The 57,671-nt window shown below is 42.9% G+C and carries 41 protein-coding genes, 3 tRNA genes, 1 other RNA gene and 9 pseudogenes (1 of these 54 running past the window's edge); 17 read left to right on the plus strand and 37 right to left on the minus strand.

Annotation, left to right across the window (positions count from 1 at the left end):
• Positions 1–39: 39 nt before the first annotated feature.
• From JCM15124_RS07000 to JCM15124_RS07035, 8 genes and pseudogenes are all read right to left on the minus strand, one after another.
• On the minus strand, positions 40–573 hold the full coding sequence (locus JCM15124_RS07000; RefSeq protein WP_024998846.1) for a 5-formyltetrahydrofolate cyclo-ligase: 534 nt from the start codon (positions 571–573) through the stop codon (positions 40–42).
• A 78-nt stretch (positions 574–651) separates the two neighbouring features.
• Positions 652–2,318: pseudogene (locus JCM15124_RS13660) on the minus strand (S41 family peptidase).
• A complete protein-coding gene (locus JCM15124_RS07010; RefSeq protein ID WP_024998847.1) occupies positions 2,299–2,745 on the minus strand; it encodes a deoxycytidylate deaminase in 447 nt (148 codons plus the stop codon). Before JCM15124_RS07010 ends, JCM15124_RS13660 begins: the two are co-directional and overlap by 20 nt.
• Positions 2,746–2,776: 31 nt before the next feature.
• A pseudogene (locus JCM15124_RS13665) lies at positions 2,777–4,866 on the minus strand (M3 family metallopeptidase).
• 72 nt (positions 4,867–4,938) lie between these two features.
• A pseudogene (locus JCM15124_RS13670) lies at positions 4,939–5,600 on the minus strand (Crp/Fnr family transcriptional regulator).
• A 32-nt stretch (positions 5,601–5,632) separates the two neighbouring features.
• Positions 5,633–6,657: pseudogene (locus JCM15124_RS13675) on the minus strand (FAD:protein FMN transferase).
• 91 nt (positions 6,658–6,748) lie between these two features.
• Positions 6,749–7,705 (minus strand): glycosyltransferase family 2 protein, encoded by a 957-nt coding sequence (locus JCM15124_RS07030; protein ID WP_024998848.1) that lies wholly within the window; start codon positions 7,703–7,705, stop codon positions 6,749–6,751.
• A gap of 27 nt (positions 7,706–7,732) precedes the next feature.
• The gene (locus JCM15124_RS07035; protein WP_024998849.1) at positions 7,733–8,260 is read right to left on the minus strand and encodes a DUF4199 domain-containing protein; all 528 of its coding nucleotides are present in this window, start codon (positions 8,258–8,260) and stop codon (positions 7,733–7,735) included.
• Positions 8,261–8,415: 155 nt separating this feature from the next.
• Here JCM15124_RS07035 and ffs point away from each other — a divergent pair.
• Positions 8,416–8,514, plus strand: an RNA gene (gene ffs, locus JCM15124_RS15165) — signal recognition particle sRNA small type.
• 2 nt (positions 8,515–8,516) lie between these two features.
• Positions 8,517–8,590 (plus strand) — tRNA-Thr (locus tag JCM15124_RS07040).
• 133 nt (positions 8,591–8,723) lie between these two features.
• On the opposite strand, the gene JCM15124_RS07045 is transcribed toward JCM15124_RS07040, so the two are convergent.
• The 3 genes and pseudogenes from JCM15124_RS07045 to mtaB form a co-directional block, all read right to left on the minus strand.
• Positions 8,724–9,530, minus strand: coding sequence for a gliding motility protein GldB-related protein (locus tag JCM15124_RS07045; RefSeq protein WP_024998850.1), 807 nt, complete (start codon positions 9,528–9,530; stop codon positions 8,724–8,726).
• A 156-nt stretch (positions 9,531–9,686) separates the two neighbouring features.
• Positions 9,687–10,687, minus strand: a pseudogene (locus tag JCM15124_RS13680) (glycosyltransferase family 2 protein).
• Positions 10,684–12,024, minus strand: a complete 1,341-nt coding sequence (mtaB, locus tag JCM15124_RS07055; RefSeq protein ID WP_024998851.1) for a tRNA (N(6)-L-threonylcarbamoyladenosine(37)-C(2))-methylthiotransferase MtaB — start codon at positions 12,022–12,024, stop codon at positions 10,684–10,686. The pseudogene JCM15124_RS13680 and the gene mtaB overlap by 4 nt, the downstream one beginning before the upstream one ends.
• A 390-nt stretch (positions 12,025–12,414) precedes the next feature.
• Here mtaB and JCM15124_RS07060 point away from each other — a divergent pair, with 390 nt between their 5' ends.
• Positions 12,415–12,606 carry a PG1828 family lipoprotein gene (locus tag JCM15124_RS07060; RefSeq protein WP_024998852.1) on the plus strand — a complete coding sequence of 64 codons (192 nt, stop codon included), beginning with the start codon at positions 12,415–12,417 and terminating at the stop codon, positions 12,604–12,606.
• Between the two features lie 786 nt (positions 12,607–13,392).
• On the opposite strand, the gene JCM15124_RS07070 is transcribed toward JCM15124_RS07060, so the two are convergent.
• The 6 genes and pseudogenes from JCM15124_RS07070 to JCM15124_RS07095 all read right to left on the minus strand — a co-directional run bounded on the left by JCM15124_RS07070 (position 13,393) and on the right by JCM15124_RS07095 (position 23,345).
• Positions 13,393–14,151 carry a hypothetical protein gene (locus tag JCM15124_RS07070; protein ID WP_024998854.1) on the minus strand — a complete coding sequence of 253 codons (759 nt, stop codon included), beginning with the start codon at positions 14,149–14,151 and terminating at the stop codon, positions 13,393–13,395.
• A gap of 240 nt (positions 14,152–14,391) precedes the next feature.
• Positions 14,392–17,615, minus strand: a pseudogene (gene carB, locus JCM15124_RS13685) (carbamoyl-phosphate synthase (glutamine-hydrolyzing) large subunit).
• Positions 17,615–18,691 (minus strand): glutamine-hydrolyzing carbamoyl-phosphate synthase small subunit, encoded by a 1,077-nt coding sequence (gene carA / locus JCM15124_RS07080; protein ID WP_024998855.1) that lies wholly within the window; start codon positions 18,689–18,691, stop codon positions 17,615–17,617. Before carA ends, carB begins: the two are co-directional and overlap by 1 nt.
• Before the next feature lie 36 nt (positions 18,692–18,727).
• A complete protein-coding gene (locus tag JCM15124_RS07085) occupies positions 18,728–20,617 on the minus strand; it encodes an amidophosphoribosyltransferase (protein WP_024998856.1) in 1,890 nt (629 codons plus the stop codon).
• Between the two features lie 27 nt (positions 20,618–20,644).
• Complete coding sequence (gene glmS, locus JCM15124_RS07090; protein WP_024998857.1) at positions 20,645–22,492, minus strand: glutamine--fructose-6-phosphate transaminase (isomerizing); 1,848 nt, start codon at positions 22,490–22,492, stop codon at positions 20,645–20,647.
• 76 nt (positions 22,493–22,568) lie between these two features.
• Positions 22,569–23,345: a polysaccharide biosynthesis/export family protein gene (locus JCM15124_RS07095; protein WP_024998858.1), complete on the minus strand. Its 777-nt coding sequence runs from the start codon at positions 23,343–23,345 to the stop codon at positions 22,569–22,571.
• Between the two features lie 394 nt (positions 23,346–23,739).
• Here JCM15124_RS07095 and JCM15124_RS07100 point away from each other — a divergent pair, with 394 nt between their 5' ends.
• Positions 23,740–24,789, plus strand: a complete 1,050-nt coding sequence (locus JCM15124_RS07100; RefSeq protein WP_024998859.1) for an asparaginase — start codon at positions 23,740–23,742, stop codon at positions 24,787–24,789.
• A gap of 435 nt (positions 24,790–25,224) precedes the next feature.
• Here JCM15124_RS07100 and dapA read toward each other — a convergent pair whose 3' ends face one another.
• Positions 25,225–26,112 (minus strand): 4-hydroxy-tetrahydrodipicolinate synthase, encoded by an 888-nt coding sequence (dapA, locus tag JCM15124_RS07110; RefSeq protein ID WP_024998860.1) that lies wholly within the window; start codon positions 26,110–26,112, stop codon positions 25,225–25,227.
• Between the two features lie 225 nt (positions 26,113–26,337).
• Here dapA and JCM15124_RS07115 point away from each other — a divergent pair, with 225 nt between their 5' ends.
• The 7 genes and pseudogenes from JCM15124_RS07115 to JCM15124_RS07145 all read left to right on the plus strand — a co-directional run bounded on the left by JCM15124_RS07115 (position 26,338) and on the right by JCM15124_RS07145 (position 35,230).
• Entirely contained in the window at positions 26,338–28,308 is a 1,971-nt protein-coding gene (locus JCM15124_RS07115) for an LTA synthase family protein (RefSeq protein WP_024998861.1), read from the plus strand.
• A 529-nt stretch (positions 28,309–28,837) separates the two neighbouring features.
• Positions 28,838–30,136, plus strand: a complete 1,299-nt coding sequence (xseA, locus tag JCM15124_RS07120; RefSeq protein WP_024998862.1) for an exodeoxyribonuclease VII large subunit — start codon at positions 28,838–28,840, stop codon at positions 30,134–30,136.
• Positions 30,137–30,154: 18 nt separating this feature from the next.
• The gene (xseB, locus tag JCM15124_RS07125) at positions 30,155–30,334 is read left to right on the plus strand and encodes an exodeoxyribonuclease VII small subunit (RefSeq protein ID WP_024998863.1); all 180 of its coding nucleotides are present in this window, start codon (positions 30,155–30,157) and stop codon (positions 30,332–30,334) included.
• Between the two features lie 106 nt (positions 30,335–30,440).
• Positions 30,441–31,454: a branched-chain amino acid aminotransferase gene (locus tag JCM15124_RS07130; RefSeq protein ID WP_024998864.1), complete on the plus strand. Its 1,014-nt coding sequence runs from the start codon at positions 30,441–30,443 to the stop codon at positions 31,452–31,454.
• 777 nt (positions 31,455–32,231) lie between these two features.
• Positions 32,232–33,143 (plus strand): DMT family transporter, encoded by a 912-nt coding sequence (locus JCM15124_RS07135; protein WP_024998865.1) that lies wholly within the window; start codon positions 32,232–32,234, stop codon positions 33,141–33,143.
• Between the two features lie 99 nt (positions 33,144–33,242).
• Positions 33,243–34,468: pseudogene (locus JCM15124_RS13690) on the plus strand (toxin-antitoxin system YwqK family antitoxin).
• A 141-nt stretch (positions 34,469–34,609) separates the two neighbouring features.
• Positions 34,610–35,230, plus strand: a complete 621-nt coding sequence (locus tag JCM15124_RS07145) for a DUF4738 domain-containing protein (RefSeq protein ID WP_024998866.1) — start codon at positions 34,610–34,612, stop codon at positions 35,228–35,230.
• A gap of 20 nt (positions 35,231–35,250) precedes the next feature.
• On the opposite strand, the pseudogene JCM15124_RS13695 reads toward JCM15124_RS07145, so the two are convergent.
• The 3 genes and pseudogenes from JCM15124_RS13695 to JCM15124_RS07160 all read right to left on the minus strand — a co-directional run bounded on the left by JCM15124_RS13695 (position 35,251) and on the right by JCM15124_RS07160 (position 37,947).
• Positions 35,251–36,598: pseudogene (locus JCM15124_RS13695) on the minus strand (MATE family efflux transporter).
• A gap of 28 nt (positions 36,599–36,626) precedes the next feature.
• On the minus strand, positions 36,627–37,268 hold the full coding sequence (locus JCM15124_RS07155) for a DUF4230 domain-containing protein (RefSeq protein ID WP_024998867.1): 642 nt from the start codon (positions 37,266–37,268) through the stop codon (positions 36,627–36,629).
• A complete protein-coding gene (locus tag JCM15124_RS07160) occupies positions 37,261–37,947 on the minus strand; it encodes a DUF4230 domain-containing protein (RefSeq protein WP_024998868.1) in 687 nt (228 codons plus the stop codon). The genes JCM15124_RS07155 and JCM15124_RS07160 overlap by 8 nt, the downstream gene beginning before the upstream one ends.
• 186 nt (positions 37,948–38,133) lie before the next feature.
• On the opposite strand from JCM15124_RS07160, the gene JCM15124_RS07170 reads away from it, so the two are divergent.
• Together JCM15124_RS07170 and JCM15124_RS07175 are read left to right on the plus strand one after the other, a co-directional pair.
• On the plus strand, positions 38,134–38,787 hold the full coding sequence (locus JCM15124_RS07170) for a hypothetical protein (protein ID WP_232220120.1): 654 nt from the start codon (positions 38,134–38,136) through the stop codon (positions 38,785–38,787).
• A complete protein-coding gene (locus JCM15124_RS07175; protein ID WP_024998870.1) occupies positions 38,784–39,074 on the plus strand; it encodes a transcriptional regulator in 291 nt (96 codons plus the stop codon). The genes JCM15124_RS07170 and JCM15124_RS07175 overlap by 4 nt, the downstream gene beginning before the upstream one ends.
• A 41-nt stretch (positions 39,075–39,115) precedes the next feature.
• Here the strand turns inward: JCM15124_RS07175 and JCM15124_RS07180 are convergent.
• The 4 genes from JCM15124_RS07180 to JCM15124_RS07195 all read right to left on the minus strand — a co-directional run bounded on the left by JCM15124_RS07180 (position 39,116) and on the right by JCM15124_RS07195 (position 40,978).
• Positions 39,116–39,197 (minus strand) — tRNA-Tyr (locus JCM15124_RS07180).
• Between the two features lie 2 nt (positions 39,198–39,199).
• Positions 39,200–39,277, minus strand: a tRNA-Val gene (locus JCM15124_RS07185).
• Positions 39,278–39,408: 131 nt separating this feature from the next.
• A complete protein-coding gene (locus JCM15124_RS07190; RefSeq protein WP_024998871.1) occupies positions 39,409–40,011 on the minus strand; it encodes an aminotransferase class IV in 603 nt (200 codons plus the stop codon).
• Positions 39,995–40,978 (minus strand): aminodeoxychorismate synthase component I, encoded by a 984-nt coding sequence (locus JCM15124_RS07195; protein WP_024998872.1) that lies wholly within the window; start codon positions 40,976–40,978, stop codon positions 39,995–39,997. Before JCM15124_RS07195 ends, JCM15124_RS07190 begins: the two co-directional genes overlap by 17 nt.
• Before the next feature lie 641 nt (positions 40,979–41,619).
• Here JCM15124_RS07195 and JCM15124_RS07205 point away from each other — a divergent pair.
• From JCM15124_RS07205 to pyk, 3 genes are read left to right on the plus strand one after another with little or no spacing between them, the layout of a single operon-like run.
• A complete protein-coding gene (locus JCM15124_RS07205; protein WP_024998874.1) occupies positions 41,620–42,405 on the plus strand; it encodes a hypothetical protein in 786 nt (261 codons plus the stop codon).
• 4 nt (positions 42,406–42,409) lie between these two features.
• On the plus strand, positions 42,410–42,691 hold the full coding sequence (locus tag JCM15124_RS07210) for a hypothetical protein (protein ID WP_024998875.1): 282 nt from the start codon (positions 42,410–42,412) through the stop codon (positions 42,689–42,691).
• 16 nt (positions 42,692–42,707) lie between these two features.
• Complete coding sequence (pyk, locus tag JCM15124_RS07215; protein ID WP_024998876.1) at positions 42,708–44,147, plus strand: pyruvate kinase; 1,440 nt, start codon at positions 42,708–42,710, stop codon at positions 44,145–44,147.
• Between the two features lie 153 nt (positions 44,148–44,300).
• Here pyk and JCM15124_RS07220 read toward each other — a convergent pair whose 3' ends face one another.
• The 11 genes from JCM15124_RS07220 to ffh form a co-directional block, all read right to left on the minus strand.
• On the minus strand, positions 44,301–44,744 hold the full coding sequence (locus JCM15124_RS07220) for an RpiB/LacA/LacB family sugar-phosphate isomerase (protein ID WP_024998877.1): 444 nt from the start codon (positions 44,742–44,744) through the stop codon (positions 44,301–44,303).
• A gap of 57 nt (positions 44,745–44,801) precedes the next feature.
• Positions 44,802–46,817 (minus strand): transketolase family protein, encoded by a 2,016-nt coding sequence (locus JCM15124_RS07225; RefSeq protein WP_024998878.1) that lies wholly within the window; start codon positions 46,815–46,817, stop codon positions 44,802–44,804.
• A 204-nt stretch (positions 46,818–47,021) separates the two neighbouring features.
• On the minus strand, positions 47,022–47,789 hold the full coding sequence (locus tag JCM15124_RS07230; protein ID WP_024998879.1) for an acyl-[acyl-carrier-protein] thioesterase: 768 nt from the start codon (positions 47,787–47,789) through the stop codon (positions 47,022–47,024).
• Between the two features lie 517 nt (positions 47,790–48,306).
• Entirely contained in the window at positions 48,307–49,407 is a 1,101-nt protein-coding gene (locus JCM15124_RS07235; RefSeq protein ID WP_024998880.1) for an OmpA family protein, read from the minus strand.
• Between the two features lie 262 nt (positions 49,408–49,669).
• Positions 49,670–50,218: a 2-oxoacid:ferredoxin oxidoreductase subunit gamma family protein gene (locus JCM15124_RS07240; protein ID WP_024998881.1), complete on the minus strand. Its 549-nt coding sequence runs from the start codon at positions 50,216–50,218 to the stop codon at positions 49,670–49,672.
• A 22-nt stretch (positions 50,219–50,240) separates the two neighbouring features.
• A complete protein-coding gene (locus JCM15124_RS07245; RefSeq protein WP_024998882.1) occupies positions 50,241–51,011 on the minus strand; it encodes a thiamine pyrophosphate-dependent enzyme in 771 nt (256 codons plus the stop codon).
• A gap of 19 nt (positions 51,012–51,030) precedes the next feature.
• A complete protein-coding gene (locus JCM15124_RS07250; RefSeq protein WP_024998883.1) occupies positions 51,031–52,116 on the minus strand; it encodes a 3-methyl-2-oxobutanoate dehydrogenase subunit VorB in 1,086 nt (361 codons plus the stop codon).
• Positions 52,117–52,119: 3 nt separating this feature from the next.
• On the minus strand, positions 52,120–52,353 hold the full coding sequence (locus tag JCM15124_RS15185) for a 4Fe-4S dicluster domain-containing protein (RefSeq protein ID WP_084608951.1): 234 nt from the start codon (positions 52,351–52,353) through the stop codon (positions 52,120–52,122).
• A gap of 13 nt (positions 52,354–52,366) precedes the next feature.
• Positions 52,367–52,546 (minus strand): tetratricopeptide repeat protein, encoded by a 180-nt coding sequence (locus JCM15124_RS07255; RefSeq protein ID WP_024998884.1) that lies wholly within the window; start codon positions 52,544–52,546, stop codon positions 52,367–52,369.
• A gap of 85 nt (positions 52,547–52,631) precedes the next feature.
• Positions 52,632–53,516 carry a bifunctional methylenetetrahydrofolate dehydrogenase/methenyltetrahydrofolate cyclohydrolase FolD gene (gene folD / locus JCM15124_RS07260; RefSeq protein WP_024998885.1) on the minus strand — a complete coding sequence of 295 codons (885 nt, stop codon included), beginning with the start codon at positions 53,514–53,516 and terminating at the stop codon, positions 52,632–52,634.
• Positions 53,517–53,558: 42 nt separating this feature from the next.
• Complete coding sequence (gene ffh, locus JCM15124_RS07265; protein WP_024998886.1) at positions 53,559–54,911, minus strand: signal recognition particle protein; 1,353 nt, start codon at positions 54,909–54,911, stop codon at positions 53,559–53,561.
• A 217-nt stretch (positions 54,912–55,128) separates the two neighbouring features.
• On the opposite strand from ffh, the gene JCM15124_RS07270 reads away from it, so the two are divergent.
• Positions 55,129–56,031: a DUF4339 domain-containing protein gene (locus JCM15124_RS07270; protein ID WP_024998887.1), complete on the plus strand. Its 903-nt coding sequence runs from the start codon at positions 55,129–55,131 to the stop codon at positions 56,029–56,031.
• 580 nt (positions 56,032–56,611) lie between these two features.
• Here the strand turns inward: JCM15124_RS07270 and ligA are convergent.
• Positions 56,612–57,671, minus strand: a pseudogene (gene ligA / locus JCM15124_RS13705) (NAD-dependent DNA ligase LigA) (it continues 913 nt past the right edge of the window).

Below are 57,671 nucleotides of genomic sequence, written 5' to 3' on the forward strand. Positions count from 1 at the left end.
AACAAATCTAAGCAAATGCGTCCTAAGGACCGATTGGGGTTAAAGTACCTCGTCTACTTTCTCATCGTATTTATCGGTAGGAATGCTGTCGAGCTTTTGGAAATCGAAGCAGATGCCTAATTTGTAAGCTCGTTCAGCCTGTTTCAAGAAGCGGTCGTAATAGCCTTTCCCACGACCGAGGCGGTTGCGGTCGGCATCGAAACTCATACCGGGGACGGCTATAAACTCAATGTTGTCGTAGTCGGTAAAGAGTTCGCCAATGGGTTCTAAGATGTTAAACGAACTCATTGCCATATCTTTAGAGCCGGTGTAGCGTCGTATTTCCATTTCAGTTTCACTGATAACCACCGGCAACAGCACGTCTTTGCCTGCTTCCACCATTTCGTCTACAAAGGTATGGGTGAATACTTCGTCGGGCAACGAATGATAGAGCATTATGGTTTTTGCTGCAACGAGTTTGGGGTGGTGGCGCAAACGGTCGATGATGGGCGCAGAAAGTGCTTGTAGCTGCTCTTGCGTATATTGGCGTTTACGGTTGCGTATCTCTTTTCTGAGTTCTGTTTTGTTCATCATAATAAGGTTAAGTACGAAAAGTTTGAAACGAAAAATGGGGTTTATCAAGTCAGTCAGACTCGATAATCCCCATTTTGTTTATGCAGTTTTATTTTGTTTTTTCTTTGTTGAATGTTCTTTCTTGGCAGGTGCTTTCGGGAAAGCCTCGCCACTGTTGAGTACTTTTTCTGCTGCTTTTATCATATCGTCGTTACGGTTCAGATACTGATTCCACGCTTGTTCGTCAAGCATATTGTAAATGATGCGACTGTAAATGTAGTTCTCTAACAATGCGTGCGACTTGTTGATAAGATTGTTTCTCCGTCGCAATCCGTTCTTTTCCGCATAGTTTGCGAAGTCGTTCACAAGGTTTCTGCCTGTCAAGTACTCCGAGAGCGGCTTCATTTCTGTATATTTCTTCAGCGTCTGACGGTTCTCATCGGTATATTTGAACGCATATTGCAGAATGAGCCCGCGCATGGCTGCCTCCTTGTAATAAGAGGTTACGTCGCTTGTATCTTCAGGTACGAAGATGTCGGGTGTAATGCCACCGCCGCCATAAACGAGGCGTCCGTTGTTGGTATGATAGGCTGGACCTGTATGTTTTATGCTGTCTTGCGAGAAAAACTCTCCGTGTTGGTAGCGTGTCAGCATATCTTGCTCGTATGCAGCAATGCCTCCCGGCTTGAAAGGCTTTTGTATGCAGCGTCCTGAAGGCGAGTAGTAGCGTGCTATGGTTAATCGAATCATACTGCCATCGGGGAACTGTATTTGTTGTTGCACCAAGCCTTTGCCAAACGAGCGACGTCCTACGATAGTGCCACGGTCGTTGTCTTGAATGGCACCTGCAAAAATTTCGGAAGCCGACGCTGAACCTTCGTTGATGAGTACTACCAAAGGAATTTGTTGATAGCTGCCTTTTCCTCGGCTGCGGTATTCGCGTCGTGGACTCTTGCGCCCTTGTGTGTAGACAATAAGTTGGTCTTTACGCAAGAATTCTTCTGCCATTTGCACTGCACTTTCAAGGTATCCGCCGGCGTTATCGCGCAGGTCGATAACCAATTTGTCGGCTCCTTGCAGGTTCAGCTGTTGCAGCGAGGTCAGCATTTCGGCGTATGTGCGTTCGCCAAAGTTCTTTATGCGGATATAGCCGATAGAGTCGTTGAGCATATAAGTTGCCGTAACGCTCTTCATGGCAATATCGTTTCGGGTAAGTACGAAATATTTTATGTCTTTCTCGCCAAAGCGTTTCACGCCCACTTTCACCTTAGAGCCTTCGGTCCCTTTAGTCTGTGCTGTGCCTCTTCGTTGGTAACACTGTCGCCAACAAAAGGTTTGTTGTCGATATTTACTATCTTATCGCCTGCAAGAATGCCTGCCTTTTCGGCCGGTCCGTTCTTTATGACATTCTGAACGTGTACGGTGTCTTGCTGAATAGTGAACTCAATGCCAACGCCGGAGAACGAACCTTTCAGGTCTTCGGTAGCCATTTGCACATCTTTTGCACTGATATAAACGGAGTGGGGGTCGAGTTCGGCAAGGATTTGGGGCAATGCTTTCTCCACCAACTCGTCGATATTGACAGAATCAACATACTGGTCATCGATGATGTGCAGCAAGTTGCTCAACCTGCTGCTACCGCTATTGATGATGTTCAGGCGGTTTCCCGAGAAGTGATTGGCGTAGAATGTTCCGACAAGCACTCCGATAACAACGCACAGTGCCAGCCACAAGGGCATGAAACGATTATTCTTGTTCTGACTCATTGCCTTCAAGATTTAAGTATTCAACCTCTATTTTGGCACGCTCAAGCAGGTCGATGCCTTCGGTAAGTCTGTATTTTTCTCCATATACCACGCGTTTAATGCCCGACTGAATGATGAGTTTGGCGCATTCTATGCAAGGCGCAGCCGTTACATAGAGCGTTGAACCGTCGCTGTTGTTGCCACTTCGAGCCAATTTGGTTATGGCATTGGCTTCGGCGTGCAACACGTACGGCTTGGTAATATTGTTTTCGTCTTCGCAAATATTCTCGAAACCGCTGGGCGTTCCGTTATATCCATCGCTGATAATCATCTTGTCTTTCACCACCAATGCGCCTACTTGGCGACGTTTGCAGTAGGAGTTTTCAGCCCAAACACATGCCATGCGTAAGTAGCGGTAGTCGAGAAGTGTTTGCTTTTCGGTCTTCATATCGTTTTTGCGGATATATATTGCTTTTTCTTTAGTTTGTTTTTATTATGCCGTTGCGTTCCAAGAGCGCATCGATGGTAGGTTCTTGTCCGCGAAAACGCTTGTAAAGCACCATCGGGTGCTCGGTACTTCCCTTGGAAAGAACGTTGTCGCGGAAACTTTGAGCAGTGGTTTTGTCGAATATTCCGTTCTTTTTGAACAAGCTGAAAGCATCGGCATCAAGCACTTCTGCCCATTTGTAGCTGTAATATCCTGCTGCATAGCCTCCTGACATGATGTGCGAGAACTGTGTCGTCATACATGTTCCGTCGATTTGTTCGCCAATGACGGCTTTTTCCCATGCCTTCTTTTCAAATGGAATAATGTCCTCCTTAAACTCTTCTTTCTGTGTGTAATAAGCCATATCCAATAGTCCGAAGCTGACTTGGCGCAGGCATGCCATTGCCACATTGAAGTTTTGGCTGGCTATAATCTTTTCGATGAGCTCTTCGGGCATGGGTTCGCCTGTTTCGTAATGGAAAGCAAAGGTGCGCAGGAAATCTTTTTCTACGGCGAAGTTCTCCATAAACTGCGATGGAAGTTCTACGAAGTCCCACCATACATTCGTACCCGACTGACTTTCAAAACGGCTGTTTGCAAAGATGCCGTGTAGCGAATGACCAAACTCGTGCAGGAAGGTTGTAACCTCGCCCAAGCGCAATAGTGCCGGTTTATCGTCGGTAGGCTTCGAGAAATTCATTACCAACGATGCGTGTGGACGTATGTTTTCGCCTTCTTTCGTGATGCGTTGGCCTTGGTATTCCGTCATCCACGCACCTGCACGCTTGCCTTTTCGTGGGAAGAAATCGACATAGAGCACTGCAAGATAAGAGCCATCTTTGTCGTAAACCTCATACGGTTTCACGTCAGAATGGTAGACAGGAATGTCTTTGTTCTCTTTGAAAGTGATGCCATAAAGCGAGTTGCCAAACCGAATACGCCTTTAATAACGTTGTTTAATTCAAAATAAGGACGCAAAATCTCCGGGTCGAGGTCGTATTTTGCTAATTTCAGTTGATGCGCATAGTAGGCTGTGTCCCAAGGCATCAACTTAAAGTCGTTCCCTTCTTGCTCTTTAGCAATTTCACAGAGTTCGTTGTACTCTTTAATAGCTGTTGGTTTGTAAGCATCAATAAGGTCGTCAAGCAATTTATAGACATTCTTTACATTGCTTGCCATACGATATTTCATCACAAAATCGGCGTAAGTATCGTATCCTAACAGCTGTGCCGTCTCTCGACGGAGGTTTACCAAGCGTTTACAAACTTCGATATTGTTTTCCGAATTGGTTTTAATACATAGCGTGTTGTGTGCCATATAGAGTTCTTCTCGTAGGTCGCGCTGTGTGCTATACATTAGGAAAGGACCGTAACTCGGCGCGTCTAATGTGAATACCCAGCCTTCGAGATCTTTCTCTTTGGCGGTTGCAGCAGCTGCTTCACGAATGGAATCGGGCAGTCCGTCGAGCTTTTGCTCGTCGGTAATATGTAGTTGGTATGCTTTGTTCTCTTTCAATACATTTTGAGAGAAGTTCAATGCGAGCATACTTGCTTCTTCGGTAAGTTTGCGTAGCTTGTCTTTATCCGCCTCACTGAGCAGCGCACCACTGCGAACAAAGCCGTCGTAGCTTTCTTCCAACAGCTTGCTTTCTTCGGGAGTAAGCTCTCGATGCTTCTCGTGGACAGCCTTTATGCGTTCGAAAAGTTTAGGATTAAGGCTTATATCGTTAGCGTGCTTGGTGAGAATCGGGCTCATTTTCTGTGCCAGTGCGTCCATCTTGTCGTTGGTTTCTGCACTGAGCATATTGAAAAACGCACTTTCTACGCGTGAAAGAAGGTCGTAATAATGCTTGCGCCCTTCCACTTCGTCTTCACGAATGAGCGTATTTTCGAAAGTAGGTTCTTCCGGATCGTTTATTGTTTTCTCTATTTGCTCGTCCTCACGGCGTATTCCTTCCAACATCGCTTCTTCGTAGTCGGCAAGCGTTATTTTGTCGAATGGAACAGTTTCGTGTGGTGTATTGTATGGTTCAAAGAAGGGATTCAGGCGTTGCTGTCCCTCCTTATTTATGTTTTCTGTCATTGTTTTGCTTTCTCTCTAATATGCTACAAAGTTACACAAAAAACTATGTATGAGCAAAAGACCGTAACAGATTTAACGCAATTTTTCTAATGAAGGAATGTTTATTTCGCCTCGCATCAGTGCGATAGTATTATTTTTGTTTAAAGCATTGAGCATTTTTGAAACATTGAGCCTGCTTTCGTGCAATTCGTTTGCCAATGTTTGCATATTTATTTTGATAGTTTTTTTGCCTGCAGGGTGGTCGCAATGGGTTCTTATAAAGTGAATGAACTTCTCCCGAATGTCCTTGGGTTGCTGCTGCAAGGTAGGCGACTGCAACGCTGTGCCTGCGTAGAAAGCATATTCAGAAAGTTTAAACGGAAGATGAGATAGTTGTTTGCAAGGTTCAAGACTTCGCTTTTATCAATGTATAAGATATTGCATTTTGTTTCTGCAACGAAGGTTTTAGAGTAGAATTGCACAAGTCCGAACATGCGTTCCGGCTGTATGGCAGTGGGTGCGGCAACTTCTTCGATGACGCTATAACTGTGGTTGTCGGCGCAACTCTCTGCCAATAGCTTGCCGTCCATAAGGAAATAGAGTCTGCCACCCCTGTCATTCTCCTTTACCAATGTTTCTTTGGGTTTCAGTTTGATAAATCCAAACTTCGTAGTACTGACGATTTCGGCTAAATCGGCAGCCCCAATACCAAGAAACAAGGGTAATTCAAGAAGTTTATCGTATATTTGAAACATTCGTTCGGGTTGGGTTCTTTATTGACAAAACGTTATTGCACTATTTTCTTTTCCAACTCCGGGCTATACCAAACTTGCAGTTTGCCTTGGTTGTTGGTGTAGATGAAGTAAGCCATAAGTTCCTTGTGGTTTTCCAAAACCTTCTTTGCTTTCTCCATTCCCATTACCATAAAGGCTGTGGCATAGGCGTCGGCAGTGCACAATCAGTTGCCAATACGGTTGCTGAAAGCAGCGAATGTTGCACAGGGTAGCCTGTCTTGGGGTCGATGGTGTGGGCAAATCTCTTACCACCCTTATAGTAGAAGTTGCGATAGTTGCCACTTGTTGCCATTGCCTTGTTGGTTACGTTGAGCACTGTCTGTATTTCGGTATTTATATTGGTGCTGTCTTCAACAGGTTTGTTCACGCCAATCTTCCAAGGCACGCGACTTTCGCTGTTTCCGCTTGCAACAATTTCGCCACCAATCTCTATCATAAAGTTCTTTATATCGTACTTTCTGAACAGTCGTGCCACCATGTCGGAACCGTATCCCTTTGCAATGGCAGAGCAATCGAGCATGATGCGTTTGTCGGTCTTTTTAACATCTTTCCCTATTAACGAAACTTTTTCGTACCCAACGAGTTGCATTAAACTGTCAATCTTTTGCTTTGACGGCTCTTTTCCTTGCTTAAAGCCAAATCCCCATAAGTTTACGAGCGGCGCAACCGTAATATCGAAAGCTCCATCTGTTTCTTTTGATATTGTTTTTGCTTTGTCGAAAACTTCCACAAATAACTCGTCGAGCTTCATAGCTTCATTATTGTTCACCTTTGAAATAACAGATTGCTTGTTAAAGGTAGACAACGAGTTGTCCACTTTCTTTAATTCCGCTTCTATTTCTTTCTGCAAGTCCTGTTCGCTCTGATATGTTATGTGATAGAACGTACCAAAAACCTGTCCTTCGTTGTGCTGATAGGGAGCAGAACGCTGTTGCTTTATAATGAAAATGGAGCCTATTATGAGCAATGCCAAGAAGGGTAATTGCCATAATAGTTTTTTATTTGTTTTCTTATTCATAAATCATCTGTGTTTATCGGTTGAGTAACAGAGAGCAAAAAGAAAAGGAAGCAGAATACGGCAAAAGCCATATTCCTATCCTTTCTTTGCTTTATAAGTTTATTTCTTCTTCTATAAGGTAGTCGTTTCGTCTATCGCTGTTGCGGCTTATCAAGTCGCCCAAGAAGCCTGCAAGGAAGAGTTGTGTACCTAAAATCATGGCTGTCAGTGCAACAAAGAACGATGCGTGGCTGGTGAGCAAATCGCCATAAATGCCACTCAATAGGTTGATTGTCTTTTCAATGATAAGCCAAAGGAAGGCAATAAACCCAATGAAGAACACAAAACTGCCCAGTAAGCCGAACACGTGCATAGGTTTCTTACCAAAATTGGTTAAAAACCAAAGCGTTATAAGGTCGAGATAGCCATTGAAGAAGCGGTTGATTCCGAATTTCGTAGAGCCATATTTGCGTGCTTGGTGGCGTACAACCTTCTCTCCAATCTTCTTAAATCCTGCCTCTTTTGCCAAGTATGGAATATAGCGGTGCATTTCTCCGTACACCTCAATGTTCTTCACAACAGCCTTCTTGTATGCTTTCAGTCCGCAATTGAAGTCGTGTAAATTCTTCACACCACTTATTTTCCGTGCTGTTGCATTGAATAGCTTGGTTGGAATGGTCTTTGTCAGTGGGTCGTAACGTTTCTGTTTGTAGCCGCTCACAAGGTCGTAGCCTTCCTCGGTAATCATCTTGTATAGCGCAGGAATTTCGTCGGGAGAGTCTTGAAGGTCGGCGTCCATTGTTATAACAACATCGCCTTGCGCTGCTTTAAAGCCGCAATAGAGTGCGGGACTCTTTCCATAGTTCCTGCGAAACTTAATTCCACGCACGTTTTCATTTTCTTTGCTGAGCCGTTGGATAACTTCCCAACTGTTGTCGGTAGAGCCATCGTTCACAAAGATAATCTCGTAAGAGAAGCGGTTGGCTTTCATTACCCTGCAAATCCAAGCGTGCAATTCAGGCAAGCTCTCGCTTTCGTTGTAGAGTGGTATTATAACAGATATGTCCATATTGTATCTTTTCAAGTATTGTTTCTCTTATTTTTTATTGCGTGCCATAATGGCTGACACGATAAGACTGATGATTGCACCGAAGAATATTTCGTACATCAGGCTGTTTATCACCATCGGATTGGGCGAGAAAGCCTCTGGCAGTGTTGCTGCAAATTCTTCCCTGCTTATGCCTAAGGCAGCAAAAAAGCCGTCGTATTCGGGCAAAGACGTTATCGAAGCTACCATACTTGCCACTTTTCCGTGGTCTAAAAAAGTCATATAGAGCCATTGTGCCAAGCTGAAAAGCAGGGCAGCGTTCATAAAGACACGTATGCAATAGAAGTAAGCACGCTTGAACGAGATGATGCCGTTTAGCCCAATCTCTCTGTAAACCTTCAGCCGATAGGCTACAAAGAATGGGGTAGACAGTGTGAGTATGGAACTGAATGTGGCAAGAATGCCGAGCAAGGGCGATGCCAAGAAGCAAGTGAAACTTGCCGCCCATACAATTGCTAAGTATATACCATCGTATCGTGCGTAGGCACGGAGTTGTTTTATCTCCTCGTAATTCATACTGCAAAAATACGGAAATTATATTATATATAAGGTATAGCCGTTGCAAAATTATGTTTTTTTGTTAAAAACGCAAAAAGAGGTCTGCGAACTTGCTTTATTTCAGATATTCTTGCTATCTTTGCATTCGCTTTTCAGAAATGGAAAGACGATATGGGCAAGTCTCTTACGGTCAGCTCCCTTTTAATCCCCCAGGACGGGAACGTAGCAAGGGCAGAAGGTTGTAGCGACGCGATAAGAACAGCTTGCCCACCTCGCCTCTTTAGCTCAGTTGGCCAGAGCACGTGATTTGTAATCTCGGGGTCGTTGGTTCGAATCCGACAAGAGGCTCAAAAGAAATAATAACAACCAACTAAAAAGAGTACTTTTCATTAAGTACTCTTTTTTTATTTCATAATGTTCCGACTGCTCTTGCGTCGTCTGTGAGCCGCAACGAATTATATAAGAAGTGTATAATGCCTGTTTACAGCATCTTAAACTTAGAGAAATCAGTCATTCTTAATAGTTCTTCGTACGACACCTTGTGATGTTCCTGCATATAGTTTTCTACTGCAATAACACTCTTTGTGCGGAAAACGTGGTGTCCCAAAGCCTGATTTACTATCCAATTTATCTTGCCAATGTGGAGGTCTTGTTCTATTTGAGGTCGTCTTTCAAAATCCTTTAGTTGGTAAACGCTCATTAAATAGAACGTCAGACAGTCGGGAACAATGTGTTCGCGTGTCATTTGCCGCCGTTGCAGTGGCGAGTAATATTTCAGATAGAGTGGGAAATTCTCGCCTAAATACTTATCGAGCGATATGCCTACGGTGCCGTTTCCCACCACAATGCTTTGGTCTAATGCCGATATTTGCGCATAAATGCGTGGCACTTCCATATCGGGTAGCTTGTGTTTCAGATATTTAAAAGCATCGCTAAGTTGTTCGTTGAGGTCGTCGATGTTGGCATATTCCGACTCTACCGATGCTATCAGTGCTTGTAAAGTGGTATCTTGATAGAACTTCAGGAACTTCGTATTAATGTCGGGGTCGGTGGCATTGCCAAGTTGCACAACGTCTTCGATGAGTGTACGGGTCTCCATTGGGTACTCTGTATTCATCTGTTGCAGAGCCGAAAAGTCGCCCGTGGTAAGATAGCGATATTCCAAGCGGTCGTAACGCTCTATTTCCACGATGTTGCCATTGGCACCTTCCTCTTCGGGTGTCAATTTTATGTGGCAGCCGGTTAAAGCTATGCACAATGCAAACAATATGTAATAGAACCTTCTCACTTCTTTTTCTTAACTTATTTAATATGCTTGTATCGTTTGCAAAAATACTAAAAAACATTTAACTTGCCAACTAATTAGCTAAAAAACTTAAAATATAGCACCTTGTTTTCCTTGTTTTCGGCACACAATCAGTGGTTGTGTGCAATATTTTCGTGCTTATATTTCTTGTAATTTATCGAATGTATCGTTTTTCTTTGCATAATATTGCCACAAGACAGAGTAAGGTGTGCGCTTGTCGGCATAGCCTTGTCGCTTTGTCCGTTCAAACGATTTTCGCCATCTTTTGAAAGCTCTTCTCGCTTTTATCACTGCCAAGAAGTCGCCCCGGTTGAACTTCAGCAATAGCATTTCGAAGGCTGCAAGGTAGTCGAGCACCCATCTTGTGCGCATAACAGACTTTATTTCTTCTTCGGGAAGGTTTTTCCACAACATTGTCAGATTGTTGCGGAAGTTCAGGAAAGTCTTTCTCGGGTTCGACTTGGGTAGCGTTCCGCCTCCTACGTGGTAGACATAGCTGGTTGGGAAGCAATATATTTTTTTCCCGGCAAGCTGCAAACGCCAGCAAAGGTCTATTTCTTCGCTGTGTGCAAAAAAGCGTTCGTCGAGCCCGCCTACCGACCAATAGTCTTTTGAACGTATCATAAGGCAAGCTCCCGTAGCCAGAATATTTCGGAATTGGTATCGTATTGCCCGTTGTCTTTTTCCACTTTGTCGAATATTCTGCCACGACAATAAGGATAACCATACTTGTCGAGGAAACCGCCCGAAGCTCCTGCATACTCGAAAGCGTCCTTGTCTTGCACGGCAAGCAACTTGGGTTGGCAGGCTGCAATCTCTTCGTGGGCGTCCATTTCTTCGATAAGGGGCGTCAGCCAATGGTGTGTTACCTCTACATCGCTGTTCAACAGAATGTAGTATTCGCTCTCTACCTGCTTTAAAGCCATATTGTAGCCTCCGGCAAAACCATAGTTTTTGTCGAGCACAATGGTTCTGATGTGGGGGAAATTCTCTGCAAGCCATTGCAAAGAATCGTCGGTCGAAGCGTTGTCGGCTACGATAACTTCTGCTTCCGCTTGCGAGTAGCGCACCACAGAAGGCAGATATTGCTGCAACATAGCGCGCCCATTCCAGTTCAAAATAACAATGGCTACTTTCATAACAGTTCTACTTTTAGTGCTGATTTATCGAAATTGAAGTCGCCAAGGCGCACTCGCATAATTTGGTTATCGTATGCTTCCTGCGCCTGTGTCGGCGATAGTTCCACGCGAATATAGTTTTTTGTAAAGCCGTGCATTGCCTTTCCGCGCACTGCTTTCTCGAACAATACCTCTGCTTCGTGCCCTATATGGTCGGTGTAGAATGTGTGTGTCATCTCATCGGACAGCTGTAAAAGCCGGTGAGCACGACGCTTTTTCTCTCTATCGTCTACCACGTAAGGTATCGAAAGTGCCGCTGTGCCCCGGCGTTCGGAGTAGGGGAACACATGGAGTTGGGTGATTGGCAACGCCGAAATGAAGTTGTAGCAGTCTTCAAAATGCTGCGGTTCTTCGCCACGGCAGCCCACCATAACGTCTACACCGATGAAAGCATCGGGCGTAATAGTTTTTATAAGATTTATTTTGTGGGCAAACAGTGCCGTGTCGTAGCGTCGGTGCATCAGTTTCAACACCTTGTCCGACCCGCTTTGCAGGGGAATATGGAAGTGGGGCATAAAGGCACGCGACTGCGCACAGTACTCTATGAGTTTGTCGTCGATAAGATCCGGTTCGAGCGAACTTATTCGGAAACGTTCTATTCCTTCCACTTGGTCTAAGGCTTTTACCAAGTCGAGGAAGCTCTCGCCCGTTGTTCTGCCGAAGTCGCCAATGTTTACGCCTGTCAGTACAATCTCTTTTCCACCTTCCTTTGCTGCTTGTTCGGCTTGCGCTACCAGCGATGCAATGTCGGGATTGCGCGAAAAACCTCGTGCGAAAGGTATGGTACAGTAGGTGCAGAAGTAGTTGCAGCCGTCTTGAACCTTCAGGAAATAGCGTGTACGATTGCCCCTTGAACAACTGGGTTGGAACTTTACAATGTCTTTTGTCTTTACGGAACGGAAGGTTACTTGCTGTTTTTGTCCGTCGAATTTGTTCCAAGCATCGCTTAAATACTGTATCAAGTCAGCCTTTTCGTTGCTTCCCAATACCAAGTTTACGCCCGGAATATTTGCCACTCGTTCGCTTTCGAGTTGGGCATAGCACCCTGTTACCACGATAAAGGCATCAGGGTTTTGCCTTGCCATACGGTTAATGGCTTGGCGACATTTGTGGTCGGCCACTTCTGTTACCGAACAAGTGTTTATAAGGCAAATATCGGCAGCCTCGTCTTTCTTGGCTTCTCGCACGCCCATTTCTCGCAACATGCGAGCGAAAGTGCTTGTTTCGGAGAAGTTGAGTTTGCACCCTAAGGTATAGAATTTTGCCGTTTTACCTTGAAACGAAGATGTATCAATCATAATCTGCAAAGGTACGGCTATTCCGTCATACCTCCAAATTTCGCCATGCTTGTTGAGATTATTTTGCAAGATTAAAGTTTACTTTCGCGCTTTACACCTTATTATATATATAATTTGGGCATTTTTTGGACGTCTCAACACACTTCTTTAGCGTCAAGTTTCGTTTTTCGGGGGCATAAAATCAACATAAAATCAAAATAATCTTTATTGTTAGTAATATTTAACAGTTAGTAAGCGTTTATAATTAACTGATAATCAACATTATATAAATTAGTTACAGAAAGAGTGAAAAAAAAGCTTTAAAAAGCGTACGACTATTGAAAAAAATACCTACCTTTGCATCGTTTTAAGAAACTAATGATCGTTTTACAGATTTAAAAAGCAAAGAAAATGAAGAAATTATTTTTTGTAGCAGTAGCTTTCGTAGCTATCTCTTTCGCATCTTGTGGTGGTAACAGCAAACCAGCTGGTGACGCAGACACAACTAAAGTTGATTCAACTGAAATGACAGATAGCATGCAGAACGACTCACTCCACGGTGATTCTGCAGCAGCAGCTACTCCGGCTGATTCAGTTAAGTAATTAAATTTACTTACACAATCAAGAAATAGCCGCTGAACTCTCAGAGTTCAGCGGTTTTTTATACTCTTTTTTTCGTGGATAATAGCTTCTCATTAGGTGTTGATGATGAAGTTTTGTAAAACCCTTAATGGGATTGTAGATATTCCGAATAGAGAAATTGATTTTCCTTTTCTTGCTGAAAGCACTTTCTGAAAATGCCTTCGGTATCGCAAAAATGTAGTTCTTGCAATGTATATTGACAGGTAGGAACGTGATTTATCGTGTTCCTGACACTGAAGGAAAACCGGCACGGGTATGAGAAAGGCGATGAATTGCAGCCCTACGGTATAACAATGATTTTGGGTGAAAACAACTATGATTTTGTAAAGATAGTTCGCAAGAAAAATGATAATTTCGATTTGACGTTGCAAAAGCGTAGGTTTTGCAACGCAAAACCTACGCTTTTACCGTGCAAAACCTACGGTTTTGGAACGCAAAACAATAGGTTTTGTAATGTATTGATAAACAGTAAGTTAGTCGTTAGCGTGGATTGTGAAAAATCTTTACGGTTTTATTGCTTTTTTTCGCCCATAGAATGGGTTATTTCCATGAAATTTTACAGTCCTGTTTTCGTCTTTGGCATATACTGCGACACCCTTCTAATGAAAACTTCAACGTGTTGTGCGGGCGATAGAGAGAATGTAAACACCGAACCTCTGTGTATTTCTTTCGATGTTTTATGACCAAAAATAAGCGGTGCACTTCTTTAAGTGCACCGCTTATTTTGTTTTATGAAATTGTTTTTATTTACTTGTTGATAGATTTTACAGCCTTTTGCGTACCGTCGTTGAACTTAATATTCTTGATGGTAACACCCTTTGTAGGTTCAGAAAGTTTGCGACCGGAGAGGTCGTAATATGTTTCGCCAATTGCTTGTGCATTGTTTTCCTTCTCTACGGCTTTAATTTCGTTTGGAGTTTTGTCTTTGTTGAATGTGTACACAGCACCTGTGTATTCGCTCATTCTTAACCATGTACCGTCTGCTGCTATACATGACAAGATGTAAGTCTTATCCTTCCCGGGTGCATCAAGTGTAATTTTGTCGCCATCTATAGTATAGGTTACGTCTACATCCGGGGTGACCGGAGAAGCCTGATTGCTTTCTATGCCATAATACCCCATATGTATATCTACTGTAGTACCTTGGTCGGTGTTAATCGAGAAGATTAAAGACTTGTGTGGAATGGTAATTTTGTTGCCTTCGATGCTTCCTTTTACCCAGCGGTCAGTTACATCAGAGAACGTCTCAACAAGTGCAACAATCGGGTTTTTTACATAAACAGTCTTGTTGTCTGCCATGGTAACAACTTCAAATTCAGAAGCCTCTGCCAAATTAAGGCTGGTCATTTGAAGCGAACCATCGTCCCCTTGTTGTAGTTTAATGCCTTTTCCTGAGCGGTCGTAAACCTTAACGGTGCCGTCCGGACGCTCTGAAACCAATGCTTCCTGTGCATTCGCACTCATTCCTAAGATAGCTGTAAAAGCTAAAAGTAACAGTTTCTTCATATAAAAATTTTGTTAGTTAAATTGGGTAATGGACTTTTTTGCCCATCATTTTAATAGTTAATATTTAATTTATTCATCATTTATACATCTTTTCTTAGATGCAATAGTTTGTATTCATCGTTGCAAAGTTAAACAAAATATATGGGAGAGCAAAATATTTCTAAACTATTGTTTTATAAAATAAAGGCTTACACGTTTGTTAGTATCGTGTAAGCCTTTATTGGACAGATGGAACGGTGCTTAGTATTCGCCCCAAGCCTTGATGTCAATATCGTCTAACTTCACATTGCAGAATGCCGCAATGAAAGCACTTGCAAGGCGGCTGTTGGTCAGCAATGGTATGTTGAGGTCGATTGATGCACGGCGGATTTTGTAACCGTTGGTAAGTTCGCGTGGTGTAAGGTCTTTCGGAATGTTTACTACCATATCTATTTTCTTCTCGTGGAGAAGGTCTAACGCCTGCGGTTGCTTGCCTTCGTCAGATGGCCAATATACCAGTGTGTTCTCTAAACCATTTTCTGTTAGGTATTTAGATGTACCACCGGTTGCAAAGAGGTTGTAACCGTGAGCCTTTAACATCTTTGCTGCATCGAGCATTTCAGCTTTTTGCTTTGCTCCACCTGTAGAAAGGAGTATGTTCTTTTCGGGTATTCGTTGTCCGACAGAGAGCATACTTTTCAGCAATGCAGTGTGTGTATCTTCACCAATGCAGCCGACTTCGCCCGTCGAACTCATGTCTACGCCCAGCACAGGGTCGGCTTTCTGCAATCGGTTGAACGAGAATTGCGATGCCTTGATGCCAACATAATCGAGGTCGAAGAGGTTTTTATTTGGCTTTTCTACTGGTATGCCAAGCATAATCTTAGTAGCCAAATCGATGAAATTCAGTTTCAGCACCTTGCTCACGAATGGGAACGAGCGACTGGCACGAAGGTTACACTCAATAACGAGTATGTCGTTGTCGCGTGCCATAAACTGAATGTTGAACGGACCGTTAATATGCAATGCCTTAGCAATTTGTCGGCTGATGCGTTTTACACGACGCACGGTTTCTACATATAGCTTTTGTGGTGGGAACTGAATGGTGGCATCGCCTGAGTGGACACCTGCAAATTCGATGTGTTCGGATATGGCATAAGCCATAATCTCGCCATTGCGAGCCACAGCGTCCATTTCTATTTCTTTCGCATTCTCAATGAATTTGCTTACAACTACGGGGTGATCTTCGCTTACGTTGGCTGCTAAACGGAGGAAACGCTCCAACTCGTCGTTGTTGGAACAAACGTTCATGGCAGCTCCGGAAAGAACATAAGAAGGACGAACAAGTACGGGGAAGCCCACACGGTCTACGAAATCTTGAATGTCTGCCATACTTGTCAGCGCACGCCATTCCGGTTGGTTCACGCCAATATCGTTGAGCATGGCTGAGAACTTGGCACGGTCTTCGGCATTGTCGATGTCTTTTGCCTTTGTTCCGAGTATTGGAACATTCTCCGCATCAAGATACATGGCAAGGTTGTTGGGAATTTGTCCGCCCGTAGAAACAATTACACCGTGAGGTGTTTCCATATCGATGATGTCCATAACACGTTCGAATGTGAGTTCGTCGAAGTAGAGACGGTCGCACATGTCATAGTCGGTCGATACGGTTTCAGGGTTATAATTTATCATGATGGAACGGTAGCCCTGCTTGCGAATGGTATTTAATGCTTGCACGCCACACCAGTCGAATTCGACAGAAGAACCGATGCGGTAAGCACCCGAGCCAAGAACGATGACACTCTTGCGGTCGGTTTCAAACTTAATGTCAGAGGCTACGCCCGAGTAGGTAACGTAAAGATAGTTGGTTTGTGCAGGATATTCGGCTGCAAGCGTATCGATTTGCTTAACGACAGGGAGGATACCGTAGCTTTTACGTAACCGGCGGACTACCAAAACAGCCTTGTGCATGTTGCCAACTTCGTCTTCCAACCTACTGCACGGGCGATTTGGAAGTCGGTGAAGCCGTATATCTTTGCTGTGCGGAGCAAGTCTTTATCGAGTGTGTTGATGTTGCAAGTCTTTAATTGCTCATCGACATCAATGATATGCTTTAGCTTGTGCAGGAACCAATGGTCGATTTTGGTAAGGTCGTGAATTTGGTCAATGGTGTAGCCTTTGTGCATTGCCTTTGAAATAACAAAGATTCGCTTGTCGGTAGGTTCGCGCAATGCAGCACCTATATCGTCAATTTCAAGTTCTTTGTTCTCTACAAAGCCGTGCATTCCTTGCCCTATCATGCGCAAGCCTTTTTGTATGGCTTCTTCGAAGTTGCGACCGATAGCCATAACTTCGCCGACCGACTTCATGCTCGAGCCCAATTCCTTGTCTACACCACGGAACTTGCTTAAGTCCCAACGTGGTATCTTGCAGACAACATAGTCGAGTGCAGGCTCGAAGAAAGCCGATGTGGTTTTTGTAACAGAGTTTTTTAACTCGAACAAACCATAACCCATACCTAATTTGGCTGCTACGAAAGCAAGCGGATAGCCTGTTGCCTTACTTGCCAAAGCTGATGAACGAGAGAGGCGTGCATTGACTTCAATTACACGATAGTCTTCGCTCTTGGGGTCGAAAGCGTATTGTACGTTACATTCGCCTACTATTCCGATGTGGCGAACAATCTTTATTGCCAATTTGCGGAGCTTGTGATACTCGCTGTTGGTAAGGGTTTGCGAAGGTGCAATTACGATAGACTCGCCCGTGTGGATACCCAATGGGTCGAAGTTTTCCATATTGCAGACCGTAATACAGTTGTCGTATTGGTCGCGCACCACTTCGTATTCTATTTCTTTCCAGCCTTTTAAGCTCTTTTCCACCAATACTTGAGGTGAGAACGAGAAGGCTTTTTCGCAAAGTTTGTTGAGTTCTTCTTCGTTATCGGCAAAGCCGCTGCCGAGTCCGCCCAATGCGTAAGCTGCACGGATAATAACCGGATAACCCAATGTTGCTGCTGCCTTGCGTGCTTGCTCTGTGGTTTCGCAAGCCTCGCTTTTTATGGTTTTAACATCGATTTCGTCTAACTGCTGTACGAAAAGTTCACGGTCTTCGGTGTTCATAATCGCCTTTACGGGTGTACCGAGCACTTTTACGTTGTACTTTTCGAGTATGCCGAGGCGGTCTAACTCCACGCCGCAGTTCAGCGCAGTTTGTCCGCCGAATGCCAAAAGAATGCCATCGGGACGCTCTTTTTGAATAACACGTTCTACGAAATAAGGCTGAACAGGCAGATAATAAATTTGGTCTGCCACGCCTTCCGATGTTTGCACGGTTGCAATGTTTGGGTTGATGAGAACGGTAGAAACACCTTCTTCACGCAGTGCTTTTAGTGCTTGCGAACCGGAATAGTCAAATTCACCGGCTTCACCTATCTTTAATGCGCCTGAACCAAGTAGCAGGACTTTCTTTATTGATTCGTCTTTCATTATTTCAGTGCTTCTACAAATTTATCAAACATAAATACTGTATCTATCGGACCCGAACTTGCTTCAGGGTGGAACTGTGAGCTGAACCAAGGATTTGCCTTGTGGCGGATTCCTTCGTTGCTGCCGTCGTTCATATTTACAAAGAGTTCTTCCCAATCTTTGCCCAATGTTTTTGCATCAACAGCATAGCCATGGTTCTGAGAAGTAACGTAACATTGGTTTGTTCCTACTAATCTGACGGGCTGATTGTGCCCACGATGACCGTATTTTAGCTTAAAGATAGTTGCGCCGGCAGCCTTCGCCATAAGTTGATTTCCCATACAAATGCCGCATATTGGCTTTGTGCTTTCGTTCATTTGCTTGCGGATAATCTCTACTGCATCGTTGCACATATCAGGGTCGCCGGGACCATTGGCAAGGAAAAGTCCGTCGTATTCCAATGATGTATAATCATAATTCCAAGGTACACGAATTACTTCAATGTTGCGATTTATTAATTCGCGCAAGATGTTGGCTTTTACACCGCAGTCTACCAATACCACTTTCTTTCCGCCTCCTTCATTGTAACGGATAATTTCCTTTGTAGAAACAAGGTCCACAAAATTCACTCCTTCATAGTGGGCGGTAGGAATGTTGTCGGCTTCGTCGTCGAAAATGATTTGTCCCATCATTACGCCGTGTTCACGCAATACCTTTGTAAGTTCGCGTGTATCAATGCCCGTGATTCCGGGAACCTTTTCGCGCTTGAGCCATGATGCCAAGCTTTCAACGGCATTCCAGTGAGAATACTCCTCTGTGTAATCGGAAACGATGAGCGCAGAGACATAAATCTTGTCGCTTTCCATAAACGAAGGAATATGATTTTTCTCTATCGTAAATGGTGGCACGCCGTAGTTACCGACCAAGGGGAATGTCATAACAAGCATTTGCCCTGCGTAGGAGGGGTCGGTAAGACTTTCGGGATACCCCATCATTGCTGTGTTGAACACTACTTCGCCAGCAACAGGTTTGTCGTATCCAAATGATTTTCCATGAAATTCTGTACCGTCATTTAAGACTAAAGTTACATTCCTCATTTTAATTCGTATGTTGATGATTTAATGATAGCTGATTTACTTTTGATAAACTTGCTCGTAGAAGTTTATGAATGCTTGGTTTACAAGGCGCATTCCGCCGGGAGTAGGGAAGTTTCCCGTAAAATACCAGTCGCCTTTGTGGTTGGGTATGGCTTCGTGCAAGCCTTCAATGCTTTGATAAACAAGTTCTACGGGAGTGGTCATACCTTTTGGACGCAACATTTCCACTATCTTTTTATTAATTTCTTCCACTGTAAATGGTGCGTAAATCTTGCAGACTGCATTGTTAATGGTTTCGCCTTTCCCTTTGGCAACTTCCTTTTTACAAGCCTCGTAGACTTCAGTGAGGAGCGACTGCATATTGCGTTCCTTAATCAACTCGATAGTTGCACCGAATACACAAAACTCTTCCAAGCGTGGCATATCAATGCCATAGTAGTCGGGATAGCGGATTTGTGGTGCACTCGATACAATGATAATTTTCTTTGGGTGAAGTCTGTCGAGTATTCGCAAGATACTTTCTTTTAGTGTAGTGCCACGAACGATAGAGTCGTCAATGATAACGAGATTGTCTTCGTTGGGTGTAATGCTCTCGTAGCTTATGTCGTAGACGTGTGAAGCTAAGTCGTTGCGCGAATTGCTTTCGGTAATGAAGGTGCGTAGCTTAATGTCTTTCCATGCTACTTTCTCAGAACGGATAGACTGACTTAATATTTTCTCTATCTCTACATCGGTTGCATTACTTCCTAAAGCTTTTATTTCTTCTGCTTTTTTAGTGTTTAACCACTTCTCGAAACCTTGTAGCAATCCGTAGAAAGCCACTTCAGCAGTGTTTGGAATAAAAGAAATTACGGTGTGATTGGTATCATTATCAATTGATTTCAAAACCTTTTCGGTAAGTTGTTCGCCCAGTTTCTTACGTTCCTTATATATATCTCGGTCGGAACCGCGCGAGAAATAAATACGTTCGAACGAACAAGCCGTATCGCTTTTAGGCTCCAATATTTGGTGTAGCGAGCTTTCGCCGCGTTTATTTACGATGAGTGCTTGTCCCGGTAGAAGTTCTTTTATGTCTTCGCAACTTAAATCGAATGTTGTTTGGAGTACGGGACGCTCGCTTGCCAATGCCATATACTCGTCGTTCATGTAGAAGAATGCTGGACGAATGCCCCAAGGGTCGCGCATAGCGCACATTTCTCCGGACCCTGTAATACCACATATTACGTAACCTCCGTCGAAGTATTGCATCGTGGTTTGTAAGACGTTCTTCATTTCTACATGGTCTTCGATATAGTGGGTAATATCGAATTTCTCTAATCCGAGTGCCTTTGCATCACGAAAATTACGCTCTACTTCACGGTCTAAGCGGTGTCCCATAAATTCAAGAAGTAAATAGGTGTCGCTGTATTTGCGCGGGCATTGACCGTAATCAGTGAGATGTTCGAATATCTCGCTGAGGTTTGTCATATTGAAGTTGCCACAAAACGAAAGGTTCTTGGCCCTCCAGTTGTTTCTCCTTAAGAATGGGTGAACATACGATAAGCCGCTTTTTCCGGTTGTGGAGTAACGCAAATGCCCCATATAAAGTTCGCCTGCAAAAGGCAAATGCCGTTGTGCGAAATCTACATCAGCAATTTCTGCCTCGGTGTAGCCTTTGTATTGCTTGTGAATATTAGCAAAAATTTCTGTAACGGCATTCTTTCCTTCGGCTCGTTCTCGGAACATATACTCGTTTCCGGGCTGTGTTTCAAGTTTTACACTTGCTATACCGGCACCTTCTTGTCCTCGGTTGTGCTGCTTTTCCATCATAAGATACATCTTATTTAAGCCGTACATCCAAGTCCCATACTTCTCTTTGAAGTAGCTTAGCGGTTTCAGCAATCTTATCATTGCTACGCCGCAATCTTCATGTATATTCTTTTCCATTTATCAAGGTTGCTTTTTTTTTCTGTTTTATTCCACCGTAACGGACTTTGCCAAGTTGCGCGGTTGGTCTACGTCTTTACCTTTGCAGACAGCCACGTGATAGGCTAATAGTTGCAGCGGTATGGTTGCTACAAGCGGCTCCAAGCAGTCCATTGTGTCGGGAAGTTCGATAACAGCATCTGCAATCTGCGAAACCGTCTTGTCGCCCTTTGATACCAACGCAATTACACGACCGTTTCGAGCCTTAATTTCCTGTATGTTGCTGCGCACTTTTTCATACATTGAGTTGTGTGTTGCTATTACAACAACAGGCATATCAGAGTCTATCAAGGCGATAGGACCGTGTTTCATTTCTGCAGCAGGATAGCCTTCGGCGTGTATGTATGAAATTTCTTTCAACTTCAGGGCACCTTCCAGTGCAACCGGATAGCTGAAACCACGACCTAAATAAAGGAAATTCTGTGCATAAGTAAATGTTCGTGCCAAGTCGGCAATAGCGTCATTGGTTTTCAAAACCTCTTTTATTTTTTCGGGAATTGACGACAACTCCTTTACTACTTCAATGTATTTATCGTGCTTAATGGTTCCTTTTGCTTTTGCTAAGGTGAGTGCAAGCATTGTAAGCACTGTTACCTGACCTGTGAAAGCCTTTGTTGAAGCCACACCAATTTCAGGACCTACGTGAATGTAAGTACCTGTATCGGTGGCACGTGGAATACTCGAACCAATGGCGTTGCATATTCCGTAGATGAATGCGCCATGCTCTTTTGCCAACTCAATGGCAGCGAGTGTGTCGGCAGTTTCGCCACTTTGCGACAATGCTATAACTACATCGTCGGCAGAAACTACAGGATTGCGATAACGGAACTCACTTGCATACTCCACATCAACAGGTATTCTACAAAATGTTTCAAGCAATTGTTTGCCAATAAGACCTGCATGCCAACTTGTTCCGCATGCTACAATGATGATGCGTTTAGCACTTAATAAACGCTGCCTATAGTCGATAATGGCACTTAAAGTTACGTTGTCGTTGTCTATATTGATGCGTCCTCGCATGCAGTTGATAAGGCACTCAGGTTGCTCGAATATTTCTTTGAGCATAAAATGTGGGTATCCGCCTTTCTCAATCTGCCCAAGGTCTATGTCCACCTTCTTTATTACAGGTGCTAAAGACTCATTCTGAATGTTTACTATTTTTAGCTCTTCACCCAATTTCATTACAGCAATGTTCTCGTCTTCGAGGTACACTACCTTGTCGGTATATTCGATAATAGGACTTGCGTCTGAACCTAAGAAGAACTCACCGTCGCCGATTCCTACAACGAGAGGACTCTGCTTGCGTGCGGCAATAATTGTGTCGGGGTGACGCTTATCAAGAATTGCTATGGCGTATGCACCAATAACTTGGCTTAAAACCACCTGAACGGCAGTAAGTAAGTCTAAGTCTTTCTTTGTCTGTACGTATTCAACGAATTGTACCAACACTTCCGTATCGGTATCAGAAGCAAAGTGAACGCCCTTGTCTTTGAGGTTCTTCTTTATTTCTGCATAGTTTTCAATAATGCCGTTGTGTATGATGGCTAAGTTTTTCGATTCAGAATAGTGTGGGTGAGCATTTGTTGAGGAAGGTTCGCCATGTGTTGCCCATCGTGTGTGTGCTATGCCAACAGTGCCTTCAATGTTTTTTTCGGCGCAGAAAGCCTCTAATTCGCTTACTTTTCCTTTTGCTTTATACACGCTCAAGTCGCCGTTGCTATTAATAAGCGCAACGCCCGAACTGTCGTATCCTCTATATTCGAGTCTTTTAAGTCCTTTTATCAGAACGGGGTATGCCTGTCTCTTTTTACCTAAATATCCTACAATTCCACACATAATTTATATGTTCCTCTTTGCTTTAATCCTATTTATTTGACTTTCTATTTTTCTCTTTTGCTTCTTCTATACAGCATTATCTTAGAATGGTAATCAGTAGCGAAACAAGCGATGTTGTGATACCTATAACAGAATAGAATATGCTTGTGTTGCTTCCGAAGAATGTATTTCTTGCTTTTACCTTATGTGGCTCAACATAAACAATATCGTTCTGTTGTAAATAATAATAAGGTGAATTTATGATATTCGCATCGTTCATATTCAAACGTACCGTATGTTTCTCGCCTGTCTTGTCTTCTCTGACAAGAAGAACATTGTCGCGCTTTCCGTAAATCGTCATATCGCCGGCTTCTGCCAATGCTTCAATAAGGCTGATTTTCTCTGTTGCCACAGGAATAACGCCGGGTTTGTTTACTTCACCGATAACCGTGATGCGGTAACTGCTTGTACGAACGGATACTAACGGATTTTCCGTACGTGCCAAATAAGGCTGTATTTTGCTCTTAATTAAGTCTTCACACTCTGTTTTTGTTAGTCCTGCAACATGAATTTTACCTACGATAGGAAAGTTTATCATGCCGTCGTTATCAACCAAATAGCCGGTAATTTGGTTTTTGCTGTTTGTTTGTCCCGTCGAACGCAAATTGAATGGTTCGGAAGTGAGTGGGTCGGTGGTTTGCACCAAAATGGTTAATTCGTCTTTTGGCATAATCTTGGCATCGTATAAACCTTTAGATGCAGCCAAGCTAATAGAGTCAATGTTTTGCCAGTAAGCTACTTCTTTGCTTGAACCACAGCCTACCATCATTAAAATCACGGCAACTACCATGATGGGTAAAAGTAATTTCTTCATAAAATAATAAGTGCAATAACGTTATTTCTTTTTTGCTGAGGTGGTTGGTTTTATTCGTTATAAATCCTCCACCGTAATTATGTTGCAAAAATACTATTAATTTTTGAGAACGGCAAAAGAATGCCTGACTTTTGCAATGGAAGCGGGAAAAATACTTTATAGTAATGGAAAATTATTCTATTGTCATTATGTTGCTGCAAAGTAATTGATTTGTATCAATTTTATAGCTATCTTTTTGTTTGTCGTATCTTGAAGTCCTGCACTTGTTTACTTTTGCCTGCTTATAGAAAGAAACAGCGTGCAACGATTTAATAGCAAGCGAGAAAAAAGACGGAAATAAATAGATAATTACTAAAAATAAATTGCTATCTTTGCCACAAAGTATAATACGAGCATGAAAAGAACAGAAAAAGTTTTATTGATTTACACCGGTGGAACCATTGGAATGGGTTGTAACCCTGCAACAGGTGCTTTAGAACCTTTAGATTTCGACCACCTTGCTGATAATGTACCTGAATTTAAGCTGATACCAACAGCCATCGACACCCATCAATTTGTTCCTGCAATCGACTCTTCAAATATGTCTCCGAAGAACTGGGCAGACATTGTAAGAATAATCGTTGATAAGTACGACAACTACGATGGGTTTGTTATCCTACACGGTACAGACACTATGGCTTACACGGCATCGGCATTGTCGTTTATGCTTGAAAATCTTACGAAGCCTGTAATACTTACCGGCTCTCAGCTTCCTATCGGGCAATTGCGCACCGATGGTAAGGAAAACCTTATGACAAGTCTTGAACTGGCAGCTGCTCATCATCACGACGGTACGCCGATGGTGCCCGAAGTATGTATCTATTTTAACGGACATTTGCTGCGTGGCAACCGTTCTACAAAGCAGAATGCTGACGAACTGAATGCTTTCGATTCGTTCAACTTCCCTCATCTTTGCGAAGCAGGTGTGAGTTTTAATTTCCAAACGCACCATATATTAACGCCCGATTACACCAAACCAATGGTGCCTCACTTTGAAATGGACAGCAATGTGTTTGTTCTTTCGCTGTTTCCGGGTGCCGAAGAAAACATTGTCCGCCATGTGTTCGATGCGCCCGAACTCCGCGGCATCATTATGCGCACATACGGTAGCGGCAATGCTCCTCATTCTCCTTGGTTGATGAACTTGCTGAAAGAGGCTTCTCAACGCGGCGTTGTTACAGTGAACGTGAGCCAGTGTATCAGCGGTCAAGCCGACATGAATCGTTACGATACGGGTTATCAGCTGAAAGAAGCAGGCGTTATCAGCGGTTACGACACCACCGTAGAAGCCGCGCTGACCAAACTTATGCTTCTTCAGGCGCAATACGGCGACCACGAAATGGTGCGCAAGTATATGAACAAGTCTATTGCAGGCGAGATTACCATTCCTGCAACGTTAATTTAGTAACAGAGAAAACTTAGGTTCGGTAGAATGTTATTGTGAGAACTGTTTTCTCCTTTGTTGCCCGAGACAGATGCTGAGAATAGCTTTGTTTTTGTAAACATTATTCCGTTAAAAAGTGATAACTGCGCTTTTGCGTTGCGAAACCGTAGGTTTTGCAACGCAAAACCTACGGTTTTACCGTGCAAAACAGCCGCTTTTGGAATGCAAAACAATAGGTTTTGTAACGCTCTGACAACAAGATGGTTAGGCGATAGATATACTTCTGAAAAATATTTACAGATTTTTGGTCTTGTTTTCCCTATATAATAAAGGTGGACAGGAGGAACGGAGTAGGGGCTAAAAGGTTCGTCTATATAGAAAGGTGTAACTATATGTTTATCTCCAAACGAAATACCGACTGCGTCGAAACTTGATGATAAAGAAAGATGAGGCTTCTTAATGAAGTCTCATCTTTTTTAGTATATCGTTCATTTTCTGTTTTGTTTCGATGCGTGTGGGCACAAGTGGCAGTCGCAACACGTTTTCTATCATTCCCATATCGTTCAGCAAAGCCTTGCAGCCTGCCGGGTTTCCGTCTACGAAAAGCAGTTTGTAGAGTTCCGTGAATTGGTGGTGGATAATGCGTGCAGCATCGTATTCGCCATTAAACTCTAACCTAATCATACGCGAGAACTCTTTGGGCAGTGCATTTCCGATAACCGAAATAACGCCTGCCGCACCGCCGGCTATCATCGGAAACGTCAGTGCGTCGTCGCCACTAATTACCTCGAAGTGCTTCGGTTTGTTCTTTATGATTTCGTCTACCTGCTCCAAACTGCCGGCAGCTTCCTTTATTGCCACGATGTTTGGGAAGTCGGTAGCAATTCTCACCGTAGTTTCCGCCTTCATATTTACGCCTGTGCGTCCCGGCACATTATATAAAACGATGGGTAGGGGGCTGACTTCCGCAATGGCTTTGAAGTGCCGGTACAATCCTTCTTGGCTGGGTTTGTTGTAGTAGGGACAAATGCTGAGTATGCCGTCAATACCTTTCCAGTCGGTTGCTTTTATTTCTTCCACAACGGCAGCAGTGTAGTTGCCACCGCAATATTTCAGAATGGGCACGCGTCCGCCTACTATCTTGACAATGTTTTTTGTGAGTTCGTTTTTCTCTTCTGCCGATAAGCAGGGACTTTCGCCCGTTGTTGCCAAAATGGTAAAGAAGTCGGCACCATTTTCCAATTGATATTCTATTAGTCTTTCTAAGGCATCGTAATCTATCTCCCCATTCTGTTTGAATGGCGTTACCAATGCTATTCCTAATCCGTGAAAGATATTTTTCATAAATTTATTGCTTTAAAAGCTTTTTCAGTTCAATTCAATCAAATTCCGGAGTCTTCCTCTTCATAAAACAGAGTTGCCCTTTTATCAATATGCAAAAATAAGAAATAAACGTCAATCCACAAAGTTTTTATATCTTATTATTCGCTTTTTTTGTTTTATTCTCTTTTCCGTTTTGCAGAAAAACAATATCTTTGCACCCGATTTTTTTAAAGTCTAAAACTATAAATGATGAATTATTTCACTGCAAAACTAACTGAAATACTAAAACATACGCTTGTTATAGTGAGCATTTTCTTCATTGTCAGACTGCTTTTTGCTGCCTGCTTTGTGCCCTTAACCACTTTAAAAGTGTATGCAAAGTCGTTGCATTCCGCAGCTTTCAACGCATTGCGTTTCGACCTCCAAGTAGCTGCATACGTTGCCATTCTGCCTTTTCTTGTTGTTTTAGTATGCCTTTTTGTGCGCAACAGAAGTGTAGCAGGCAGATTGTCGAAGTTTGTCAGTACTTATTATGTGATACTCGAAATCCTCCTTCTCATACTTGCGCTTGTCGATATAGGCTTTTACAGCAATTTCCAATCGCATATAAACATTACCGTTTTCGACTTTTTCAATGAAAACCCGTTGAGTTTGCTGCAAACCATTTGGGAAGAATACCACGTCGTACTCTATCTGTCAGTGGCAGGCTTGGCAAGTTTTGGCATCTATATACTTGCCCAAAAGATAGCCAAAGGTACGTTGAACTATGAAAAAGAGCAAGCAAAGTTGGCGGTAAACCGCAAAACCATTGCCCTCATCCTTGTATTTTTAGTTGCCGAGGTGGTATGCCTTCGTGGTTCGGTATGGCGTTTCCCCTTGCAAGTAGAAGACTCGTTTGTGTCGAGCAGTAAGCAGATTAACGACCTTGTGCCCAATGCCGCCTATATGTTGAAGAAGGCAATGAAGGAAAAGAAAAATGCTTTTGCCTTTCGTAGCATCGAGAGTTTGCTCGCCGAATATGAATTCAAGTCGCTGCAAGAAGCCATAAATGTTTACACAAATTCGGATACGATACGTTTAAAGAGCGACACTTTGACAGCACTGCGCACGGCATTGTTTCGCACGGTGCCCGATACGATGAAACACAAACAACCTAATGTGCTGATAATCTATGAAGAAAGCTGGAGCAACTACTTGATGAATTTGGACAATCCTCGTTGCGATATGCTGCTTGGAATGCGCCGCCATTTAAAAGAAGATTTGCTCTTTCGCAATTTCCAATCGGTAGGCAACGGCACTGTGGCTTCTATTGAGAACATCGTGAGCAGTGTTCCGTTTCCTCGTTTCTTCTCATCGCCTTACCGTTTCCGTTGCTTGCCCTCGTCGATAGCACTGCCTTTTAACGAAAGCGGCTATACAACGGAGTTTATTTCGGGTATGGACGTGGCGTGGGAAAACTGTGCCGAAGCACTGAAACATCAACAGTTCACGAAAGTTACAGGTAAGTTTACGTTGAAAGAACAGCACCCCGAATACCAATATAACAGCATCGGGGTGTTCGACCACTATCTTTTCCGCAGCATACAAGAACGATTAGACCGGCAGACGGCCAAGCCGCAAATGATGCTGTGCATGACTACAACCAATCACCCGCCGTTTGAATTCCCAAAAGATGTGCCGTTGAAGGCAGTTCCAAATGGCTTTTATAATAATGTGTGCTTTGCCGAAAAGAACCACGAAGTGTTGCAAAAGTACATCACAGGTTTTCGTTATGCCAACAAAACCTTGGGCGATTTCCTCGATAAATTCAAGCAATCGAAAGCAGCCGAAAACACCATTGTAATCATATCGGGCGACCATAACGTGCGTTCTATTCTTGATTACACACAGGTAAGCAAGCGTTGGGAACGTTCAGTGCCGCTCTATATCTACCTGCCACCTTATCTTCGCAGAGAAAGCCAACGCAGTATGACCAACCGTTGGGGAAGCCACGACGATATATTGGCTACGCTTGCGCCTTTTGCTTTCCGCAATACGAAGTATATGTGCTTGGGCAACAACTTGTTGAAGGAGGCTGTGGCAGACAGCACGTATTATAGTGCCAACGTGGAACAGCTGCTTGCTTGCTCTGCCTATCAGGCACAAGCCCGGCGCATGGTCAATGCCCGCAACCTTCTTCGCATTGTGTTTTTTCAGCAAATCTTTGCGAAATACTAATACCATTGGTTGGGTTTCGATTAGCATAAATTGTGGGACAGTAGATGATTATTGAGGGAATTGATTTTCTTTTTCTTGCTTAAGGGTGCAACTGAAAACCACCTTTGCTTTGTAAAGATAATTCTCTTAAAAAGTGATAACTACGCTTTTGTATTGCGAAAGGGTAGGTTTGACGCTGCAAAACCTACGGTTTTGGAATGCAAAACAATAGCTTTTTCAACACGTTGATAACGAGGTAGTTATGCAAAAGATACGTTTACGAAGAATGTTTACAAACTTATTGTCTCTTTTTTGTTCATAAAATGAGTTGCTCCCATTAAATTTCTGTTGTTTCCAAGCTATTCTATAATTTTACCCCAAATCGTCGTACGGAAGCATGCGGAGTCGTTGCTGTAAAGCGGGAGTAGTTTTATTGCATTTTATAATCAAAGAATGAGGACTATATTGGAAAAATAAGATATTTTAAATTCATTATAGTTCGGATTTCGATTTTTATCGTTATCTTTGCGATTGAAAGTATAGTAAAGATATGGAGAAAGCCCTGACGTTATACGAACTCAACTCTTTGGTTGCCGAACTTATCGATGCTGCTATGCCACAATCGTATTGGGTGGAAGCAGAGGTTTCGGAAGCAAGAGAGAGCAGGGGGCATCTTTACTTGGAACTGATAGAGAAAGACGAACGCACAAATACACCCATTGCACGCGCATCGGCAAAGTGTTGGCGCACATCGTGGTCGCTTATAGGGGCACATTTCGAACGTGTCGCAGGCGTAAAACTTCGTGCAGGTTTGCAGATAATGGTGCAAGTGCATGCCCGGTTTCATGCGCAGTATGGCTTTTCGTGGATAGTAGACGACATTAATCCCGAATACACAATGGGCGACATGGCACGCAAACGCCACGAAATCATCGCCCGACTGAAGGCAGAAGGCGTGTTCGACTTGCAAAAAGAGTTGCACCTGTCCTTGTTTGCGCAACGCATCGCCGTTATTTCGTCGGCTTCGGCAGCAGGCTATGGCGACTTTTGCAACCAGTTGCACGGCAATGAGTATGGACTTACCTTTCAAACGGAACTCTTCGGGGCAATTATGCAGGGCGAACAAGTTGAGCAAAGCATTATTGCAGCGTTGAACGAGATAAACGAACGGGAAGAAGAATTCGACTGCGTGGTTATTATTCGTGGTGGTGGAGCTACTGCCGACCTTAGCGGTTTCGATACGTTGGTATTGGCAGAGAACGTGGCAAACTTTCCTTTACCTATTATAACAGGCATCGGACACGAACGCGACGAGAGCATTCTCGATATGGTGGCACACACAAGAGCGAAGACACCGACGGCAGCGGCGGCATTCCTGATAGAGCATTTGGCAAGTACTCTGCATCGCATAGAGCAGGCACAAGTGGCTATTCACCGTGCAATGGAACGTAAAATACAACGTGAAAAAATGCGTTTGCAACAGCTTTCAACCCACATTCCCATACTGTTTTCAATGGTAAAGAACAGGGAAGAGGCTCGTTTGGACGACTATTGGCATGCTCTTTTGCAACGTACGAGATTGCATTTGCAGCAACAGCGAATGAACATAGAACTGCTTTCGGGCAAGATTGCCCCGGCAATTGAACGCAAATTGATGGCAGAACGACATCGCTTACAGTTGGTTGCGCAGCGTGTCGATGCCGTAAATCCTGAACGAATGTTGCGTTTAGGTTACAGTTTAACTTATAAGAATGGACATATAGTGCGCAATGCCAATGAGTTGAAAGTAGGCGACGAGATTACGACACGCCTTGAAACGGGTAGCGTAACGTCGGTAGTGAAGAAATAGGAATTTACCAAATAGATTATGAAATACGAAGAAGCACTTGGAAAATTGGAAACTATTGTAGATAAAATGGAACGTGGCGACATGGACATAGATACAATGGCAAACGAATTAAAGAAAGCACAAGGGTTGATAAAGGTGTGTAAAGACAAGCTGACACACACCGATGAGGAAATAAAGAAACTGCTTGAAACAAAATAAAACCAAATCAGACAGCGAATTATAAACTATAAAACAATTACTAACCGCCAAACTTCAGACTTCCCTTTATGGGACGGATTGGAAGCAAGGCACAAAATTTAAGATTATGAAAAAAATAGATTGGGAAAATCTCTCATTCGGGTATCAGAAGACAGATTACAATGTTCGTTGCTACTATCGCGATGGAAAATGGGGAGAAATTGAAGTTTCGTCAGACGAAAACATCAATATACACATGGCAGCAACTTGTCTGCACTATGGACAGGAGGCTTTCGAAGGACTGAAAGCGTATCGTTGTCCTGACGGCAAAGTGCGTGTTTTCCGTCCTGAAGAAAACGCTGCCCGCCTGCAACGTACATGCCGTGGTATCGTAATGGCAGAACCTCCAACCGAACTTTTCATAGAAATGGTGAAGAAAGTTGTGCGCTTGAACGAAGCATATATACCTCCTTATGAAAGCGGTGCTACACTTTATCTTCGTCCATTGCTCATTGGTACGGGTGCGCAAGTGGGTGTCCGCCCTGCCGAAGAATATCTGTTTATGATATTTGTTACACCTGTCGGTCCTTATTTCAAAGGCGGTTTCTCTACAAATCCGTATGTAATTATGCGTAATTACGACCGTGCAGCACCGTTAGGAACCGGTACTTACAAGGTAGGTGGCAACTATGCGGCATCGTTGAAAGCCAACCAAATTGCCCACGAACAAGGCTATGCGTCGGAGTTTTATCTCGATTGCAAGGAAAAGAAGTATGTGGACGAATGCGGAGCAGCCAACTTCTTTGGTATCAAGAATAATACTTACGTAACGCCGGAATCTACTTCTATCCTGCCTTCTATTACGAATAAGAGTTTAATGCAGATAGCTGAAGATCTCGGAATGATGGTAGAACGTCGCCCGATACCTGTAGAAGAGCTTGATACTTTCGAAGAAGCGGGAGCTTGTGGCACGGCAGCAGTCATCTCACCTATCTCTCGTTTGGACGATTTAGAGGAAGGAAAGACTTACAACTTCGGCGAAAAGCCGGGTCCATGGTCTCTGAAATTGTACGAAACATTGCGTGGAATACAGTACGGAACCATAGAAGACAAGCACAATTGGACCATGGAAGTGATGTAAGATTAGCAGCTTTTAGATGAGAAAGCTATTATCTTTCGTCTTATTTTCACTTATTGCGCTTGCATCTGCAGCGCAAAATAAACAGCATTATTGTCCACAATTCGTTGTTGGGCAATATGTTTCTTACGACTATGTTGCCGGTTTAGACCGGCAACATAGGTTGTATATATTCACATTATATAATGTTAGTTCGGTATAAGAAAGCAGGGTAAGCAAGCAATTCCTCTGATGCAACAGTGAAGCTTTTTCAGTTTAACTTTGTAAAGATAATTCTGTTAAAAAGTGATATAATCGCTTTGGCGTTGCGAAACCGTAGGTTTTGCATTGTAAAACCTACGCTTTTACCGTGCAAAACCTACGGTTTTGGAACGCAAAACAATAGGTTTTGTAATGCGCTGACGGTGAGATAGTTATGCGATAGATGTTGTTGCGAAAAATATTTACGTTTTTATTGCCTTATTTTCGTTCTTTTCTCGTTCCTCGAAAAGTGCGTTTTCTCGCCATGGCAATGCTTAAATAAATTTGGTATTGCTCATTTGGCTGAACGAAAACGTTTATGAATAACGTAAGTTCGGTGTAGGAATTTGAGAGCGAAGATGCTTCGCTTCTTTCTGATTATAAGCATATTAAATCATAATCAACACTTTCTTTAAGGTACTTAATAAATAATATATCGGTGTAATTCTTACACCGAACTCACGTTTTATATAGCTATCGGTTCGTTTTTTCTTATGTATATGCTTTAAATATTCGTAAAACCTGTGTACCTTTGCACGTATGAATGGCGAAGGAAAGATTACTAATGTTGAGTCGAATGGGATATTTGGTCATGTCGTAGCTTTGGTTGTAGTTATGATTTGGGGCGGAACATTCGTCAATACCCGTGTGTTGATAGACAAAGGACTATCTCCGGAGGAAATATATGTGCTGCGAACACTGTTGGCTTATGTATGTATATGGTTCATTTCGCCCAAGAAACTGTTCTGCAACTCGCTGAAAGACGAGCTTATAGTGTTCCTATTGGGAATTTTCGGTAGTTCTCTTTACTTCCTGACAGAGAACTATGCCTTGAAGTTGGCAGTTGTAAACGACGTTAGTTTCATTGTTTGCACCACTCCGTTGGTTACGACGGTCTTGGCGTTGCTGTTCTTGAAAAGTGTAAAAGCGAGTATTCCGCTTGTCGTAGGTTCTGTTTTTGCATTGTTGGGCGTTGCCCTTGTCATCTTCAACGGTCATTTTGTGTTGCATCTTGACCCTTTGGGAGACTTTCTTGCATTGGCGGCTGCCACGAGTTGGGCTATCTATTCGTTGGTAATGAAGAATTTTTCGTCGCACTATTCTCCGTTTTTCATCACTCGCAAAGTATTCTTTTACGGACTGATAACGATAATTCCCATCTTCGCCGTGCACCCTTGGGCGTTTCCGCTTGAGCAGTTGTTTACGCCTGTAATAGGTCTTAACTTGCTGTATCTTGGCGTTGTTGCCTCGTTTGTGTGCTTTGCAGCGTGGGCGTGGGTTATATCTCGATTAGGTGCATTGCGCGCTTCGAATTATATTTACTTTAATCCTGTTACGACAGTAATCACGAGTGCACTTGTTCTGAACGAACACATGACGCCTATTGCGTATGTCGGCAGTGCCATGATACTTGTCGGTGTTTTTGTTGCAAACAAGGCAAAGGGCATTTAAAAACAATAAGAAAGCAGATAATGGAAGACGAAAAAAGAAGTTGAAAACTATCGTGGTGTTCTACTTTTTTTGTATGTTTGCATAATAATTTAAGAATTTATGAAACGATTTTTATTTTTCTTCACCCTTCTTCTGCTACCTTTTTCCGTGTTGGCACAAATGGGTGTGAAACATCATATACCCCAAGGTGCAATCTTCTACAACCGTAATTGGAAGGGTGTGAGCACGGCCAAACAGGCTGCTTACTACCGTTTGTTGATGGTGGACAAACGTGGACGGAAAATATTTCGCGACTATTATATCGACGGTCAGCTATGTGCAGAGAAACATTATATAAGTGTCAATAGAACAGACGATAAGCAAACGGTGCTTACGGGTGTAGCCCGCACTTTCTATAAATCGGGCAGGTAGAGTCGATAATGCAATATAGCAACGGCAAAGCTCATGGCAGAGCAGTGTCGTTTTTTGCCAATGGCAAGGTTGGCATGAAGCTAAACTATACGAAAGGTTTGCTGGACGGAACGTCGTATACCTATTCGGAGTACGGAAAACTGGAATATACTACAGTCTGGAACAACGGCACAAAGGTGAAAGAATATATGGGAGGCACCGATAAATATATAGACAAAGCCACCGGTAGGGACGAGTTTGTGGAAAGCCATCGTGCTGACGAAAAACTTGTTATGGAACAATCGCGCGCTGTAACCAATGGTTCAACCAAGGAGGTTGCGTTAGAAAACAAGCCCAAATCGCAATCAAAGTCTATGGTAGCATCGCCAACACTTTCCACCGGCACTGTAAATACTACGAAAAAGTTCAGTCCCAAAGGCGAATTTAAGTTTGCTTTTCTGTATGATTTATTGATAAACGCCGACAAGCGTACCAACGAAATGCGTTTTTTCGATGGTATCGGAGCAGCGCACGGGCTAACACTTGCACAGGTAATAAAAGGAAATGGTATGTATAAAGAACTGAGTTACAGCTACAATATGCAATACGACGAGAGAGCAGGCAGAGATGTTGTAACAGGAAAGCACCCTCGCCAAATGGGCTTCGGGGGTGTAAGTATAGACAACCGCTTTACAATGCAACGCATAAACATTTACACGTGGTCGGAAGAAGAAATGCTTCAGCTTGCCGAAGATGCTGTTTCGTATGGTTATGAAATACTTGGCGGTGGCGATTACCGCACTATGGGAGGCAATTTCGTACTCAAACACTCCGAGTACACTAAGGCAGGCGACAGCTTTTTCAGTGTTATTTCCTTTACGCATTTAGATAGTGTATATGCAAATTTGTACCATATCACGTTCGAAATAAAGTAGTTGGATCAGTCGAAGGTTATGCTTTGGGAGCATCGAAAAACAACTTTCACGGTTTCGTTTATAGATATTTTATTTTGGTTGCAATTTGGTTGGTTTCAGAAAAAGCAGTACTTTTGCATAATATACATTTATTATTTACAGATGAAAGCTATAAGAAACATATCGTTACTCTTGCTATGCGGGTTGCTTACTGTTGCTGTAACCTCGTGTAAGAAGGAAAAGAAGACAGATAATATTATAACTAAGATAAAGCCACAGGCTGAACCATCGGGCGAGCCACAGCAGCTTTCCGATTTCGAATATAAGAAGCAAGTGGAATGGTTGGGCAACCTCTACACTATCACCATTCAACGCCATGCTGACAAGGACTTGCCAATGATAACCGATAGCGATGGAAAGAAGTATTACGACAATAAGGTTGAGGTTCTGATTACTCGTGCAGATGGCACCGAATTCTTTAAACGGACGTTTAAAAAGACCGATTTCAAGGAGTTTACTGATAATAAGTATGGCAGAAACGGTGCGTTCATCGGTTTTATGTTCGATAAGATAGAAGGCAATTTCTTAAAGTTTGGTGCCAGCGTAGGGTCGCCCGACCCTAATAGCGACGAATTTATTCCGATTGATATAACCATTAGCAATCTTGGCGCACTGAAGATTACATCGTCTGCTCAAATAGATACCGAGAACGATGCTGCCGGAAGCACGATGCAAGAGAAGCCAAAAACCGAATTGGAAATGGCAGAAGAAGAAGGTATGTAATCTGTTTTTAGCAACTATTTCTATTTTTCGCTCAACTTCTTAACCTGCTTGTTGAAGTAGTATTGATAGAGCAAACCTGCCGCAGTCAGTCCGAATGGGAAAGCGTACCATATTCCGGGAAGTCCGAAACCAAGCTGAATGCCGAGCAAATAGCCTATTGGCAAACTAATCAGGAAATAAGCAACAAACGCCGTTGGTACGAGAGGCTTCACATACGAAAGCCCACGCATGGCGTTGCCGTATGCGCATTGCAGGCCGTCGCTACTTGATAAATCATCAATGGCCATATAAGCTGTGCCACCATTCCGCAAACTGCTTCGCTATCGGTGAAGATTGCACCGATGCTGTTTCGATAAATGAAAACGGGAATGGCTACTATAAAGGCGATAAGCATGATGAGGTGGAAACCCGCTGACGAAGATAAACGTACGGCTTTGTAGTCGCGTTGTCCTGTAAAGTAGCTCACACGGATTGCCACCGCTGCCCCCATACCGTAGTAAACCATATAGAAAAGCTGCGAAATGGAAAGCATAACCTGATGTGCTGCCAATGCTTTTGTGCCTATCCAGCCCACCATGATGGAGCTTAAGCTGAAGGCTGCCGTCTCCATACCCATTTGCAGGCTCAGAGGAACGCCTATCCGGAAGAGCAAAGTAAGGTCGGCACGGTTGATAGGTTGCGTGAAAAAGCCCTGATGGTATGCTTTATACCGTTTCGATTTAAAGAGAATAATGGCAAAAACAATTGCATCATAATTCGTGAGAACATGGTTGAAATACCTGCACCGTACAGTCCCAATTCAGGAAAGCCTAATTTACCATATATTAAAACGTAGTTGCCCACGATGTTGAGCAAGTTTCCGCCCAACATAATCCACATTGGCGTCTTCGTATCGGTTGTTCCGTCGGACAATTGCTTAAAGGTAATGAACCAAGAAACGAAGGGTAGCGATATGAGATTTACGATAAAGTAGGGTCGCATCAGTGGCAACAGTTCCTCGGGTTGCCCTAAATTGCCAAGATTAATATAGAGCAGCAACATAATTCCTACGAGCAAAGCTGCCAACAGCGTGTTTGCTAAGAGTGCATTCTTAAACATTCCGCCTATCTTGTTGTTCTCTTCACGTCCGAAAAGCGAACCTATGATAGGTGTTAAGCCATAGGCAAAGCCCATTCCGAACACTAAAACCAATACAAACATGTTGTTTACAAAAGCTGCTGCCCCCAATTCTGTTGTGCTATGTTGCCCAATCATGAGCGTATCGGCAAGTCCGAGAACAATTGTTCCTATTTGTCCGATGATGATAGGCAAGCCTAATTGTGTGAGCGATTTATAGTGTGTGTAGTACGGTTTTAAGTTTGAATACATCTTTTTACGCCTTAAATGTTCTTAATAATCAATCCTTTTTCTTGCTGTTGGTTTCCTTTTCAAATTCTATTCGTACATTTTTGTAACCCATAGCTCTTAGCATTTTCTCGATTTGTTCGCGTGCATTGCTCTCTGCTGTAGCTATGTTCTCTTTGGTAAGGCAGCGTTTCAGCATCTTTTTGTAGGCTACGTTGTAGAGCCTTTCCCTATCTTCGGGCGACCAATTTCCACTTTCAAAGAACGATTGGGAGCGTGCTTCGTCAATGAAATTACGGTCTAACAGTTCTATGTTGGGCAGCGTTGCCACCACAACCGAGTCGTTTTCTATGCGCAACCATTTGGGTTTAGCCTTGTGGAGGTCTACTCCCAAACGCAGTGTGCCGTAGTAAATGCGCACCAATTCTTTATCGGCTAAGAAGCGATGTTGCACTGTATCAACAAGCTCTTCGTCGTTAATGGCAAGAAATTCCCATTGTCCGATGTTCTGAATAGACTGTATCTGTTGCGGTGTAATGTCTATACGCCGGTCTACATTCACAGATATAGAATTGGCATCGTTGAGCCATTTCACGAACCAAATGCCGCCACCGATGAGCAATACCACTCCGAACACCTGCAACCAAAAGGTTCCGGTGGTGCTACGAATGAACTTCTGTATGTTGTTAGTCATTTTTTTTATCGGTTTGAATGATTGAACTTTCGATAAACCGTGTAATTTCAGCCATTGTAAACTGTTTCCGGAAGCTGATGGTTATGTCTTTTTCGGCATATCCTAACATTGCCAACATCGGTATAAGTTGCCTTGCCGCACTCTCTTGCGCATGCTCTATAATGCCCATTTGGCTGATTGAAGCCACAATTTGTTGCCTTCCTTGTTGCTCGTAGCTTGTCAGTTCGGCATCGGAAAAGTTGTGTCGGGTGAATGCAACATATTGTTTCATTTCTTTATGGTTTACCTTCGTACCGGTCAGTACGATGCGTGGGTCGGGCAATATGATGGTTATTTTCCCGTCAGAGCCCTTCTTTACATTCTTTTCGTTGAAGTCTGAAAAGTCGATATAAGCCTTTACAACAGCATTAAGCGGTATGGCTACACGGCGTTCGCCAAGGGGAAGGTTCACAGAAAACTTCTTGTTGAGGAACGTTCCTTCTGCTTTCACCTTGTCGCTGTGTGTAATTATCTTATGTATATGATACTCTGAGGTGTATAAGCGAGAGCTTTTTTGCACTCGTTCTACCAACATCGGAATTGTGTCTATTGTCTTTGTGGTTGGAGATGTCCCCTCTTGCTTACTACAAGATATTAGTAAGAGCAATGCCAAAATAAAATATGCGAAGCTACCTTTCATTACTATTAGTTTAGTGTTGCAAAGGTACGACTTTTTTCTTGTATAGGCAAATAAAACTGTTTGTTTGCCGGACAAATGCTAACGAGATGGATATGGAAATGTTAAAAGACACGAAATACGAACATCTGCAATCGGTTTATATTTTAAAATTCGTTATCTTTGTAGTCTTAAATAAATTCTATAAATATGAAAAATATAACTGAAGAGACTGAAGAAATGATGAAAGAAACAAGCAACGAAGCTACCCCAGAAAAGGAAATGGAGGTAGCTGAAAGCATTGCAATTATTAAAAAGGCAATTGAAACCACTGATGGTATCAACTCGAAATTACCGAGATTTATTGCTGTTTGGTCTGTGCTGACCCTTATTCTTTATGCTATGAGCTACTTTGTCGGTTCGTGGATAGCTTATTTGTACGGTGCTGCTCCTTTAATCGCTTGGAGTACGTTCGGCTTTACATACATTAGAAAGAAGAAACGGCTTGCTACTTACAATGTCGTAGAGCGTAGAATACTTACTGCATGGACTTGGATAGTCTTCCTTACAGCTGGTTTAATAGTATTTTCTAAGGTCGAAAGTAATTTCATTTCGTTCTGTTTCGCATTCTTTGGCATTGTTTTGGCAGGCTTGTGTCTATGTATGGCTAAACGTTCTAACGATACGAGCGTAGGAGGCTACATCATTTTTATATTCTATGCAATGAATATGCTTATGCAACGTAACTTTGAGTTCGATACAAGAGAAAAGGTTTTCTTCCCTTTGTTTTTACTGTTTGTACTCCTTGACTCCTTTACTGATGGCACTGATATTTCTTATAGAAAGAGGGGAGGAAAAGCATGAAGCAACCATTAGACCCATTTTTCCGGAACAAGTTGAGGCTTTCGGTGATGGCAATCTTGATGACGAATAGAGAAGCAGCGTTTCTTTATCTGTGCGAACAAACAGGTGCGACCGATGAAGAAATGAACGAACAGTTAGAGCTATTGGAACAAAAAGGTTATATTACCACAATGCGTGCATTCTTTGGCAAGTGTCCACGGAAGACCAGTACGATAGAACCGAAAGGCGAACAGGCTTTTTCAGATTACATAGAAGCATTGGAAGGGCATCTCAAAGAAGAAAAATAAAGTCATGAAAAAAAGCATCTTCAGCACGAAGATGCTTTTTGTGGGTAGTGATGGATTCGAACCACCGAAGCTAGAAGCAGCAGATTTACAGTCTGCCCCATTTGGCCACTCTGGAAACTACCCTTTGGTGGGCGTTGACGGATTCGAACCGCCGACCCTCTGCTTGTAAGGCAGATGCTCTAAACCAGCTGAGCTAAACGCCCTTACTTTTTGTAAGCGGGTGCAAAAGTAGCGATATTATTTTGAACCCACAAGTTTTTATCAAACTTTTTCTATTGTTTTTGGAATGCTTTCTCTTTTTCTACGACTGCTCGGAAGTGCGTTAATCGTTGGTTTATAGCAGGTTCTCTATACTTGAAACGGGCAATACGAGTTCTCCTAAATCCATCATGGCATTGATGAGAGATATGGAATGAAACGATTTCAGGTCGGTGGCAAGCACTTCGCGCGCTATCAGTTTGCCTGCGTCGAGTAGCTGTGCACGTCGCGTACCCTTTAATAAAGGTGTGGAAGGAGTAATCCATTGCGAGCCATCGAATAGCGCAATGTTTGTGTAAGATGTGTCGGTAAGGCGATTTTGCTTTACAATGATGATTTCATCTGTGGGTTCTGCCTGTGCTTTCAGTAGGTTCAGTGCGCTTCTATCAATACTTTTATAAATGTATTCTATATCGTTGCTTAACAATAGTTTAAGTCTTTCAATCTTTCTTGTGTTGTAAGGCGTGCAAGAAAGGTCGTATATGCTTTCTTTATCGTAGACGAAGCGTAGCTTTGCCTTGCTGTCTTGGGTGGCAGCAAGGGCTGAAAGCCTGTCGGTAGGAACCGTTTTCTCTGTGTTCCAAAAGTGTTTTCGTGTGTTTCTTATTCGTTCCAAATGATAGTCAAGGTTGATAATCTTGCCTTGTTCTACACACATTGTTTCAATAAATTGGCACATACACCTTCTCTATTATTTCGTTATACTCGTCGTCGTCGTTACTTTGTGCTGTAATTCCGCCACCTGCTTTGTAAAAAAGTTGCTTTCCGTCGGTGTCGATGAACCTAATCATCACGGCACTGTCGAGGTTTCCGTTCTCCCAATGCCCCATTACGCCCGTGTAGAAACCACGTTCATAAGTTTCCGTTTCAGCAATAATGCGGGTTGTTATCGGCTTTGGCGCACCCGTAATCGATCCTGCCGGCAGCAGACTGAACAGCAAATCGCCAATGTTTGTACGGTAGTGGGGGAGAATTTGCCCCACTATTTCCGAGCTGGTTTGCAAAATCTGTCCTTTGTTGGTGGTTAGTTTGTCGATGTAACGATACTTTTCCACGCTTACTTGATTGGCAACAATGCTCAAATCGTTGCGTATCAGGTCTACAATGGTAGCGTGTTCGGCTGCCTCTTTCGCATTGTTCATCAATGTTTCTGCTGCGTTGGGCGTGTCGGCTGCTATGGTTCCTTTCATCGGAAAGGAGCGTATGGTCTGCCCTTCTATGCGAACGAATATCTCAGGAGAGAAGCAAACGAAGTTGTTTTTAAGCCAACAGCGGTACTTGGCAGCTGAACGGAGAAATATTTCTCGCATCGCAAGGTTTGTGTGTATAGGTATTTTGCACGTCAAGTTTGCCAAATAGCTGTTCCCATTGCGTTGATTGGTTTTCACGTGTTCTATACTACGTTGATATTCAGCACGGTCGGGCACATCAAATCGCCATTCTACGGGCGTGTTGCTTGCAGTTTCGTCTGTCGGAATATTGTTTATCGTGGGGAAAGCATAGAGCATTTCCGAAGTGTCGATGCGTTCCACCTCTTCTATATATGCCTGTTGCCGGTCGTAGCTGATGATAAAAACAAATGGTTTATTTGCTTTTGCAAGCTCGTTCATGCGTTGTTGTGCTTCCCGCCGATTGTAGATTTTCATCTTTTTACAGTATCGTTCGTAATTTTAAAAAGTAAATATTTATAGTGCAAAAATACGATAATTTAACGAGACAACCAATCTTTGGTAAATCTTTTGCATTGTTTATCGGCTTTCAACCCCTATATTTGGTGTTTTTCTTTGGTACTTTTTGATTGTCTGATTTCAGTTGGCAGAAGTTTATAGTTAAGGAAACGTTTTTCTTTTCATGGCTTGTGGCAAATGCTGCAAATAGCTTCGATTTTGTAAAGATAATTCTGTTAAAAACTGATAACTTCGTTTTGGCATTGCGAAAGCGGCTGTTTTGCGATGCAAAACCTACGCTTTTACCGTGCAAAACCTACGGTTTTGGAACGCAAAACAATAGGTTTTGCAATGCGCTGACAATGAGATGGTTAGGCAACAGATATTGTTGCGAAAAATATTTACGTTTTACAGGCTGATTTTGCCGCTATGAAACGAGGAATGCAGACGGAACAGAGTAGGGGTGAAACAGTTTTTTATATGAAGTAAGACGAAATGAAATGTTTGTGCGCATTGAATTTCCGGCACTCTCTAACTTCTTTATTATAAAAAGTTTGGAGCTATCAATGAAAATATTTTCTTATACGAAAGAAAAGTATTAAATTTGCAGAAAAATAAAGATGCTTTATCAAGTAACTTGCAAAAGATGCGGCGGGAAGTTTCGGATTTCAGTTGATAATATACTGCGAACCACTTCTGTTTGTCCACATTGTGGGCAAAAGTTGGCTATACTGATACCCAAAGAGCAGGTTGCAGCATCGGCAAAGGAAAGCGTTGCGCCTCAAAACGTTGGCATTCAGGGCGGAAACGATAGACTTTCGCACGAAGGCGAAGAGACGATACCAACGAAAACCGAGCGTAAAAGAGGGAAAGGACTTGTAAAGGTGATGCTTCTTTTGCTTTTCGGTGCGCTTCTTGTTGGCGGTGTTTTCTCGTTCAACAAGTATCGGCAACAGCAGGAAGAACTTGTGAAGATAGCACGGCAGCATCATCGCGACTCGGTGATGAAAGTGCGAGAGATGCTGCAAGCAAAAGCACTTGCAGCCCAAAAGCAAGAAAAATTGCGTGCTATGGCTTACACTTTCTTGCGTTCGTTCTACTTGAATGCCGTGCTTTCAGGAGCAGATGTAACGCAATATGAACCGTATTTGACGGAAGGTTGCAAGCAAATACTCTATGGAATCAATGGAAACACTTCCGATTTGGACAAGCAAACGGCTTGGTGGGGAATGTTTGGAACACTTTCCGGATTGGAAAATGCTGATGAATTGAGTCGTAATTTAAGAATTTCTCATTATGAGGGAGATTGGTATAAGGTACGATTGTCGCAGAATGGAGAATCTGAACAGCGGCTTGTTAAGCTGAAACAAGTCGGTAACAGATTTCTAATTGATAATGTAAGATAAGGTTATGGCACCACGTTACTTTCAAGTTAGCTGCAGAAACTGTTCGCAACAGTTTAGTATTCAGGCAGAAGAAGGTTTCACCGTGAAGTGTAACTGTCCTTTCTGCGGAGCGGAATCTACCGTTGCGGTGCCGTTATTGTCGGCTAAGAAGGCGGAAGAAAGAAAGCAGAAGCCGCACATCAGCAGTATTGGCAGAAAGGTAATTGTAGGTTTTCTTATATTTGCAGCTATTATGATATTGGCATCTACTTTATTATATGTCGTTTTTACGGCAATGTCTAATTAAACAAATAACACGAAATATGAAGCAGACAAAGATTGTATGTTCAATCAGTGATTTCAGATGTGAGGTAGATTTTCTACGTAAACTCTTCTTTTCGGGTATGAATGTAGTGCGTATGAACACAGCGCACGCATCGGAAGAAGGTATAAGAAAAATTGTAAAAAACACACGTGCGGTTTCACACCATATCGCTTTGCTTATCGATACAAAAGGTCCTGAAATTCGTACAACAAGCGTAGCAGAACCTATAAAGTATAAGACGGGCGACATTGTGAAGATTTTTGGACGCCCTGATATAGAATCGACCCACGATATTGTGAACCTTTCCTACAAAGACATAGCTAACGACGTAAAGGTAGGCGACCATTTGTTGTTCGACGATGGTGCGCTTGATATGGAAATTATAGAAAGCGTGGGACCAATGCTTGTAGCAAAGGTAATGAACGATGGCGAGCTGGGCTCACGAAAAAGTGTGAATGTGCCCGGTGCGCATATCGATTTGCCTGCTTTAACCGAAAAGGATATTGCAAACATAAAGCTGGCTATCGACCTCGATATAGACTTTATAGCCCATTCGTTTGTGCGTTCGGCTGCCGATGTAAAGGCTGTTCAAGACCTTTTGGACGAACATAATTCAGATATAAAGATTATTTCGAAGATTGAAAACCAAGAGGGAGTGGACAATATCGACGAGATTATAGATGCTTCGTATGGTATTATGATTGCGCGTGGCGACTTGGGAATAGAAGTGCCGGTCGAACAAATTCCGGGTATTCAGCGCAATATCATCAGAAAATGTATATCAAAACGTAAGCCTGTAATTGTTGCAACGCAGATGTTGCATACGATGATTAACAATCCACGCCCTACTCGTGCAGAGGTAACCGATATTGCAAATGCTATTTACAGCTACACCGACGCATTGATGTTGAGCGGCGAAACTGCCAGCGGAAAATATCCTGTCGAGGCTTGTCGCACAATGGCTACCATTGCAGAGCGCGCCGAAAAAGATGCATATCGTGAAGGTTTTTTAGATATTCCGCTTAGCGATAATATGGAACAGCGTGAGTTTTTGGCGAAAAGTGCTATTGAAGCAACCGAACATCTTGGTGTAAAAGGAATCATAACCGATAGCGACACGGGAAAGACGGCACGCAATTTGGCTGCCTTCCGTGGTCCTAATCCTGTATTGGCGATTTGCTATCACGACAAGTTGCAACGTTGGTTGAACCTCAGTTATGGCTTGATTCCTATTTATCAGCAAGAGAAGAAGTCGAAACACGAACTCTTTACCGCAGCCTTACGAATGTTGCGCCAACGTGGTTACATAGCTCCGAGCGATAAAATTGCTTATATCTCGGGCGAATTAGGTAAGGGTGGCGTTACTACTTTCTTAGAGATTAATACTGTAAGTGCTGTGTTTGAGGACTCTTACAAGTCGCACATGCGTAACCGATAGGAAACATAAAGGCAATAATAGCCATTGAAACAAAAGCAATTCGGCATATAAAAAGGAAGTAATTGGGCATAATAAAAGGGAGTGATTTGCATAATAAAAAGGAGGCTTTCCGCAGTGGAAAGCCTCCTTTTATTTTACTTCGTTATGACGTGTTCACTTCTGAAGGTCGATTTTTTGGACACGACGTTCGTGGCGACCGCCCTCAAAAGTAGCTTTGAAGAATGCGTCCATAATCTTTTCCGCTGTCTTGTTATCGACAAAACGACCGGGCATAACGAGTGCGTTGGCATCGTTGTGCTGACGAATAAGTTCTGCAACATCTTTGTTCCAAGCCAAACCTGCTCTTACACCTTGATGCTTGTTGAGCGTGATAGCCATACCTTCGCCACTGCCACAGATAGCAATAGCAGGATAAACCTCTCCGTTGCAGAGTGCTTCTGCAAGTGGATGAGCGTAGTCCGGATAATCGCAGCTTAAATCGCTGTTACAGCCAAAATCCTTATAAGGGAGTTTATGTTCTTCAAGATACTGAATGACAAATTTCTTTAAAGGGAGCCCGGCGTGATCGCAGGCAACACCTACTGTTTTAATTTCCATAAGCGTTAAAGTCGTTAAGAGCCTCGCAGAGTTTCATTCTGCAAGGCTCGGTTAGTATTATGCTAAAAATAATTTAACTTGTTCATAAACATTTTGGGCTGTAAAACCCAATTTCTCGTCAAGCACCTTGTATGGTGCTGAGAAACCGAAGCTGTTCAGACCATATACTGTACCGTTTGCACCAACCAATCCTTGAAGTGTTACAGGAAGGCCGGCTGTAAGTCCGAAGACCTTTGCATTCTTAGGAAGAACGCTTTCTTGATATTCTGCTGATTGGCGACGGAACAGTCCTTCAGATGGCGCACTTACGATACGAACCTTCACTCCATCGGCTTTAAGAAGTTCTGCTCCCGCTATACAGGTTGAAACTTCGGAGCCGCTTGCCACAAGAATAACGTCGTAGTTTTCGTCAGAGCCCTTTACGATATATGCTCCCTTGCGTGCCGGCTCGTAGTCGTTGCCCTTTGGGAGGTTGGTAACGTTTTGGCGGGAAAGTATCAAGGCTGTTGGCGTATCTGTATTCTCCATTGCCATTTGCCAGCAAATTGTTGTTTCCTCTGCATCGGCAGGGCGGAAGACACGCACAGAGTCTTTGCCTGCATGGTTCTGAAGCTTTTCCATCAAGCGGATTTGTGCTTCTTGTTCAACAGGTTCGTGGGTTGGACCGTCTTCGCCGACACGGAATGCGTCGTGGCTCCAAATGAATTTCACCGGAACTTGCATTAATGCGGCAAGGCGAACGGCAGGTTTCATGTAGTCGGAGAAGACAAAGAATGTGCCCATAGCGGTAACAACGCCACCGTGCAGCATCATACCGATACACATACAAGCCATAGTCAATTCGCTGACGCCTGCTTGGAAGAATGCACCGGTGAAGTCGTTGCGTACGATGTTCTTTGTTTTCTTCAAGAAACCGTCGGTTTTATCAGAATTGGAAAGGTCGGCAGAAGAACATATCATATTAGGAACTTGCTCTGCAAGTGCGCTCAAACAAGCTGCACTTGCTGCCCGTGTAGCTATGTCAGCTTTTTGATTTACAGCCGTCCAGTCTATCTTTGGTGCTTCTCCACTAAACCATTCTTTATATAGTTTTGCCTTTTCAGGATTGGCTTCTGCCCACTTTTGTTCTTCGTTATGACGTTTTTCAACAATGCTTTTCAGTTCTTTCAGACGATTGGCGTAGAGTTCTGCCACTTCGGGGAATACTTTGAAAGGGTCGTCAATATCGCCCCCTAAGTTCTTAATCGTATTTATATAAGCGTCTCCACCAAGTGGTGCACCGTGTGTTTTGATGCTGTGCTCGTAGCTTGTACCGTCTTCTTTGAGCGCACCTTTGCCCATAATGGTTTTGCCAATAATAAGCGTTGGGCGTTCTTTCTCGGTGAGTGCAGCGTCGAGTGCCTGTCGAATTTCGTCTACATCGTTGCCGTTGCACGTTAGCACATTCCACCCCCACGCTTTATATTTAGCGGCAGTGTCTTCGTTCATTACTTCGTTACACTCGGTAGATAGCTGAATATCGTTAGCATCGTAGAACATAATAAGGTTGTTAAAACCTAAGTTGCCTGCTATGCGACCAACGCCTTGTGAGATTTCTTCTTGGACGCCTCCGTCGGAGATATATGCGTAAATTTTATGCTGCATAACTTCCTTGCCTAATCGTGCTTCGAGGAATTTCTCGGCTACGGCAGCACCTGCAGCGAAGGTGTGTCCTTGTCCTAATGGACCGGAGGTGTTTTCTATACCTCTTTTAATATCGCGTTCAGGGTGTCCGGGAGTAGGAGAGCCCCACTGACGGAAGTCCTTTAATTCGTCTATTGTAAATTTCCCTTGAAGTGCCAATGCCGAATATAGCATTGGAGACATGTGTCCGGGATCCAGAAAGAACCTGTCGCGACCTGCCCATTCGGGTTGTTCAGGGTCGAATATCAAGTATTCGGAAAAGAGGACATTGATGAAATCTGCGCCGCCCATTGCTCCTCCGGGGTGTCCTGATTTTGCTTTCTCCACCATGGAAGCAGCGAGAATTCTGATATTGTCCGCCGCGCGGTTCATGACTTTGTTGTTGTTCATAAAACTTAGATTAATAATATGTATTTATTCTATTTGCAAATATAATGAAATAATTGGGGAAAATCAAAATATAAGATTATTTTATTGTGATTTTTCGCATTATTTTATATTAATGTTGCGATAGGGGTGTTATTGTTTGTTTTTATCCGCTTCATATAATAAAAAAAGATGTGCAGAATGGCAGTGGGATACCTTGCACTGATTTTAAACAAACGTTATTTTGCAGCGGCATACCTCTATTTCGCCTTCCGAACTTGACTTTGTTATCTGAATAGCCACCTCCTCATTGCCCGTTTCTATCTTTTTATCGGTGTAGAACTTCAGTGTTTCGTCATTGTGCGATTCTGTTATATAGGCAATATCAAATTTTCTTATGGTGTGCTGCTTGTACCATTCAAGTGGGAAAAGGTCTAAAATGTGCTCTATATACTTTATGGAATTTACGTGTCCGTTAATGTCCACGTCGCTGTAATTGGCTATAATCGACTTCTGAAGTATCAGGTTGTTGTCTAACTTCACCCTCGAAGACTTCTTTATAGGGTTGTCGTAGTTTGTTTCTATATATTTTAGAATGGTCTGATTGTCTACTTTCAGAATGTCTACGGGCTGTCGTGTTTCGGTATCAATCATTGCCCAAATGCTTTTTCCATAGCCATATACACGCCCATCTTCGTCTGCTATCTTGAAATTACGGTTTGTGAAGTAGCGCATTACGCTGTCTACCCATGTTTCTACCGTAAATTTTTCGTAAATAGCAGGCATTTCGTCCAATTCTATGGCAAGGCGACTTAACACCCACGTTTTGTTTATGGTGTTCAGATAGTTTACTCCGTAGCCCCGTTCGTTGCTGTGAAAGTCTGCTGCATTTAAAAGATTATTGCCTAAATGACCTATAAACAAATGCTTAGTGAAGTCGCAATGGAATGGTTCTGCCATAAAATGGTATTTGCCTATCGTTGGTAAATTGTTCATATTCCGTATTTATTTTGTGTTATCTGTTAATGCAAAAGTAGTGATAATTTTCTTAAATGCTTTGCGTAAAGGGCGTTAATTTTACTTTATGCCTGTTTTTAAGAACAGTAGAAATTGAAAGAGGAAAACTTATTTTATGGGCGAAAAGAAGGCGATAAAGGTGTAAACATTTTTCACAAGCGTAACTGCTGTATAACTTTCTCTGCATCAACGTTTTACAAAACCTATTGTTTTGCGTTCCAAAACCGTAGGTTTTGCACGGTAAAAGCGTAGGTTTTGCATCGCAAAACCTACGCTTTCGCAATGCCAAAGCGCAGTTAATGCTTTTTAAGAGAATAATCTTTACAAAATCTTAGCATTTTTCCGGTATTTACCTTAAATAAGAAAGGAGAAATCAACTCCCAAATATTTATTTACTGAACCCATTTTGTTATTTGCATATAACAAAAATCCTCGGTACTTTCGCACCGAGGATTGATTATGTAATTTTAAAAAATTACTTGTTCTGCGTTTTATATTACTTAACGTAAACAACTGCAAGACGGTTAGATGTTACGCCCTGAACACCCTTACCGGTAGCTTCGTCTACGATAACACCGCGGCTTCTGAGGTAGTCAGCAACCACCTTAGCACGGTTTTCAGACAATCTCTGGTTGAATGCTGCGTTACCTTCAGGAGAAGCTGTACCAACAACCTGTACGTGGCTACCTTCCTTAACATTGTCAAGAGCTGCCTTAGCTTCTGATGTAAGATTATACTTAGCTTGAGCGAATGTTACGAATACAAGGTCAGAAACTGTGAATTCCTTAACTGCAGGTACTTCCTTGATAACTTCTACTTCCTTAGTGATAACTTCCGGCTTGCGGTTGCGGAGCTCGTTAATCTGTGCGTTGAGAGCATCGATTTCAGCTTGGTCGCGTGGAGTTACGATAGTGAAGTTGTGTGCACCGTTAGAGTTCTTGAACTTGTAAACGATACCGGCGTTCAACTGAACCATTGAGTTGTGAATGTTGTAAGCCGGTTGGTCGCCGTTAGAATAAGCGTTGAAACCATATTTTCCCATACCGTCTGTTTTCTCACGACCAGAGCTCTGACCGAGGAATGCCCAGTTGATAGATGGCTCAATATAGATTTGCCATTGCTTCTTTGAACCGAAGTTGAAAGCGAAGTCGAGACCGGCCTTAGATGTCATGCGGTTGATAGGCTCCATATTGTCTCTGTGGTTGAATACGTGTCCCCAACCAAGACCGTAAACTGCGCTTACTTCAAAGCAACGTGGCTCACCGGTGTAGCCACCGAACCAATTGCTGAAGTTTACAGTACCCAACAATTGTGTGTTGATGTAGCGTACTACTGTGCCAGTTGATTTCCAAGGCTTGTTAGAGAAGTATGCGTTACCCTCAATTGCTAAACCGAATACAGGAGTGAAATAACGACCGATGCGGAGACCGGCGTTAGGATTGAGGTCGCTCAACCACTTGTGACCGGTTGTCTTAGTAGCGACGCCACCGTTAATACCAATGTAAATGTTGTCGAAAGTCTTACTTTCTGCAACTGTCTGTGCTGATGCAGATACTGCCAATGTTGCGGCAGCAAACAATAAACCTAACTTTTTCATTTTCCTAAATTTATTAATACTTTAAAAAATAATATTCTATAACTACGCTGCAAAGTAATAAAAAATTACGCAAACAACCAAATGTTTTTGCTGAAAAGTGTCGGAAAAGTGCGTTTTTAGGTATAAAATGGGACGAATTGCTAAAGAAAATGTTTAATTAACTGTTTAATTAAGAGTTCTTTGCATAATTAAATGGATATAAAAAGAGACCCTTTTAGCATTGCTGCCATGGGTCTCTTATTGAATTTAGAAGTAACTAATGTTACTTTTGCACTTCTGTAATAATGCTGCCACCAACTTCTACGGCTTCCATATTTAAAGGAATTAGGTGGTGGTGGCGTTCGGGCAAGGTCTTAAACAATGCTTTGTTTAATCCCTCCATACTTATAATAGGACAAACTTTGAGCAGTCCGCCCAGTACAATCATGTTGAAAACCTTAGAGTTTTTCATCTCAGCCGCTTTGTTCATAGCATTGATGCAATAAACCTTTATATCGGTTCGAACAGGTGGATTCAGTATTCCAAATCCATCATATATAAGTATGCCGCCCAGTTTTACCTTTTCTTCAAATTTTTCGAGCGAAGGTTGGTTCAGCACAATCGCTACATCATACTTACTTAAAATAGGAGATGATATGCGTTCGTCGCTTACAATGACTGTAACATTTGCAGTTCCGCCACGTTGTTCTGGTCCGTAAGCGGGCATCCATGTTACCTCTTTATCTTCCATAAGTCCCGAATAGGCTAATATTTTTCCCATAGAGAGAACGCCTTGCCCTCCGAAACCGCTGATTATAATCTCTTTCTTCATAATGTAAATGCTTTAAGTTGGGTTATATTCCCGTTTCATCTTTAAGGTCGCCCTTTTGGTAATGGGGGAACATATTTTCGCGCATCCATTCGTTGGCTTGTACCGGAGTAAGTTTCCAACCACTATTGCAAGTGGCTACAATTTCAACAAGCGAGCTGCCTTTGCCTAACATACTTGCCTCGAAAGCCTTGCGAATGGCTTTCTTTGCTTTATTGATAGATGCAACGGTATCAACACTTTGTCGGGTAACATAGCAAGTACCTTCCAATCGGCTGGCTAAGTCGGTCATGTTGAGTGGATAACCGTGTATATCCGGAGTTCGTCCGAAGGGACAAGTAGCTGTTTTCTGACCTATCAAGGTTGTTGGTGCCATTTGACCTCCGGTCATTCCATAGATTGCATTGTTTATGAAGATGATTGTAATGTTCTCACCTCTGTTGAGAGCGTGTATAGTCTCTGCTGTTCCGATACAAGCCAAATCGCCATCGCCTTGATAGGTAAATACCAATCGGTCCGGCCAAAGTCGCTTAATTCCGGTGGCTACTGCAGGTGCTCTTCCGTGTGCTGCTTCTTGCCAATCGATGTCAAGATAACGGTAAGCAAATACTGCACAACCGACAGGACTTACTCCAATTGTTTTTTCTTCCATACCCATGTCGGCAATTACCTCTGCTACGAGCTTATGCACAACACCATGTGAACAACCCGGACAATAGTGCATTGTAGTGTCGTTCATCAGTTTGGGCTTCGCGTACACCAAGTTTTCCGGTGAAATTATATTATTTGCTGCCATTGGACATTCCTCCGATTTCTTATTTTATAAGTTTATCTTTTAGTGCTTCTACAATCTCTTCCGGGTCTGGAACGATACCGCCCAATCTTCCAAAGTGTGCTACCGGAAGGGCACCATCGATAGCGAGCTTCACGTCTTGAACCATTTGACCTGCATTAATCTCGCTTACTAATATTCCTTTCTTGCCTTTTGAGACTTCGACAAGCTCTTTACTTGGGAATGGCCATAGAGTAATAGGGCGGAATAGTCCAACTTTCAGACCTTGTTCGCGTGCCAACTCTACTGCTTTTTCGCCAATACGGGAAGCACTACCGAAACTTACAATGATGTAGTCGGCATCTTCACACATACTTGTTTCAAAACGTGTCTCGGTTTCTCGAATGGTCTTATACTTCTCTTGTAAGTGTAAGTTTCTCTTTTCCATTACTTCCGATTTCAGCTCAAGCGATGTAATGATGTTAGGCTCACGTCCTACTTTACGACCCATACTTGCCCATGGGCATTCTTTTTCTATTTCTTCTTCTGTACGGCGTGGTTTTATTGGCGGCAATACAACCTTTTCCATCATCTGCCCGATAACTCCATCTGAAAGAATCATTGCGGGATTGCGATATTTAAACGCCAGTTCAAAAGCCAAATCTACAAAATCTGCCATCTCCTGAACAGAGTTTGGTGCTAATACAATTACATTGTAGTCGCCATTTCCACCGCCTCTTGTGGCTTGGAAGTAGTCGCTCTGACTTGGCTGGATAGTGCCCAAGCCCGGTCCTCCACGTTGTACATTCACGAAAACGCCCGGCAATTCTGCACCTGCCATGTAGCTGATACCTTCTTGCATCAGTGCTATACCCGGCGAAGAAGAAGACGTAAGTACACGCTTCCCTGCACCTGCACCACCATAAATCATATTGATAGAAGATGTTTCGCTTTCAGCTTGCAAGACAACCATACCTGTTGTCTCCCATGGTTTCAGTAATGCGAATGTTTCAATTATTTCACTCTGTGGGGTAATAGGATAGCCGAAATATCCATCTGCACCACAACGTATGGCAGCGTGCGCTATGGCTTCGTTGCCTTTCATTAATGTTACTTCTTGTTCTGCCATTCTTTATTCCTCCACTCTTTTTCTGTATACTGCGATACAACCGTCCGGACACACTGTTGCACATGCTGCGCAACCAATACACAAGTCTGCGTGTGCAGCTTCAACGTAAGGGTATCCGTGGATATTAACTTTTTTCTGAGCTATGTCTATCACATCTTTTGGACATGCAACAATACACAATTGGCATCCTTTGCATCTGTCGGAGTTTACGACAATTGCTCCTTTTATCTTGCTCATTGTTTTTGTATTTTTAAGGATTGTAAGCGTCCTTGTTGTAAAAATTGAAGATGTCGTCTAACATTTTCTTTGCTTCCAAGGCGGGAGAGTCCGGGTCGAGCTCTATTGCCTCTAAATAACAATTCATTGCATTTTTAAAATCGCCTTTCTTTCTGTACTCATTGCCCTGTCGGAAATATTCTTCCGCGGTCATCATAATTCCTCCTTCCGTTTATAGTTTGTTTATGTTATAGTCAGGTGGGAAACTAAATTCCCCACCTTTTATTTATATAGTTGTTTTATTTATAGTATTCCTTCTTGCCTGCTGCAAGTGTGTTTTTCATCAAGGAACAGATGGTCATCGGACCTACACCACCCGGAACAGGGGTAATGTAAGAGCATTTTGGTGCAACTTCGTCGAACTTAACGTCGCCTGTCAAGCGGAAACCGCTTGGTCGAGATGGGTCGGGAACGCGGGTTGTACCTACATCGAGCACGACAGCACCTTCTTTTACCATATCAGCTGTAACAAATTCGGGTTTGCCGATAGCTGCAATGATAATGTCGGCTGCCAAGCATTCTTCCTTCAAAGTCTTTGAATGCGAATGGCATACGGTAACTGTTGCATCGCCGAAATGCTTCTGCATCATCAGCTGTGCCATTGGTTTACCTACGATATTGCTTCTTCCGAGGATAACACATTTCTTTCCTGATGTTGGAATGTTGTAGTGTTGAAGCAGGGTCAGCATACCTAATGGTGTAGCCGAAATGAAGCAAGGCAAGCCAATAGACATACGTCCAACATTGATTGGGTGGAAACCATCGACATCTTTGCGATAGTCTACTGCCATTATAATTTTCTGTTCGTCGATGTGTTTGGGCAATGGAAGTTGCATAATAAATCCATCAACATCATCGTCGTTATTCAATTTGTCTACGCAAGCGAGCAATTCTTCTTCGGTAACGTCGCTTTCAAAACGAATCAGCGAAGATTTGAAACCGCAAGCCTCGCAGGCAAGCACTTTGTTCTTAACGTAAGTTTCGCTTCCGCCGTCGTGTCCTACGAGTACGGCTGCGAGATGTGGCTGCTTTCCGCCGGCTTCTACGATTTTGCGTACTTCTTCCGCAATTTCCTTTTTAATAGCTGTTGCGGTAGCTTTTCCATCGATAAGTTTGTAATCCATAAGGTCTTGAACTGTAGGTTTAATATTGTTTTTATTTGTGTATTATAGTTTAGGCATCTTTGACATACCGGGCATATTCTTCATCTTGCCCATCATTCCTGCCATCTTAGAGCCTGTTACCATTTTCATCATCTTGCGTGTTTGCTCGAATTGTTTTACAAGTCTGTTCACCTCTTGTATATTTGTGCCCGAGCCTTTTGCAATGCGCTGACGGCGAGAGTTGTTCAACACTTCCGGGTTAGTTCTTTCCTTTGGTGTCATACTCTGTATGATGGCTTCTATTCCCTTGAAGGCGTTGTCGTCAATATCTACGTCGCGAATGGCTTTTCCTACACCCGGAATCATTGCAGCAAGGTCTTTCAGATTACCCATCTTCTTGATTTGCTGTATCTGGTTGTAGAAATCGTTGAAGTCGAATTTATTTTTCTGAATCTTCTTTTGCAGTTTTTTAGCTTCTTCCTCGTCGAATTGCTCTTGCGCACGTTCAACAAGCGAAACAACATCGCCCATTCCCAAGATGCGGTCTGCCATTCGGTTGGGGTGGAAAACATCGAGTGCTTCCATCTTTTCGCCTGTACCGATGAACTTGATAGGCTTTGTTACGACTGTACGAATAGACAGTGCAGCACCGCCACGCGTATCGCCATCGAGCTTTGTGAGCACAACTCCGTCGAAATTCAATCTGTCGTTAAATTCCTTTGCCGTATTAACTGCGTCCTGACCCGTCATCGAGTCCACGACGAACAATACTTCATCAGGGTTTACGTGGTTCTTCAGACTTTCTATTTCGTCCATCATTTCGGCATCAACCGCCAATCGACCGGCGGTGTCGATAATGACCACATCGTTGCCATTTGCCTTTGCTTCCTTGATAGCATTCTCTGCAATGGCATTCACGTTCTTGTTTTCAGGTTCGCTATATACAGGTACACCTACCGATTCTCCTACGACCTTGAGCTGCTGAACAGCTGCAGGGCGATATACGTCGCAGGCTACGAGCAGCGGCTTCTTGTGCTCTTTCGTTTTCAGCAGGTTTGCTAATTTGCCCGAAAAGGTAGTCTTACCCGAACCTTGCAAACCGCTCATCAAGATGATAGCAGGCTTGTTTTCTAATTTTAGTCCTACGGCATCGCCGCCCATCAATTCTGCCAACTCGTCGTGAACGATTTTCACCATAAGCTGTCCCGGCTTTACGGCTGTCAATACGTTCATGCCTAAAGCCTTCTGCTTTACAGTGTCGGTAAACGATTTCGCTACCTTATAATTGACGTCGGCATCTAACAATGCCCTACGAACATCTTTCAGCGTTTCCGCTACATTTATTTCCGTAATCTTTCCTTCACCCTTCAATATTTTAAAGGAGCGGTCAAGACGGTCACTTAAATTTTCAAACATTATATTATAGTGTACTTTTTCGAAATATATGCAAAGATAATAAATAAGGTAAATAACAACAAAAAAAAGCGTAACTTTTTTTTCATTGTTCATAGTTTTTATAGTCTGATGAAAATCATTAACGAATAAAAATAAACTGAAAACCTTGCTTGTTTTGGAAATAATGTATAATTTCGCACCCTGTAAAGATTGATATTTTAAAATAGTGTCAGAAGAAATGGAATATTATATTAATATTGATAATGAAAAGCGGGGTCCTTATAGCATAAAGGAACTTGCCGAACGAGGTATAGAGGCTACTACGTTGGTGTTGCCTGTCGGCTCGAACGACTGGACGCCTGCATGGCAAGTAGAAGAGTTGCGGGTAATATTAATGGGAAACCTGAACGATAATGCTCAACAGGTTGATAATAAAGACAATGTCTTAGAATGCGAAGCGGTTGTAGATGGTGCGCCTATTAATGAAATTCCCCACGTGGAAGCCCGACCCATAGAAGATGCTTATGTTGCAGAAGCCACCCCTGAAAAGCGCAAAAAGCAGCACGGCTGCCTTATCGGCGTTTTGGTTTCGCTTGTAGCACTTGTTTGTTTATTAATCTTTACTTGTCCTTCGGCTGAAGAACATAAGCGGGTCTTGTCTGATGTTGTAGCCTCTACGGTGAACGATGCTGCTACCGAAGTAGCTGAAGATGCGGGCAACGACCTCTTTTTGAAAGCATTGCAGACAGTCAATGATGTGTTTACAAAGAAAGTTGTAGCCACAGCCATGGACAATTTAATAAGTGTTGATAACTATTTCGTGTGTTCGGTGGGCAGGGTTCACTTTGGCGGAAAGAGCTATATAGTTTCGTTAGGCGTACTTAATCATGTGTTCACACTGAATAAAGAACAACTGAAATCGGCAACGGAAAAATATTATAAAAAGGCAGGAATAGATGTTCAATCAGACCTTCAAAAAGAAGCCGAAAAGCTACTGAAAGAGAATGTGATAACTCCTGCTGCCGATAAGATTAAAGAGATGGCCGGTTCGGTAGTCGATGAACTGCTTGATGACTTAGGATTTTCGTCGAAACGCAAGTCTTCTGATGCAAATTCGGACTTGCCGGAAGATTCTATTTAAATAGGAAAATACAAGTTTTGTTGAGTTGTAACAGGAGGGTGAGTTTCTCCTTTACCCATTCAGAGCGTAGATTTGTATGTGTATGCGCATGATTTATCACATTCCTGACGTCCAAGAAGTCGCAATGTGAAGATGAGTAACATAGTAAATCAACCCCTACGGCAAGGCAATTGTCCGTGCATAAAAACGGGGTGGAAAAAGTAGGAAACAGCGTTGTTTTTGTAAATATAATTTCTTTAAAAAGTGCTAATTGCGCTTTGACGTTGCGAAAGCGTAGGTTTTGCAATGCAAAACAGCCGCTTTTACCGTGCAAAACCTACGGTTTTGGAATGCAAAACAATAGGTTTTGTAATGCGTTGGTAATAAATAAGTTAGCCAATAATTATGTTTGTGAAAAATCTTTACGGATTTTTCACCTTTTTCCCGCCCACAAAACGAGTTGTTCACGCTTAGTTTCTCTGTTCCGAAATATAGCTTATAGGGCTACTGCAATACCTTTTGTAGTAGGGATATAACAAAATACCACCATCAACAGATATGTTTTTATCTGTGATGGCGGTATTTTTATGCTTTCCGACTTTTAATTGTTTGTGAATTTATTGATAAAGTCTTCTTCCGAAATAATGTCTATTCCAAGCTGCCGTGCCTTTTGGTTTTTGCCCGACGTGCTGTTTATATCGTTGTTGATAAGGTAGTTTGTCGATTTCGACACGCTGCCCGTAACCTTTCCGCCTTGGCTTTCTATGTAGCTTTCAGCTCGTTTCGGTTCTTGTAATGGTGCACATCGCCCGTAACAACAAAGGTTAATCCGTTGCACAGAGAACCTTTTTCGGTAGGTGCAGGTTGTACGATTTGGAGTTCGGGGAGCAGATGCTCAACAATGTTTTTGTTTTTCTCGTCTTGCAACCACTTCACGAAACTTGTGCTTTTTTCGGGTCCAATGCCCGAAATAGTAGAGAATACAGCCAAGTCGGTGGCGGTTTGTGCAGTTGAAATAAGTTCTGACAGGGGATAAGCTGAAAGCAAACGTGTGCAAACATCTTGTCCTACGAGTGGAATAAACAGCGCGTACAGAAAGTTTTTAGCCTCTACGGTTCTTGCTTTCTCTATCGATTTCAGCAGATTTGAAACGCTTTTGCTGCCAAAACCTTCCATTGTGCGAAGTTCGTTGGCGTGTTTGTCTAAATGAAAGAGGTCGGCATACTCTTTCACCCAACCGAGATTGATGAACTTTTGTACCGTTTGTTCAGAAAGTCCGTCGATGTTTACTCCTTCTTTTGAAACAAATCGGGCAAACTTTTTCAGTTGTTTTGCAGCGCAGTCAGGGTTGGTGCAATGCAGCGTCTTGGTGGCACTGCTTTCGCTTTCCACCACCTCTGTGGCAGCTTTGCATACCGGACAGATGTGCGGAATGGCGAGTGTGCCGACGGTTTCTGTAACATTGATAACCTTTGGAATAATCTTGTTGGCTTTTATCACTTCGATTTTAGTGCCCTTGTCGCCTATTCCGAGACGTTCACACTCCGATATGTTGCAGAGACTTGCACGTTTTACGGTTGTGCCTTCTAAACTTACAGGCTTGAAAACAGCAACGGGCGAGATGGTTGAAGCTGCGCACGACCATTCTATATATTCCAATT

Origin of the sequence: Prevotella falsenii DSM 22864 = JCM 15124 (assembly GCF_000613945.1) — a bacterium.
In the GTDB taxonomy this organism is placed as follows: Bacteria; Bacteroidota; Bacteroidia; order Bacteroidales; family Bacteroidaceae; genus Prevotella; species Prevotella falsenii.

What these genes read in the sequence shown, in the direction of transcription:
- xseB (WP_024998863.1), top strand. Translation starts at nt 30,155, where the DNA reads ATGAAATACGAAGAAGCACTTGGAAAATTGGAAACTATTGTAGATAAA.
- JCM15124_RS07195 (WP_024998872.1), bottom strand. Translation starts at nt 40,978, where the DNA reads ATGAAAATCTACAATCGGCGGGAAGCACAACAACGCATGAACGAGCTT.
- JCM15124_RS07235 (WP_024998880.1), bottom strand. Translation starts at nt 49,407, where the DNA reads ATGAAAAAGTTAGGTTTATTGTTTGCTGCCGCAACATTGGCAGTATCT.
- JCM15124_RS07240 (WP_024998881.1), bottom strand. Translation starts at nt 50,218, where the DNA reads ATGAAGAAAGAGATTATAATCAGCGGTTTCGGAGGGCAAGGCGTTCTC.
- JCM15124_RS15185 (WP_084608951.1), bottom strand. Translation starts at nt 52,353, where the DNA reads ATGAGCAAGATAAAAGGAGCAATTGTCGTAAACTCCGACAGATGCAAA.
- JCM15124_RS07270 (WP_024998887.1), top strand. Translation starts at nt 55,129, where the DNA reads ATGGAATATTATATTAATATTGATAATGAAAAGCGGGGTCCTTATAGC.
- mtaB (WP_024998851.1), bottom strand. Translation starts at nt 12,024, where the DNA reads ATGATTGATACATCTTCGTTTCAAGGTAAAACGGCAAAATTCTATACC.
- JCM15124_RS07145 (WP_024998866.1), top strand. Translation starts at nt 34,610, where the DNA reads ATGAAAGCTATAAGAAACATATCGTTACTCTTGCTATGCGGGTTGCTT.
- JCM15124_RS07115 (WP_024998861.1), top strand. Translation starts at nt 26,338, where the DNA reads ATGATGAATTATTTCACTGCAAAACTAACTGAAATACTAAAACATACG.
- JCM15124_RS07130 (WP_024998864.1), top strand. Translation starts at nt 30,441, where the DNA reads ATGAAAAAAATAGATTGGGAAAATCTCTCATTCGGGTATCAGAAGACA.
- JCM15124_RS07230 (WP_024998879.1), bottom strand. Translation starts at nt 47,789, where the DNA reads ATGAACAATTTACCAACGATAGGCAAATACCATTTTATGGCAGAACCA.
- JCM15124_RS07010 (WP_024998847.1), bottom strand. Translation starts at nt 2,745, where the DNA reads ATGAAGACCGAAAAGCAAACACTTCTCGACTACCGCTACTTACGCATG.
- JCM15124_RS07095 (WP_024998858.1), bottom strand. Translation starts at nt 23,345, where the DNA reads ATGAAGAAATTACTTTTACCCATCATGGTAGTTGCCGTGATTTTAATG.
- pyk (WP_024998876.1), top strand. Translation starts at nt 42,708, where the DNA reads ATGAAGCAGACAAAGATTGTATGTTCAATCAGTGATTTCAGATGTGAG.
- JCM15124_RS07155 (WP_024998867.1), bottom strand. Translation starts at nt 37,268, where the DNA reads ATGACTAACAACATACAGAAGTTCATTCGTAGCACCACCGGAACCTTT.
- JCM15124_RS07070 (WP_024998854.1), bottom strand. Translation starts at nt 14,151, where the DNA reads ATGAAGAAACTGTTACTTTTAGCTTTTACAGCTATCTTAGGAATGAGT.
- JCM15124_RS07255 (WP_024998884.1), bottom strand. Translation starts at nt 52,546, where the DNA reads ATGACCGCGGAAGAATATTTCCGACAGGGCAATGAGTACAGAAAGAAA.
- JCM15124_RS07205 (WP_024998874.1), top strand. Translation starts at nt 41,620, where the DNA reads ATGCTTTATCAAGTAACTTGCAAAAGATGCGGCGGGAAGTTTCGGATT.
- glmS (WP_024998857.1), bottom strand. Translation starts at nt 22,492, where the DNA reads ATGTGTGGAATTGTAGGATATTTAGGTAAAAAGAGACAGGCATACCCC.
- JCM15124_RS07035 (WP_024998849.1), bottom strand. Translation starts at nt 8,260, where the DNA reads ATGAATTACGAGGAGATAAAACAACTCCGTGCCTACGCACGATACGAT.
- ffh (WP_024998886.1), bottom strand. Translation starts at nt 54,911, where the DNA reads ATGTTTGAAAATTTAAGTGACCGTCTTGACCGCTCCTTTAAAATATTG.
- JCM15124_RS07060 (WP_024998852.1), top strand. Translation starts at nt 12,415, where the DNA reads ATGAAGAAATTATTTTTTGTAGCAGTAGCTTTCGTAGCTATCTCTTTC.
- JCM15124_RS07190 (WP_024998871.1), bottom strand. Translation starts at nt 40,011, where the DNA reads ATGTGCCAATTTATTGAAACAATGTGTGTAGAACAAGGCAAGATTATC.
- JCM15124_RS07225 (WP_024998878.1), bottom strand. Translation starts at nt 46,817, where the DNA reads ATGAACAACAACAAAGTCATGAACCGCGCGGCGGACAATATCAGAATT.
- JCM15124_RS07085 (WP_024998856.1), bottom strand. Translation starts at nt 20,617, where the DNA reads ATGGAAAAGAATATACATGAAGATTGCGGCGTAGCAATGATAAGATTG.
- xseA (WP_024998862.1), top strand. Translation starts at nt 28,838, where the DNA reads ATGGAGAAAGCCCTGACGTTATACGAACTCAACTCTTTGGTTGCCGAA.
- JCM15124_RS07100 (WP_024998859.1), top strand. Translation starts at nt 23,740, where the DNA reads ATGAAAAGAACAGAAAAAGTTTTATTGATTTACACCGGTGGAACCATT.
- JCM15124_RS07135 (WP_024998865.1), top strand. Translation starts at nt 32,232, where the DNA reads ATGAATGGCGAAGGAAAGATTACTAATGTTGAGTCGAATGGGATATTT.
- JCM15124_RS07160 (WP_024998868.1), bottom strand. Translation starts at nt 37,947, where the DNA reads ATGAAAGGTAGCTTCGCATATTTTATTTTGGCATTGCTCTTACTAATA.
- JCM15124_RS07170 (WP_232220120.1), top strand. Translation starts at nt 38,134, where the DNA reads ATGAAAAATATAACTGAAGAGACTGAAGAAATGATGAAAGAAACAAGC.
- JCM15124_RS07210 (WP_024998875.1), top strand. Translation starts at nt 42,410, where the DNA reads ATGGCACCACGTTACTTTCAAGTTAGCTGCAGAAACTGTTCGCAACAG.
- JCM15124_RS07250 (WP_024998883.1), bottom strand. Translation starts at nt 52,116, where the DNA reads ATGGCAGAACAAGAAGTAACATTAATGAAAGGCAACGAAGCCATAGCG.
- JCM15124_RS07220 (WP_024998877.1), bottom strand. Translation starts at nt 44,744, where the DNA reads ATGGAAATTAAAACAGTAGGTGTTGCCTGCGATCACGCCGGGCTCCCT.
- carA (WP_024998855.1), bottom strand. Translation starts at nt 18,691, where the DNA reads ATGAGGAATGTAACTTTAGTCTTAAATGACGGTACAGAATTTCATGGA.
- dapA (WP_024998860.1), bottom strand. Translation starts at nt 26,112, where the DNA reads ATGAAAAATATCTTTCACGGATTAGGAATAGCATTGGTAACGCCATTC.
- folD (WP_024998885.1), bottom strand. Translation starts at nt 53,516, where the DNA reads ATGGATTACAAACTTATCGATGGAAAAGCTACCGCAACAGCTATTAAA.
- JCM15124_RS07175 (WP_024998870.1), top strand. Translation starts at nt 38,784, where the DNA reads ATGAAGCAACCATTAGACCCATTTTTCCGGAACAAGTTGAGGCTTTCG.
- JCM15124_RS07030 (WP_024998848.1), bottom strand. Translation starts at nt 7,705, where the DNA reads ATGGACATATCTGTTATAATACCACTCTACAACGAAAGCGAGAGCTTG.
- JCM15124_RS07245 (WP_024998882.1), bottom strand. Translation starts at nt 51,011, where the DNA reads ATGGCAGCAAATAATATAATTTCACCGGAAAACTTGGTGTACGCGAAG.
- JCM15124_RS07000 (WP_024998846.1), bottom strand. Translation starts at nt 573, where the DNA reads ATGATGAACAAAACAGAACTCAGAAAAGAGATACGCAACCGTAAACGC.